The 57,671-nt window shown below is 59.6% G+C and carries 45 protein-coding genes and 2 pseudogenes (1 of these 47 running past the window's edge); 25 read left to right on the plus strand and 22 right to left on the minus strand.

From position 1 onward, the window contains the following. Positions 1 to 37 precede the first annotated feature (37 nt). The 5 genes from Q675_RS23440 to Q675_RS23460 are packed head-to-tail and all read right to left on the minus strand — an operon-like array spanning position 38 to position 5,072. Complete coding sequence (locus Q675_RS23440; RefSeq protein WP_011783839.1) at positions 38 to 1,450, minus strand: ATP-binding protein; 1,413 nt, start codon at positions 1,448 to 1,450, stop codon at positions 38 to 40. Further along, positions 1,447 to 2,130, minus strand: a complete 684-nt coding sequence (locus Q675_RS23445; protein ID WP_022993398.1) for a response regulator transcription factor — start codon at positions 2,128 to 2,130, stop codon at positions 1,447 to 1,449. Before Q675_RS23445 ends, Q675_RS23440 begins: the two co-directional genes overlap by 4 nt. A 24-nt stretch (positions 2,131 to 2,154) precedes the next feature. Then, entirely contained in the window at positions 2,155 to 3,702 is a 1,548-nt protein-coding gene (locus Q675_RS23450) for an ArnT family glycosyltransferase (RefSeq protein ID WP_023010679.1), read from the minus strand. Next, entirely contained in the window at positions 3,686 to 4,693 is a 1,008-nt protein-coding gene (locus Q675_RS23455) for a glycosyltransferase family 2 protein (protein ID WP_031211073.1), read from the minus strand. The genes Q675_RS23450 and Q675_RS23455 overlap by 17 nt, the downstream gene beginning before the upstream one ends. Further along, entirely contained in the window at positions 4,665 to 5,072 is a 408-nt protein-coding gene (locus tag Q675_RS23460) for a GtrA family protein (protein WP_023010681.1), read from the minus strand. The genes Q675_RS23455 and Q675_RS23460 overlap by 29 nt, the downstream gene beginning before the upstream one ends. Positions 5,073 to 5,298: 226 nt before the next feature. Between Q675_RS23460 and Q675_RS23465 the strand changes: the two genes are divergently transcribed. From Q675_RS23465 to Q675_RS23500, 8 genes are all read left to right on the plus strand, one after another. After that, positions 5,299 to 6,009 (plus strand): thermostable hemolysin, encoded by a 711-nt coding sequence (locus Q675_RS23465; protein WP_167539878.1) that lies wholly within the window; start codon positions 5,299 to 5,301, stop codon positions 6,007 to 6,009. Further along, positions 5,993 to 8,185, plus strand: coding sequence for an AMP-binding protein (locus Q675_RS23470; protein ID WP_023010683.1), 2,193 nt, complete (start codon positions 5,993 to 5,995; stop codon positions 8,183 to 8,185). Before Q675_RS23465 ends, Q675_RS23470 begins: the two co-directional genes overlap by 17 nt. Continuing rightward, a complete protein-coding gene (locus Q675_RS23475; protein ID WP_023010684.1) occupies positions 8,172 to 8,954 on the plus strand; it encodes an SDR family oxidoreductase in 783 nt (260 codons plus the stop codon). Before Q675_RS23470 ends, Q675_RS23475 begins: the two co-directional genes overlap by 14 nt. Next, positions 8,951 to 9,571 (plus strand): tetratricopeptide repeat protein, encoded by a 621-nt coding sequence (locus Q675_RS23480; protein ID WP_023007786.1) that lies wholly within the window; start codon positions 8,951 to 8,953, stop codon positions 9,569 to 9,571. Before Q675_RS23475 ends, Q675_RS23480 begins: the two co-directional genes overlap by 4 nt. 77 nt (positions 9,572 to 9,648) lie before the next feature. Next, the gene (locus Q675_RS23485; RefSeq protein WP_022993392.1) at positions 9,649 to 11,163 is read left to right on the plus strand and encodes a diguanylate cyclase; all 1,515 of its coding nucleotides are present in this window, start codon (positions 9,649 to 9,651) and stop codon (positions 11,161 to 11,163) included. A gap of 82 nt (positions 11,164 to 11,245) precedes the next feature. Then, entirely contained in the window at positions 11,246 to 12,112 is an 867-nt protein-coding gene (locus Q675_RS23490; protein WP_031211077.1) for an MBL fold metallo-hydrolase, read from the plus strand. A gap of 7 nt (positions 12,113 to 12,119) precedes the next feature. Continuing rightward, positions 12,120 to 13,844 (plus strand): SulP family inorganic anion transporter, encoded by a 1,725-nt coding sequence (locus Q675_RS23495; protein WP_023007783.1) that lies wholly within the window; start codon positions 12,120 to 12,122, stop codon positions 13,842 to 13,844. Positions 13,845 to 13,932: 88 nt separating this feature from the next. Further along, complete coding sequence (locus tag Q675_RS23500; protein WP_023010686.1) at positions 13,933 to 14,592, plus strand: energy-coupling factor ABC transporter permease; 660 nt, start codon at positions 13,933 to 13,935, stop codon at positions 14,590 to 14,592. Positions 14,593 to 14,600: 8 nt separating this feature from the next. Here Q675_RS23500 and Q675_RS23505 read toward each other — a convergent pair whose 3' ends face one another. The 5 genes from Q675_RS23505 to gdhA all read right to left on the minus strand — a co-directional run bounded on the left by Q675_RS23505 (position 14,601) and on the right by gdhA (position 22,782). Beyond that, on the minus strand, positions 14,601 to 16,730 hold the full coding sequence (locus Q675_RS23505; protein WP_023010687.1) for a putative bifunctional diguanylate cyclase/phosphodiesterase: 2,130 nt from the start codon (positions 16,728 to 16,730) through the stop codon (positions 14,601 to 14,603). A 249-nt stretch (positions 16,731 to 16,979) separates the two neighbouring features. After that, positions 16,980 to 17,513: a response regulator transcription factor gene (locus tag Q675_RS23510; protein WP_023010688.1), complete on the minus strand. Its 534-nt coding sequence runs from the start codon at positions 17,511 to 17,513 to the stop codon at positions 16,980 to 16,982. Between the two features lie 2 nt (positions 17,514 to 17,515). Next, on the minus strand, positions 17,516 to 18,787 hold the full coding sequence (locus tag Q675_RS23515; protein ID WP_023010689.1) for a sensor histidine kinase: 1,272 nt from the start codon (positions 18,785 to 18,787) through the stop codon (positions 17,516 to 17,518). A gap of 49 nt (positions 18,788 to 18,836) precedes the next feature. Beyond that, positions 18,837 to 21,425 (minus strand): PEP/pyruvate-binding domain-containing protein, encoded by a 2,589-nt coding sequence (locus tag Q675_RS23520; protein WP_023010690.1) that lies wholly within the window; start codon positions 21,423 to 21,425, stop codon positions 18,837 to 18,839. 7 nt (positions 21,426 to 21,432) lie between these two features. Continuing rightward, on the minus strand, positions 21,433 to 22,782 hold the full coding sequence (gene gdhA, locus Q675_RS23525) for an NADP-specific glutamate dehydrogenase (RefSeq protein ID WP_011783856.1): 1,350 nt from the start codon (positions 22,780 to 22,782) through the stop codon (positions 21,433 to 21,435). Positions 22,783 to 23,033: 251 nt separating this feature from the next. On the opposite strand from gdhA, the gene Q675_RS23530 reads away from it, so the two are divergent. The 7 genes from Q675_RS23530 to Q675_RS23560 all read left to right on the plus strand — a co-directional run bounded on the left by Q675_RS23530 (position 23,034) and on the right by Q675_RS23560 (position 34,352). After that, on the plus strand, positions 23,034 to 25,079 hold the full coding sequence (locus tag Q675_RS23530) for a TonB-dependent receptor domain-containing protein (protein WP_023010691.1): 2,046 nt from the start codon (positions 23,034 to 23,036) through the stop codon (positions 25,077 to 25,079). Positions 25,080 to 25,335: 256 nt separating this feature from the next. Then, complete coding sequence (locus tag Q675_RS23535; RefSeq protein WP_022993383.1) at positions 25,336 to 26,784, plus strand: YfcC family protein; 1,449 nt, start codon at positions 25,336 to 25,338, stop codon at positions 26,782 to 26,784. Positions 26,785 to 26,808: 24 nt separating this feature from the next. After that, on the plus strand, positions 26,809 to 28,038 hold the full coding sequence (locus Q675_RS23540) for an arginine deiminase (protein WP_023010692.1): 1,230 nt from the start codon (positions 26,809 to 26,811) through the stop codon (positions 28,036 to 28,038). Between the two features lie 18 nt (positions 28,039 to 28,056). Then, positions 28,057 to 29,058, plus strand: a complete 1,002-nt coding sequence (locus tag Q675_RS23545; protein ID WP_023010693.1) for an ornithine carbamoyltransferase — start codon at positions 28,057 to 28,059, stop codon at positions 29,056 to 29,058. A 1-nt stretch (position 29,059) separates the two neighbouring features. Beyond that, a complete protein-coding gene (gene arcC, locus Q675_RS23550; RefSeq protein ID WP_023010694.1) occupies positions 29,060 to 29,968 on the plus strand; it encodes a carbamate kinase in 909 nt (302 codons plus the stop codon). An 83-nt stretch (positions 29,969 to 30,051) separates the two neighbouring features. Further along, complete coding sequence (locus Q675_RS23555; protein WP_023010695.1) at positions 30,052 to 31,125, plus strand: efflux RND transporter periplasmic adaptor subunit; 1,074 nt, start codon at positions 30,052 to 30,054, stop codon at positions 31,123 to 31,125. Beyond that, positions 31,122 to 34,352: an efflux RND transporter permease subunit gene (locus tag Q675_RS23560; protein WP_023010696.1), complete on the plus strand. Its 3,231-nt coding sequence runs from the start codon at positions 31,122 to 31,124 to the stop codon at positions 34,350 to 34,352. Before Q675_RS23555 ends, Q675_RS23560 begins: the two co-directional genes overlap by 4 nt. 14 nt (positions 34,353 to 34,366) lie before the next feature. On the opposite strand, the gene Q675_RS23565 is transcribed toward Q675_RS23560, so the two are convergent. Further along, positions 34,367 to 34,792: an ion channel gene (locus Q675_RS23565; RefSeq protein WP_031211080.1), complete on the minus strand. Its 426-nt coding sequence runs from the start codon at positions 34,790 to 34,792 to the stop codon at positions 34,367 to 34,369. Positions 34,793 to 34,927: 135 nt separating this feature from the next. Between Q675_RS23565 and Q675_RS23570 the strand changes: the two genes are divergently transcribed. Genes Q675_RS23570 through Q675_RS23590 form a run of 5 tightly spaced genes read left to right on the plus strand, consistent with a single transcriptional unit; the run spans position 34,928 to position 43,361 of the window. Then, positions 34,928 to 36,169 carry an efflux RND transporter periplasmic adaptor subunit gene (locus tag Q675_RS23570; RefSeq protein WP_023007776.1) on the plus strand — a complete coding sequence of 414 codons (1,242 nt, stop codon included), beginning with the start codon at positions 34,928 to 34,930 and terminating at the stop codon, positions 36,167 to 36,169. Beyond that, entirely contained in the window at positions 36,166 to 39,318 is a 3,153-nt protein-coding gene (locus Q675_RS23575) for an efflux RND transporter permease subunit (RefSeq protein WP_023010698.1), read from the plus strand. The genes Q675_RS23570 and Q675_RS23575 overlap by 4 nt, the downstream gene beginning before the upstream one ends. A gap of 15 nt (positions 39,319 to 39,333) precedes the next feature. After that, positions 39,334 to 40,017 (plus strand): ABC transporter ATP-binding protein, encoded by a 684-nt coding sequence (locus Q675_RS23580; protein WP_023010699.1) that lies wholly within the window; start codon positions 39,334 to 39,336, stop codon positions 40,015 to 40,017. A gap of 6 nt (positions 40,018 to 40,023) precedes the next feature. After that, a complete protein-coding gene (locus tag Q675_RS23585) occupies positions 40,024 to 42,282 on the plus strand; it encodes an ABC transporter permease (RefSeq protein WP_023010700.1) in 2,259 nt (752 codons plus the stop codon). After that, the gene (locus Q675_RS23590; protein ID WP_023010701.1) at positions 42,279 to 43,361 is read left to right on the plus strand and encodes a lipocalin-like domain-containing protein; all 1,083 of its coding nucleotides are present in this window, start codon (positions 42,279 to 42,281) and stop codon (positions 43,359 to 43,361) included. The genes Q675_RS23585 and Q675_RS23590 overlap by 4 nt, the downstream gene beginning before the upstream one ends. An 11-nt stretch (positions 43,362 to 43,372) precedes the next feature. Here the strand turns inward: Q675_RS23590 and Q675_RS23595 are convergent, their stop codons facing one another. The 8 genes from Q675_RS23595 to Q675_RS23630 all read right to left on the minus strand — a co-directional run bounded on the left by Q675_RS23595 (position 43,373) and on the right by Q675_RS23630 (position 51,151). Next, positions 43,373 to 44,581 (minus strand): ammonium transporter, encoded by a 1,209-nt coding sequence (locus Q675_RS23595; RefSeq protein WP_023010702.1) that lies wholly within the window; start codon positions 44,579 to 44,581, stop codon positions 43,373 to 43,375. Between the two features lie 229 nt (positions 44,582 to 44,810). Then, the gene (locus Q675_RS23600) at positions 44,811 to 45,728 is read right to left on the minus strand and encodes a flagellar motor protein MotB (protein WP_023007771.1); all 918 of its coding nucleotides are present in this window, start codon (positions 45,726 to 45,728) and stop codon (positions 44,811 to 44,813) included. Positions 45,729 to 45,730: 2 nt separating this feature from the next. Continuing rightward, positions 45,731 to 46,507 (minus strand): flagellar motor protein PomA, encoded by a 777-nt coding sequence (gene pomA / locus Q675_RS23605; RefSeq protein WP_014420230.1) that lies wholly within the window; start codon positions 46,505 to 46,507, stop codon positions 45,731 to 45,733. Positions 46,508 to 46,597: 90 nt separating this feature from the next. Further along, positions 46,598 to 46,993, minus strand: a complete 396-nt coding sequence (locus tag Q675_RS23610; RefSeq protein ID WP_023010703.1) for a YkvA family protein — start codon at positions 46,991 to 46,993, stop codon at positions 46,598 to 46,600. Between the two features lie 75 nt (positions 46,994 to 47,068). Further along, entirely contained in the window at positions 47,069 to 47,704 is a 636-nt protein-coding gene (locus Q675_RS23615; RefSeq protein WP_023010704.1) for a tRNA-uridine aminocarboxypropyltransferase, read from the minus strand. Between the two features lie 2 nt (positions 47,705 to 47,706). Beyond that, a complete protein-coding gene (locus tag Q675_RS23620; RefSeq protein WP_023010705.1) occupies positions 47,707 to 49,350 on the minus strand; it encodes a phytoene desaturase family protein in 1,644 nt (547 codons plus the stop codon). After that, positions 49,341 to 49,835, minus strand: a complete 495-nt coding sequence (locus tag Q675_RS23625) for a DUF6231 family protein (protein ID WP_227499502.1) — start codon at positions 49,833 to 49,835, stop codon at positions 49,341 to 49,343. The genes Q675_RS23620 and Q675_RS23625 overlap by 10 nt, the downstream gene beginning before the upstream one ends. Further along, on the minus strand, positions 49,832 to 51,151 hold the full coding sequence (locus tag Q675_RS23630; RefSeq protein ID WP_023010707.1) for a DASH family cryptochrome: 1,320 nt from the start codon (positions 51,149 to 51,151) through the stop codon (positions 49,832 to 49,834). Before Q675_RS23630 ends, Q675_RS23625 begins: the two co-directional genes overlap by 4 nt. 226 nt (positions 51,152 to 51,377) lie before the next feature. Between Q675_RS23630 and Q675_RS38585 the strand changes: the two are divergent. From Q675_RS38585 to Q675_RS23640, 3 genes and pseudogenes are all read left to right on the plus strand, one after another. After that, positions 51,378 to 52,109, plus strand: a pseudogene (locus Q675_RS38585) (PAS domain-containing protein); the annotation flags it as partial. 159 nt (positions 52,110 to 52,268) lie between these two features. Further along, a pseudogene (locus Q675_RS38590) lies at positions 52,269 to 52,649 on the plus strand (methyl-accepting chemotaxis protein); the annotation flags it as partial. Positions 52,650 to 52,734: 85 nt separating this feature from the next. Further along, positions 52,735 to 53,847 (plus strand): S-(hydroxymethyl)glutathione dehydrogenase/class III alcohol dehydrogenase, encoded by a 1,113-nt coding sequence (locus tag Q675_RS23640; protein WP_023010709.1) that lies wholly within the window; start codon positions 52,735 to 52,737, stop codon positions 53,845 to 53,847. Between the two features lie 45 nt (positions 53,848 to 53,892). On the opposite strand, the gene Q675_RS23645 is transcribed toward Q675_RS23640, so the two are convergent. The 3 genes from Q675_RS23645 to Q675_RS23655 form a co-directional block, all read right to left on the minus strand. After that, a complete protein-coding gene (locus tag Q675_RS23645; protein WP_023010710.1) occupies positions 53,893 to 54,939 on the minus strand; it encodes a peptidoglycan -binding protein in 1,047 nt (348 codons plus the stop codon). Further along, complete coding sequence (locus Q675_RS23650) at positions 54,936 to 55,664, minus strand: MotA/TolQ/ExbB proton channel family protein (protein WP_023010711.1); 729 nt, start codon at positions 55,662 to 55,664, stop codon at positions 54,936 to 54,938. Before Q675_RS23650 ends, Q675_RS23645 begins: the two co-directional genes overlap by 4 nt. A 199-nt stretch (positions 55,665 to 55,863) precedes the next feature. After that, the gene (locus tag Q675_RS23655) at positions 55,864 to 56,547 is read right to left on the minus strand and encodes a type 1 glutamine amidotransferase domain-containing protein (protein WP_011783877.1); all 684 of its coding nucleotides are present in this window, start codon (positions 56,545 to 56,547) and stop codon (positions 55,864 to 55,866) included. 181 nt (positions 56,548 to 56,728) lie between these two features. Between Q675_RS23655 and Q675_RS23660 the strand changes: the two genes are divergently transcribed. Both Q675_RS23660 and Q675_RS23665 read left to right on the plus strand, forming a co-directional pair. Next, positions 56,729 to 57,499: a substrate-binding periplasmic protein gene (locus Q675_RS23660; protein WP_022993362.1), complete on the plus strand. Its 771-nt coding sequence runs from the start codon at positions 56,729 to 56,731 to the stop codon at positions 57,497 to 57,499. Positions 57,500 to 57,599: 100 nt separating this feature from the next. After that, positions 57,600 to 57,671: the beginning of a cytochrome b/b6 domain-containing protein gene (locus Q675_RS23665; protein WP_022993361.1), read on the plus strand. It continues 612 nt past the right edge of the window; only the first 72 of its 684 coding nucleotides appear in the window; its start codon is at positions 57,600 to 57,602; the stop codon falls past the right edge of the window.

Below are 57,671 nucleotides of genomic sequence, written 5' to 3' on the forward strand. Positions count from 1 at the left end.
AGACTTATTCAGAGCCTCCTTAAAGCTTAACCGAATCTTAAGAGCGTTTAGTGAGCGCCGGGCATCGTGCTGGCAGCCATACTTGCACACAAAGCCCGGATTGACCGTCTGCTCTGTCTGCCAGGATTAGATGGCCACCATGGAGCTCGGCAATACGCCGAGCAATCGCCAGCCCTAGCCCTGCGCCTCCTCCTTTACGTTGATCCAGTCGCACAAACCGGCTGAGTGCGCGTTCACGCTCCTCCGCGGGAATTCCAGGACCCTGGTCACAAACCGAAATGGCGTAGCCTTCACCTGCGGGAACGAGATTGGTGGTGATTATGGTATGAGGCGGACTGTATTGGATGGCGTTGGCCAGCAAGGAGCGCATGAGGGTGTTAATCAGGGCACGATGGCAGCTAATCAGGGACTGACCTGTTTCGTCCTGGAGCACCGGCTCTATGTTTTTCTTTAGCGCCAGCGGTGCAACATCTGCGATGCTTTGTTCCAGAATGGCGGAAAGATTGTGATGCTCCGGCGGAAACTGAGCGCCGGAGTCCACCCGACTCAGTAACAGCATTTGTTCGACCAGATGAACCATTCGGTCTACGGCCTGGATAAGGTCTCCATATTGTTCGGGGTTGTCACCGTAAACTTTCTCCAGATTCAGGCGCAGCGCGGCCAATGGGGTTCGCAGCTCATGTGCCGCATCAGCGGAGAAGCGGCGTTCACGTTCCAGAGCCTGATTCAGTCGTCTCAACAGGCCGTTGACTGCGTGCACCAATCCAGCTACTTCTTTCGGAGCCTGACGATCGTCGAGGGGATGGATGTTCTCCGGTGCCATGTTCCGAACCGGTTTTTCGAGCTTTCTCAAAGGCTTGAAACTCACCTGAATTGATGCCAGTACGGCTATGGCCAGTAAAGGTAACGCCAACAGAAAGGGCAGTACGTTGCCCAGTGCAATTTCCTGGCTCAGTTCATCCCGAACGTCTTCTCGCTGGGCGGTACGTATCCAGAACCCGGTCGATGGATCTCGAATGGTAAACGTTCGCCATTGATAGCCGGCGGCTTCCTGCCAGGCAAATCCTGGCTCAAGGCCTTGGGCATCGTTAGCCCGGAGAGTGTCCAGAACAGGTTGTTGATCAGGAGACCAGACTTCGAAAGCGATTTTGCGTTCGTATTTATGCCCGGCACCGTCGGGCAGAATTTCGTCCTCTTCTTCATCGCCCTGAAATAATGCGTCCGGCAATTCGAGAGTTTTCGACAGCGTAAAGGCTAACTGCTCGATAGACTGAGTGCTCGAGAGATGTTCCACCAGCCCCTGCACAATCCGGGTACTTTGTGCCAGCTCCGCATCGAACAGTTCGTCCAACTGGTGATTGCTGACATAGAACCCCCAGCCTGCCGCGATCAGAGTGATCATAAAAACAGTGCTGGTAATTAGCAGAATCAGCTTCCGTGTCAGGCTCATATTTCTTGGCCTTCCGAGGCTGCTTTGCTGTCCAGCATGTAGCCAACGCCGCGCACAGTGCGAATGGCCTGCTTACCCAGCCGCCGGCGCAGATGGTGAACGTGAACTTCCAGGGCGTTGCTCTCGGCACCCTGATCCCAGCCGTAAAGTTGTTCCTCCAAACGTCGTCTGGTTGCCACCTGATCAGGGTGCCGCATCAGATAGTGAAGGATCTGCAGTTCGCTACGGGGTAGCACGAACGTCTCTGTGCCTACCTGCAATTGCGCAGAGTCCGGATCGAGCACCAGTCGCCCCACCTTGAGTCCTGAGACTCGTGTGCCTGAGCGGCGGCGAGTAACCGCCCTTATCCGGGCTTTCAGTTCTGACATGGCAAAGGGCTTGGTCAGGTAATCGTCTGCCCCTGCATCCAGTCCCTGTAGTTTTTCGGTCAGTTCGCTCCGCGCAGTCAGGATGATGATGGGCAACTCTACGCCCTGCTCCCTCACCTGGCGGACAATGTCCAGGCCATCGACACGGGGTAACGTCAAGTCAAGAATGGCCAGGTCAAAGCTCTCGTTCAGTAAGGCGTTCAGAGCCTGTTGGCCATCATCGACCCAATCTACGGTATTCTGGCCGTCCCGCAGCATGCTCAGCATGGTGTTGGCCAGTGGGTGATCGTCTTCGGTTAGAAGTATGCGCATTTGGCTACGCCATCCGGTTGGTTTTTAGCTCAAAGGTTGCTGGTGTTTTTCAGTGTAATGGAATGCGGGCAATTTGCGGTCCGAATTACTGTTCCCAGCCGTATTGTTGGTCATCGGTTCCAGCAGGAACAGCTTGTAACGCCGGTTTTCGTCGACCGGATCGGTAATCTGCTGCAACTGGCCAAGTAAGTCATGCTGGTTTTTTCCCACGGCCACCGCCAAAGGTCGCCGCAGAGTTCCATTCGCGAGCTGAAGACGAAGACTTTCCACGTCAATGCTATCGGCTCTGCCTGCGCTGTAAAACCTGGCCGAAAATGGCGGTTCGCCGGTGTACACAAGCCTGGCCGATGAACGCCCGGCCAGTTGGCTGGCGGTCATCACCAGCTCCCGTTCCGTTTTCAGTTGCTCCGGATGCAGGTAGACCCAGCCGCTGGCAATTGAGCCGAGTAAGGGGATGAACAGGGGGGCGGCTATGGCGGAGCGCTTTAAGCGTCGGCCGGTGTCTGCTGCCAGTAACCCGGAGGCGAGCGCAGCCACAAATGGCAGTCCCGGCAGCACATAGGTCCACAGTATGTTACCGGCCAGGGTAAAGAACACGGCCGGTGCCACCGCGGCCAGGATTACCAGCGCGCTGACATGTTGTTCGCCAGTATGCCATTGCTGCAGCTTGGGAGCGTCGCGCCAGTGGTTGCGAAGCACGCCAGCCACCGCGACAAGCCCCCAGGGCATGCTGGCAAGCACAAGATAGAGCCAGATCGTGCCCCGGGGGAAATCATGGGCACTGCCGTAAAGGTCACCCTGCCAGCCGCTGACGACAAAGCGCTTGATGTGCTCACCGACAATGAAGTAATCCAGGAAACCCGGTGTCTTCAGCTCTGCCAGGACATACCAGGGCGCTGACATCAACAGGGTCAGGGCCAGCCCGCGCACCCAGGGCAAACTGTGCCAGAGGGTCTGCCAACGGTTGAAGGTGAGCGCCCAGAGGAACACCGGCAGGCCAGCAAGCACCAGAACCAGTGGTCCCTTGGCCAGCAGGCCAGTAGCCAGGCCGATGAAGAACAGCCAGCCCCAGAGCGGCGGCCCCCCCTGCAGGCGAATGATCAGGCTCACCAGTGTCAGGCTGGTGCCAAGGGCCAGGAATGAATCCGTCATTACCGTGCCGGCAGACAGAAAGCCCAATGCCGTAGTGGCGTAGATTAACGCAGCCCAGAGCCCTTGAGTTTTGGCTCCGTGGCCGAGCGGGTCGGGGTGCAGGTAGCGACGCAGGTTGTAGACCAGCCAGACGATGCCGACATTGGCCAGCCAGGAGGGCAGTCGGCCGGCGAATTCGCTGACGCCGAACAGCTTGAACGACAGTGCCTGAGTCCAGAACGACAGGGGCGGCTTGCCCCAGAAAGGCACACCAATATCGAACCAGGGGGTTATCCAGTCGCCGGTTTCCGCCATGATCCGCGCCATCTCCGCGTAGCGGGGCTCGGTGGTGTCCGCGAACGGCAACAAGGCAGACAGGCCGAGCCTGGCAGCAAGCACCGAGACCAGCAGCCACAGCAAGGTGTTACTGATTCTGGTCATGGCCGGCCACTCGCAGCATGGGTTGTATGTAAGTCATGGTCTCCTGACTATCTTCCGCCACGATAAAGACCGGGCGTTGCTTGGTTTCCATATAGATGCGCCCGATGTATTCCCCCAACAAGCCGACACACAGAAGCTGGACGCCGGACAGGAAGGTGATCATGGCAATCAGGGAGGCATAGCCCGGTGTTGAAATGCCGAAGGCCAGCGCCCGGATTACCTCCCAGAGGCCAACGGTGCCGCCTGCCCCCGCGGCCAGTAAGCCCAGCACAAGGGCCAGTCGCAGTGGTCGGGTCGAGAATGAGGTGATGCCCTCCATGGCCAGGTGTACGAGTTTCAGGTAGTTCCACTTGGTGCTGCCTGCGATTCGGGGGTCGCGATCGAATTCCAGGGTTACGGTGGGCATACCGACCCAGGCAAACATGCCCTTGAGGTAACGGTTGCGTTCCGGAAGCCGGTTCAGGGCCTCGACCGTGCGCCGGCTCATCAGCCGGAAGTCGCCGGTATCGACCGGAATCGGAGAATCGCTGATCCGATTGATCAGACGATAGAAAAGGCTGGCCGTGATGCGTTTAAGCCAGCTTTCGCCGGCCCGGGATCGGCGTTTCATCAGCACGACATCGGCCCCTTTGCGCCATTCGGCAAGCATGTCGGGAATCAGTTCGGGGGGATCCTGAAGGTCTGCATCCATAAGCACCACGGCCTCGCCGCGGGCGTGCTCCAGGCCGGCCGAGACTGCCGCCTCCTTGCCGAAGTTTCGGGACAACTGCAAGACACGGATTTCTGGCTGCCGTTGCCTGGCGGCCATCAGAATTGCGACCGAATCATCCCGACTGCCGTCGTCGACAAACAGCAGCTCAAAGCTGCCGTCGAGATTTTGCCCGGTTGTCCAGAGTCGAGCCAGCAGGGCCGGGAGCACTTCAGCCTCGTTGTGGACCGGAATAACTATGCTCAGCATAGGTTCAGGGGAGCTTGAGCGTTGTTTTTTCATGGAAAACAAACCTCTTGGCAAAGAAGTAATTGGCAACCGTGACGAGTGCCGTGGCCAGGAACTGTGCTGACAGGACTTTGAGGCCAGCCAGGCTGAGAACGGAGAAGCTGAAAAGGTTCAGGGTCCAGCCCAGACTGGCTGCCGCCAGGTATCGCGGCATCGCGACTCGGTGCGGCAGGTTTGAGGCAAACGCGTACTGATGCTGGGCCACGTAGTTGAAAACCAGTCCGGCCGTGGCTCCGGTTGCTGTTGCTAGCCTGGGGTCAAGCCCGGCCTGAACCAGCAGGCCCATTATCAGCCAATGCAACAGCGTGGCCAGTCCGCCGGCTGCAAGGAAACGGGCAAGTCGGCGTTGAAAAAAATGGCGAGCTTTGGGCATAGGTGTTTGCGTCTGTGTCGATTGTTTTCGGGATAGCCCCGAGGTTGGCCGCAATCTACCCCTCCTTTCTTAAGTGAGCCTTAACCGTGCAGGCACAGAAACCTTAAGGCGCTCTTAAGGTTGCTGTGGTGCCGTCTTAAGACTGGTTTAAGCCAGCCTTTCTAATCTGTCAGCCATGACCCTGCGTCCGTCTGGGCCAGGAAAAGCAAGCAGAGAGAAGGCAGCCATGACTGATCCGTTAACAATGTCGACCTGTTGTCCTCCGGATTCCGGGGAGTTGGTTCCGGCCGTCCGTTGTGCTGGCCGGTGGTTTTGCGAAATCCAGTCCAACACGCCATTGGCCCACACGGTGTCGGATTTCATTCGGCGCCGCTTCCTCCACGCGTACGGGGCCGAGCCTTCCCTGCGTATTCCACGGCTTCTGGCCCTGACAACCGCTCAGGGAACGCTGCTGGCCGCCGTTGGCGTGCGCAATGCGGAACAGGAACGGCTTTTTCTGGAGGATTACCTGTCGGTGCCGGTGCAAACACTGATGCCGGAACCGGGAACAAGGCGCAGCGGTATTGCCGAAATTGCCCACCTGGCCGGGGTGGAAGCCGGGGTCAGCCGCTATCTGTTCGCCTCGCTCTCAGTGTGGTTGGATGCTGCCGGCTATGACTGGGTGGTGTGTACCGGTACCGACCAGTTGCGCAACAGTTTCCATCGGCTCGGCATCGCCACGCAGGTGCTGGCGGATGCCGACCCTTCAAAATTGCCGGATGGCGGCGCTGGTTGGGGTCGCTATTACGACCATCATCCGGTGGTGATGACCATCAAGGTCGCTGATGGTATGGCGGCCTTGCGCGCCGCCGGCTTGCTGAAGCTGGTGCAGCCGGTTGTTGCGGCCGAGGATAAACTGCAGGCGGACCTGGGAGGTGCCTATGGCCGCCTTGCCTGATCTCCTGTCTCAGCGGGTCCGGCAACATCCGGAGCGCATTGCACTGCAGGGGCCAGACGCCAGTTTCAGTTATCAGCAGCTATGGCGGGCGGCGCAGTTGGTGGCCGAGCAGTTGCGGAGCCTGGGCGTGAAACGCATCGGCCTGTGTGGCGACAACACCCCGGCCTGGGTGGTTGCGGACCTGGCTTGTCTGATGGCGGACGTGGTGTGTGTACCGGTGCCGGTGTTTTTTTCTAGAAGCCAGACCGAGCACCTGATTCAGCGGGCCGAGCTGGATGCCCTGGTATTCAGTGGCGAAGCAGAACAGGCGGAGATGATCGGTCATGGCGTCTGGTTGAGACATTTGCCGGTGTCCCCTGCTGCCTCCTGGATGCCGGAACACACCGCCAAGATTACCTTCACCTCCGGCAGTACTGGTACCCCCAAGGGCGTGTGCCTGTCGGCGCAGCAGCTGGCGGCGACCGCCGGTGCGCTGCAGCAGCGGCTGGAAGGTGTGGAGCTGGAGCGACACCTGTGCATTCTGCCGCTGGCAACCCTGCTGGAGAACATTGCCGGGGTTTACCTGCCCCTGCTGATGGGCGCCGCGGTGACGGTTGCCCCGTTGCAGACCCTGGGCATGACTGGCAGCAGTGGCCTCGATCTCGGCCAGCTGGTGGCCGGCCTGAACCGGCATCAACCCCATTCCGTGATTCTGGTGCCTGAGCTGGCGATGGCGCTGGTCAATGCCGGCGAGCAGGGATTGCTGACAACGGATTCGTTTCGCTTCCTGGCGGTCGGCGGCGGCCGGGTATCGCCGGACCTGTTGGCCCGGGGACGGTCGATTGGGTTGCCTCTGTACGAGGGCTACGGTTTGTCTGAATGTGGCTCGGTGGTGGCGCTGAACGTGCCCGGAGCCGAGCGAGAAGGCTCGGTGGGCCGGCCCCTGGGGCATGTGCAGGTAAAGGTGGATAACGAACACCGGATTCTGGTTCGGGGCAATACCCATCTGGGGTATCTCGGTGATGAGCCGCAAGCCGATGACTGGCTGGATACCGGAGATCTGGGCGACCAGGACGCCGAGGGCTTTCTGGCCGTCAACGGCCGGGCCAAGAATCTGTTGATCACCAGCTTTGGCCGGAACATCAGCCCGGAATGGCTGGAAAGTGAACTGGTCCAGGCATTGGGGGCCACTCAGGCCGTGGTATTTGGCGATGGTGAGCCACAACCCGGTGCGTTGGTGGTGATCACCGATAATCGAAGCCCTGATGATGTGCGTGCGGCCCTGACGTTGCTGAATGCCGGTTTACCGGATTATGCCCGCCTGCAGGCTGTGTACCTGCGCCGGCAACGGCTGACCCAGGCCGAGGGTCACATCACGGCCAACGGTCGCCCGGTGCGGCACCAGATTCAGGCGGACCTGCCCAGGCTCATGGCCGAATCCTTTCCCTTATTCATGAATCTCTCAGTGCCTGCGGGCACTTCTATCCGACAGCCAACGCCAGGAGACTCCAACATGGCATTTTTTGACCGACTGCAATCCGAAACTGAACAGGCCCGGGCCCATGTCACCGGAGCCCCGGTGATTCAGGCTATCCGCGAGGGTCGCTTTGATCTTGAGGGTTACACCTGGTTCCTGACCCAGGCCTATCACCACGTGAAGCACACCGTGCCACTGATGATGGCCTGTGGTGGCCGGCTGCCCGAACGGCTGGAATTCGTGCGCAAGGCACTGGTGGAATACATCGAGGAAGAATACGGCCACCACGAGTGGATTCTCAACGACCTTGAAGCCTGCGGTGAAGACAAGGAAGCCATTCGTCATGGCCAGCCCGATACCTCCATCGAGTTGATGGTGGCCTACCTGTATGACCGCATCCAGCGGGGTAACCCGGCGGCTTTTTTTGGCATGGTTCAGGTGCTGGAGGGCACCTCCATTGAACTGGCCACGCCCCTGGGTGAAGCCATCCAGAAACAGCTGGGCCTGCCCAATCAGGCGTTCAGTTATCTTTACTCTCACGGCGCCCTGGATCAGGACCACTTCGAGTTCTTCCGCAACCTGATGAACGACATCACCGATCCGGAGGACCAGCAGGCCATCATCGAGGCTGCGCGCATGGTGTATCGCCTGTACGGCGATATGCTTCACAGTATTCCGCTGCGGGCCCATGGCAAGGAGCAACGTCATGAGGCTGCATGACCGTACCTTCCTGCTGCTGGGTGGTACCGGTGGCATTGGCCAGGCCCTGATCGGGCCGTTGGTGGAATGCGGTGCCCGGGTGATCGTTGCGACCCGGCATCCGGAGCGGCTGGAAAAGCGCGCCGGCGTTTCTCCGGTACACCTGGAGCTGGCCAGCCCGGAGCTGGATCGACAGCTTCAACAGTTGAGTGAGGTGTATCCCGATATTGATGGCGTGATTCATTGCGCCGGCCAGAACCGGTTTGCGGCGCTGGATGCCATGGCGATCAGTGACCTGGATGCCCAGCTTATGGTCAATCTGCGTTCCGCCATGCTGGTGGCCCGGCATTTTGTGCCTCGTTTCCGTAAAGCGGGCGTGGGCGCCCTGGTGTTGGTGGGGTCCACCTTCGGCAGCATCGGGTTTCCCGGCTACACCGCCTATTGCGCCAGCAAGTTCGGCCTGCGCGGCTTCAGCGAAGCCCTGCGTCGGGAGCTGGCGGACACCCCGGTGCAGGTGGTGTACGTAGCGCCCAGAGCCACGGCCACGGCTATGAACCCGGCGCCGGTGAACGAGCTGAACCGTGCCCTGGGCAATGCCATGGACGCACCGGAAGCTGTCGCAGCCCAGATTCTTCAGGCGATGGAAAAAGATGAACGCCGACGTTTTCTCGGCTGGCCGGAAAAACTGTTTGTGGTGATCAACGGCATCCTGCCGAAGCTTGTGGATAAAGCCATGTTAAAACAACTGCCGGTGATCCGGCGCTTTCTGGATTCAGGAGTGGTGTCATGAAGTGGATCGTAATGGTGTTGGCGGGGGTCATGGCCATGCCCCTGTGGGCTCAGGACATGCGGGCTGAACTGGCACAAATCCAGCAACGCTGGGCGCAGATCCAGTATCAGTTGCCCGAAGATGATAAGGAAAAGGCATTTGAGGCACTGGCCAAAGAGGCCGAGACCTTTGTCGCTGATTATCCGGGCCGTGCCGAACCGCTGATCTGGCAGGGTATTGTGCTCAGTACCTACGCCGGCGCCAAAGGCGGCCTGGGTGCGCTGGGGCTGGTGAAAGAGGCCCGGGCCTCCCTGGAAGCGGCCCTGAAGATCGCTCCGGAGGCGCTGGATGGCTCAGCCTATACCTCACTGGGTAGCCTGTATTATCAGGTGCCGGGCTGGCCGTTGGGGTTCGGGGATGATGAGATGGCCCGGAAGTACCTGCAGAAATCGCTGGCAATCAACCCGGAAGGTATTGATGCCAATTACTTCTTTGGAGATTTTCTGGCGGAGCAGGACGAGCCTCAACGGGCACGGGTCTATCTTGAAAAAGTGTTGGCAGCCCCGTCGAGACCTGGTCGGGAAGTGGCGGATGCCGGCCGTCGGGCGGAAGCAAAGGCCCGCCTGGACAGCCTTTGAAGCGCATTCGCCGCGACTGTCGGGCTGGACTACACTAAAAAAACCAGTGTAGACAATAGCAGGGAGACCGGCCATTTATGGCAAGCCAGCCCGACGATGAGCAGCCAGAGGGCCTGTCGGCCCGGTTTTTTCAGAAGCTGGCATCCGGCGTGCCGGGCGTGCTGTTTACCTATTGGCTCAGTGCCGATCACCAGTCCCACCGCTATCCCTACGTTAGTGACCAGGTAAAAGAACTGTTCGGCGTCGAGCCGCAAAAGCTCCGGGAAAATGCCGATTCGGTTTTCCGGGTCATTCATCCTGACGATGCGGCCGGCGTTGGTGAGAGCATCCTGCACTCGGTGCGAACGCTGCAACCCTGGTGTTACCGCGCCCGGCTGAGGATGAAGAATGGCGAGTACCAATGGTACGAGGCCCATTCCGTGCCGGAGCGGCAACCGGACGGCAGCACCCTCTGGTACGGCCAGTTCCACAACATTCAGCACTACAAGGAGCTGGAGCAGCATCTTCGGGATAGTGAAGCGGAATTCTCGTTCCAGGCGGGTTTCCAGAAGCTGATTGCCCGGCTTTCCAGTGAGTTCATTCATCTCGGATTTGGCTCCATCGATGACTGCATTGATGAGTTGCTCAGATCCATCGGCGCCTTTTTCAGCGTTGATCGCGCTTACGTCTATGCCTTTTCGCCGGACCTTGCCACCATGACCAATACCCACGAATGGTGTGCTCCGGGTGTGCCATCGTTGATGGCGGATCAGCAGGCGGTGCCGATTGACGATTTCCGCTGGTGGCAGCAACAGATTCGCCTGATGGAGAGCCAGAGCCAGGTGGTGTTCATTGAGGACACTGCGGATTTGCCGCCTGATGCCGAAAATGAGCGGGCATTGCTGGAGCAGCAGGGAGTCAGTTCCATGTTCTGCGTCCCTGTCCGGATCCGCGGTCAGGTGATGGGCTTCTTTGGTGTGGATTCGTTATCCCGGCGGAGTTGGCGGCGGGATATGGCGGATCTGTTGATTATTGTCTCTGGTCTGTTGTCCGGTGCGTTGGAGCGCAACCGGCTGGAAGAGGACCTGCTTAACCAGTCGATTCGTGATCCCCTGACTGGACTGCATAACCGTCGTTACCTGATGCCCCGGCTGGACGAGATCCTTGCTGCCAGCAATCGCCATGGCGACCGTTTCTGCCTGGCCATGTTCGATATTGATCACTTCAAACGGATAAACGACAACCTGGGCCACCTGGCAGGTGATCAGGTATTGATGCGATTTACCGACGTCCTGCTTGCCCATACCAGAACCACCGATGTGGTGTCCCGCTTCGGGGGTGAGGAATTTCTGGTGGTTTTTACCGGGGTGACCGAGAGGGATGTGCAAACCCTGGTGATGCGAATCATGGAAGCAGTAAGGGAGGAGGAATGGTTGGTCGACGGCAAGGCATTAACCGTTACGGTCAGTGCCGGGGCGGTGTGCGTGTCGGAGCTGACAGACGAGCCGGCCACCCCGGAGGCACTGATTGCCAGGGCAGATGATAGGCTGTACCAGGCCAAGGATGGGGGCCGGGATTGCCTGGTTGATGCATCGGGATTATCGCGCATATAAGAAAACAGCATTTCACCTTATATATCGTTTCAGTATATCCTTAGATCAGATTAAAGAACTGGCGACTTCAGAGGTGAATACCATGACCCAGCCCATCGTTCAGCATTTTTTTGACGAACCCACTAACACCTTCAGTTATGTCGTGCGCGATCCCGACAGCCAGGTCTGTGCGATTCTGGATTCGGTTCTGGATTTCGATTATGCCGCTGGCCGCACCGATGTGCGCTCGGCCGACGAGATCATTCAGTACATTCAGGCGAACGATCTGATCGTGGAATGGATTCTGGAAACTCACGTACATGCGGATCACCTGTCAGCAGCTCCCTACCTGCATGAAAAGCTTGGAGGCAAAACCGGTATCGGGGCAAAAATCATTCAGGTACAGGAAATTTTCGGCAAGGCCTTTAACGCCGGTACCGAGTTTGCCCGCGATGGCAGTCAGTTTGACCGGCTCTTTGAGGAAGGCGACACCTTTGCGATCGGCAGCCTCGAAGGCCGTGTGCTACATACGCCCGGCCATACACCGGCCTGCCTCACCTATGTGATTGGCGACGCCGCCTTTGTGGGCGATACCCTGTTTATGCCGGATTACGGCACGGCCCGCTGTGATTTCCCGGGCGGTGATGCCCGGGTTCTGTATCAGTCCATCCAGAAAGTTCTGGCGTTGCCGCCGGAGACTCGCATTTTCCTGTGTCATGATTACAAGGCACCCGACCGTGATGAATACCAGCACATGACCACCGTGGCCGAGCAGCGCCGGGCTAATGTGCACGTGCACGATGGTGTGTCGGAAGAGGAGTTTGTGAAGATGCGCACCGAGCGGGATGCAACGCTGGATATGCCGAGGCTGATCCTGCCGTCGGTGCAGGTGAATATGCGGGCGGGCCATATGCCGTCTGCAGAAGACAACGGCCAGGTGTACCTGAAGGTACCGGTCAACCTGTTCTGAGCCGCGCATGAATCTGAAACGCTATCTGCCCATTCTGCAATGGGCGCCATCTTACGGTCGCGACCAGGCCACCAGTGATCTGGTGGCTGCCGTCATTGTCACCGTTATGCTGATTCCGCAGTCCCTGGCGTACGCTCTGCTGGCAGGCCTCCCGGCGCAGGTCGGGTTGTACGCCAGCATCCTGCCACTGGTGATCTATGCGGTGTTCGGAACCAGTCGCACCCTCTCTGTTGGCCCGGTGGCGGTGGCCTCGCTGATGACGGCGGCTGCTCTGGCGCCACTGGCCGAGGCGGGCACTGCTGAGTATCTGGCTGGAGCTATCTTGCTGGCGGTGATGTCTGGCCTGATGCTGACCCTGATGGGGGTTCTGCGGCTGGGATTCCTGGCTAACTTCCTGAGCCATCCGGTGATATCCGGGTTTATTACCGCCTCGGGCATTGTCATTGCCGCCAGCCAGCTCAAGCACCTGTTCGGTATCCAGGCCAATGGCCACAACTTGCTGGATATTGGTCACTCGTTACTGGTTTCCCTGGGCAATACCAACGTGCCCACGCTGTTGATCGGGGGCGGGGCCTTGATGTTCCTGTTGTGGTCGCGCCGGTACCTGAAACCGGTACTGCATCGACTCGGCCTGGCGCCCCGGGCGGCTGATATCCTGACCAAGACCGCGCCCATTCTGGCGGTGCTCGTCACCGCTCTGGTTGCCTGGGCATTGCGGCTGGATGAGCAGGGGGTGCGACTGGTCGGTGAGGTACCGTCAGGATTGCCTTCCTTCACCATGCCCAGTCTGGATCTTGGCCTGTGGTCCCAACTGGCGGTCAGCGCCTTGCTGATCAGTGTGGTAGGTTTCGTGGAATCGGTTTCGGTGGGTCAGACCCTGGCGGCCAAACGGCGCCAGCGCATTGACCCGGACCAGGAGCTGATTGGTCTGGGTACCGCCAACCTGGGGTCCGGCCTGTCGGGCGGTATGCCGGTTACCGGTGGCTTTTCCCGTTCGGTGGTGAACTTTGATGCCGGCGCAGAAACACCGGCGGCTGGCGCTTACACGGCGGTGGGCATCGCCCTGGCCACTCTGTTCCTCACTCCGGCCATAGCCTGGTTGCCCCAGGCGACGCTGGCGGCGACCATTATTGTGGCGGTGATCACCCTGATTGATCTGCCGGCACTGGGCCGCACTTTCCGATATTCCCGTACCGATTTCGGGGCCATGCTGGCGACCATCCTGCTTACCCTTGGTCACAGTGTCGAAGCCGGTATCATTGCCGGGGTGGCGTTATCGATTGGCCTGTTCCTGTACCGAACCAGTCGCCCCCACAGCGCCGTGGTGGGCCGGGTGCCGGGCACCGAGCATTTCCGCAACGTGCTGCGCCATGAGGTGGAACTCTGTCCCAAAGTTACCTTCCTGCGGGTGGATGAAAGCCTGTATTTCGCCAATGCCCGTTTCCTTGAAGAAACCGTGATGGATCTGGTTACCCGGGAGCCGGAGCTGACCGATCTGGTGCTGGTGTGTCCGGCGGTGAACCTTATTGACGCCTCAGCCCTGGAAAGCCTGGAAGCGATTAACGAACGGCTGCGCGACGCCGGGGTGCGTCTGCATTTCTCGGAAATCAAGGGCCCGGTCATGGACCGGCTCAAAGGCACGGAGTTGCTGGAACACCTGGGCGGACGCATCTTCCTGAGCACTTATGAAGCCTGGCAGGCGCTCACGAACCGGGCGGCGTTGGCGGCTTGACCTGAACGGTGTGATCCCATTGACGGTGTATGGGGTATGTGTAGACACTGCCCCGTATTTCCAATCGCACCCGCACCGGTAAATCGCCATGGGAATGACCGACAACCTGCTCTCCACCAGTCAATGGCTGATCACCGCCGTGTTGTTTGCGGTGATTCTGTTGAACGCGGTGCGTTCTGTCGACTGGTCCGCCTTGCGCAAGGATAACGCTCTTCAGCATTCGTTTTTCGGTGCTGCGGTGATTCTGGGTTTTGTCTGGCAGTTGCGGGCAGGTATGTCACCAGGATTGGCGATTCACATCTTTGGCATCACGGTGATTACTCTGATGCTGGGTTGGGCTCTGGCCGTGCTGGCGAGCCTGCTGGCTCTGGTGATCACCGTCATCACCGGGCGCGAGCCATTACTGATGTTTGCCGCCAACGGTCTGATTACGGTGATGGTCCCGGCACTGGTCAGCCATGGCATCATGTTGTGGGAACGGCGGCGCAACTTCCGTAACTTCTTCGCTTATATCTTCTTCTGTGGTTTTTTCGGAGCCGGTCTGTCGGTTGCCGCGGCGGGCATTGTGATGTGCCTGATGCTATGGAGCAGCGGTACCTACAGTTTTGATGAACTGGTGCATGAGTATCTGAGGTATCTGCCGCTGTTCATGATTCCGGAGGGCTTCATCAACGGCACCTTTGTCACTGGCCTGATGGTTTTCCATCCGGACCGGCTCAGTTCGCTGGACCAGAGCCGGTACCGCTAAGGCCTTTTTCAGATACCGTCACCCTGCTCGGAAACGGTCTGTAGTTCACGAATGTCCCTGTTGGAGTGGCTTCTCTGACGCCAGTTGTCCAGCCAGTCCAGTACTTCCTCTGACGGCATAGGCCGGGCGATACCATAGCCCTGAACCAGGTTGCAGCCCATGTCCCGCAGTGCGGTGGCGTGCTCCAGCGTTTCCACCCCTTCGGCCAGTACGGGGTGGTCAAAACGCTGTGCGAGGAAAATGACGCTTTCGACGATGGCACGGTCATTGGCGTCGGTAAGCATGTTGCGGACGAAACTCTTGTCAATCTTGATGACGTCCACGGGCAGTGTGCGCAGGTAGGTCAACGAGGAAAAGCCGGTGCCAAAGTCGTCCAGCGCCACCTGCAGCCCCAGAGACTGGCAGCGCGCCAGCACATTGCTGGCGCGTTTGGTGTCTTCCAGCGCTGTGGATTCCAGCACTTCCAGGGTGATTTGCCCGGGGCTCACTTCTGGATGGCTTTGCAGATAGCCTTCCAGGTAGTCCGCAAACTTCCGGTCCATCAGGTGGGGCGCGCTGATGTTTATGCTGACAGCCAGGGCTTCGCCGGCTTCCCGCCATCGGTTCATCTGGTGAATCGCCTCTTTCAGCACCCATTGGCCCAGGGGGATCTCCAGGTGACTGTTGGCCACCGCCGGCAGAAAGGCACCGGGGGTAATCAGCCCTTTTTCGGGGTGGTTCCAGCGGATCAGGGCCTCGAAGGCAATCACCTGGCAGTCGGCCATGCGCAGTTGTGGCTGGAAGTAGAGTTCGAATTCCTCGTTCTCCAGGGCGCGGGAAATCTCCATCAGCAGGTTCCGACGTTCCTTGCGGAAGGCATATTGGCCGGGATCGAAAATATGAAACTGGTTGCGGCCTTTCTCTTTGGCAGCGTACATGGCCTGGTCGGCATGGCGGATCAGGCCTTCGGCGTCGGTATCATCTTCCGGGTACAGGGTGACGCCGAGGCTGGCTGTCAGATTTACCTCTTTACCCGCCATGTCGAAAGGCTCACTGACCGAGGTCAGGATACGCTGATACAGGGGCTCGGAATGTTCGCTCTGAATCAGCAGAACAAATTCATCGCCGCCGATCCGGGCGACGGTATCTCCGCTGCGGAGACTTCTGGTGAGCCGTTCCGCCACCATGCGGAGGGCCTCGTCGCCGAAATCGTGGCCGAGTTCATCGTTGATGCCCTTGAATCCGTCCAGGTCAAGATAGCAGATGGCGAGTGAGCGTTTCTGCCGGTCCGCGTGCGCCTTGGCGGATCGCAACCGCTCTTCCAGCAGCTGTCGGTTGGGCAGACCGGTGAGGTCGTCGTAATTCGCGGCCCGGTCGAGCTCTTTGGCGTGATTCTTCAGGGCGGTGATATCGGAGAACGCCGCCACATAATAATGTTTGCCGGGTTCTTCCAGGTGCACCCGGCTGATGGATAGCAGTTCCACATATTCCTCACCGTTTTTGCGGCGATTCCACACCTCTCCGCGCCAGTGGTCGGTCTTTTCGATGGACTGCCACATGGAACGGTAGTATTCCCGGGAATGGCGGCCAGAGCTCAGAATGGAAGGGTTGAGGCCGAGTACTTCCTGACGGCTGTAGCCGGTAATCCGGGAAAACGCAGGGTTTACATCGATAATGTGGTTGAGGTGATCGGTGATGACAATCGCCTCGTGACTGCGATCAAAGACGCTGGCAGCGATGCGCAGGCCGCGTTCACTGTTTTTCCGGTCAGAAATGTTGGTCTGGATCACCACGAAGCCGGGTTCAACGTCGTCCGCGCCATCCACCGGTGTGCAGTAGGTGTGTACCCAGTAGGGTTCGCCGCTGGCGGTATAGTGCAGGATGTCTTCTTCAAACGCCTCGCCCCGGAACAGGTGGCGGTATATCCGGCTGACGGTATCAGGATCCGTGTCCGGCCCGGCCAGAACCTGGCTGGGAAGCTTTCCGCGAACTGCACTCAGCGAATAGCCAGTATGCTTCTCGAACGCCTGGTTGACCCATTCGATGCAGCCGCCGGCATCCAGTATCAGTGCCATGTTACGGCTGGCGGTGGCGACCAGGGCCAGTCGTTTCGGATCGATATCCGAAGCAGGCTGGGGAGAGTCCGGGGTGTTGGGCATAGATCAGGTGTTCCGGTTAACGGTGGCTTTCGGCTTCCTCCTCTCCATGTGAGAACTGTTCGCGGGAATGGCAATGATGGCTACCCGCAACCTCCGCATTTTCCGTGTACTTGTTATCCGTATATTGCAATGAGAGGTGCGAGGGATGCTACCTCATCCGGGGCTGGAAGGCATTCGACCTTGGTTTCAGGAAGTTGACGATCGTCAATTCGAAGTGAGATTTTTACCGTTTCAGGGCAGCTAGGAGATTCACTGTCGCCAGCGGGAATGCTTCTGGAGTTTTCGTTGCAGAGTTCGGCGGTGCATGTTCAGAGCCCTGGCCGTTGCGGATATATTGCCCTCGTGTTCATTCAGCACCCGCTGGATATGTTCCCACTCCATTTCCTCCACCGAGGGCGGTTCCTGGCGCAGTTCGGGGCCGCCCTCAATGGGCTCAAAACCGTGAATCAGCTGGCTTACGGTGACCGGTTTGCACAGGTAGTTCATGGCGCCACGGCGCATGGCTTCTACCGCTGTCGCGATACTGCCGTAACCGGTCAGCACCAGGACCTCCAGATTGTCATCAACCTGCAGCAGTTCTGGCAGTAATTGCAGGCCGCTCTCACCCGCCAGATTCAGGTCCAGCACGCAGCGGTTAAAGTGCTTCTCGCCAAGGGCCCGGAGCGCATCCGCCCGGTTACTGGCCGTCGCGCTCTCCACGCCCTGTCGTGCAAGAGAGCGACTTAGTACCTGCAGAAAGCTCTCATCGTCATCAATCAGCAACCAGCATTCGCGGTCTGTCATGTTCAGATAACTCCCGTGGAAGGTGCGCCAGACATCGGAAGGTCGATCACCATGGTGGTGCCCTGGTCGCTCACCCGGGCACGAAGGTAGCCGCCCAGTCGCTGTATGGTGGCGTTGGACAGAAACAGCCCCACCCCCAGGCCGTTGCGGGAATCCACCACGTCTTCGCCCGGCGCACCGGCAAAGGCACTTTCCAGACCATCGCCGTGGTCTTCGACGATGATCTCGACCCGTGCATTGTCGGCCCTCTGGCAACTGACGGCGACCCATTGCGGGCTTGCGGTCAGGGCGTTGGCGAGAAGGTTCAGCACCGCCTGATCGAGGGTGGCATCTACCGCGACCGTTGCCTCAGGACACTCGTCTGCCCAGCGTATCGGCCCGGCGGGCCAGAGCAATGTTGCAGACTCCCGAAGCCGTTTCAGCCAGGTGGATACCGCCAGGTTTTCCAGTTTTGCGTTGCGGGCTTCGATGGCGGCCTGGGTCAGCTGTTGCAGATGCCCGCTGCATAGTGCCAGCTGTTGCTGCATCATGCCCAGGTCCTCTTCCAGATGTTCGTCGCCCCGCCCCGCGGTGGCAGAACGAATTTCATCCAGCAACAGCGTCATGGTGTTCAGAGGTGTTCCAAGCCGATGGGCGACGGCAGCGGCCGACAGGCCCAGGGAAATTATCTGCTCGTCCCGAAGCCGGTTTTCCCGGAACTGCCCAAGCTGGGACTGCTGTGCTCTCAGCTGGCGGGCCAGGGTGCCCACCACCAGCAGCAGAATGGCGGCGGTCAGGGCAAAGGTTACCCACATGCCCACCAGGTGCAGCTGGGCCAGGTCGCTGCCGTGGTGCTGGTGTTCAATAGCGGGCGTATGCCAGAGCACCAGGGCGGTGTACACCAGAATACCGGATACCGTCAGGACGATACCCTGGCGCCCGGGCACCAGGATGATGGCGACCGCAATCGGCAGCAGCAGGAGTGAGACCAGAGGGTTGGTGTAACCCCCGGTGAGGTAAAGCCAGAACCCGATAAGCACAAGATCGGCCGCGAGCGTAAGGCTGACAAAAAACGCAGAGGCGGGCGGGCGCCGGCTGAACCACAACCACCCGAGCGTGGCCAGAACACCGTACAGCAGGCACAGCAGCAGGGCCTCGGCCCGATGGGCAAGGGTGATGGTGGTTTCGGCAACCGCAACGGCCACCAGCAAGGTGACAATGATGGCCAGCCGCATGCCCAGAAGGTAACGGGCGGCCTGGCGAAAACCGGTCTGTGAGTGTGTCAGCCATTCCATGGGGGCATTCTACCAGCGTGTAGCCGATGTCGGCGCGAAAAACCTCTGGCTATTGCTTCGGGTCAACCGGCCGGTAGCACACCAGTTCCTGGCGAACCACATCGCCGGCCAGCTGAATAGGCGACTGATTCATGACATACACCCTGATGGCGCGTTCAATGTCACTGGCGTTATCGGGCTGGGAGATTTCTCCGGGCAGATGGTCAGGCTGGTAATGGCACTGCCCGGATTCCGGAAACAGCGCCACATAGGCAATACCGGTTTCCACCAGATCCTGAAAGAAATGAGAGCCATAGGACAGATCCGGCACCATGTCGCCGGCGTTTTCGGATACCTCCACCAAAGCACTGACCCCGGCGATATCGGCAAACCTGACCGGTACGCCCAGTTCCGGGCTGCTGGTGCCCCAGCGGCCGGGGCCGATCAGCAGGGTGCTTTTGCTGGATTCCCGCACGATCTCGCCGACACGGCGGGCGACTTCGTAACGCTGGTTGGTATTCAGACTGGCGTAAACAGCTGCATCTACACGGATGACCCGCTCGATCGCCAGATTGATGTTGCCGCCCATGAAATGGCCCTGGGTGCGGAAAATCTCCCGCTCTGCTGGCAGGTGTTCCGGCAGTGTGACTGGGCCGGTTTCGCCAATGGTGGCCAGTGGCCGGCACTGCACCAGGTTGAAGGCCGGTTCGCCGTGCTCATCCAGGTGCAGGGTGAACTCGACATCCACGGGATGCTGATAGCCGGCCTCCAGGGTCGATAACAAGGACGACAGCCGCTGAATAAACGAGCTGGCCTGAACCAGCGGCCGGAAGGTGAGCCGCCACACTGGCCCTGGCAGGCCAATCTGTTCCGCCCGAGCACTGGCGGCCCGGTCGATCTCGCCCATGTGCGCCATGGGCAGGTCGCTAACGGTTTCCAGTAACTGGCTCAGGGGCCGGGTTTCCAGATGGCCTTCCTGCAGGTCGAGCAGATCCACCAGATGCTGGGAGAACCGGTAGTGTTCGTCCGGATTGCGGAATGGTTGCCGGCCAGGATGGTCCAGCGCCATCACGCAGGCGTGGTCGCCTTCAATTCGATCCACGGCCCGGGTGCCCAACCCCATAACCAGGCGCACCATGCCCGCTTTCGGGTCCATGTTGCTGTCCCAGGCAAAGGTGTTTCTGGATACCCCAACGCCGGCCGCATCCGGCAGGTAGTAGCGGCCATGGAAACGGCCATTCACCCGCTGGATCAGCAGAGCCATAGGCTCCTCGCGCTGGTCCAGCCCCCGTTGTTTACGGTACACCAGAGCGTCTTCGCTCATGGACGAGGCGTAGACCTGTCGGATGGCATCTTCCAGTTCCGCCAGTCGCTGTTCCGGTGCCCCCTGGTTGATCAGGAAGACGCTGTCGTATTTGCCGGCAAAGGCGTTGCCGAAACCATCCTCCTGCAGGCTGGATGAGCGCACCAGGATGGGGTATTGGCCGTAGTGGTCGAGCAGGCGCTCCAGTTCCGAGCGGACTTCCGCCGGGAACTGCCCGGTCAGAATGGCCTGGCGCAGGGAGGGTGCTTCACTCAGATAACCCTCTGGCGAGCGTTGTCGCATGATTGCCGGCCACAGGCCATTGTGGACCAGAAACGCATAGTAGGCATCGGTGCCCAGGTAGCTGGAATCGTGGGGTTCCAGATTCGGCTGCCAGAGTTCAGGCGCATCTTTCAGCAGAATGTTCCGGGCAATCAGCATGCCTGTGGCCTTGCCGCCAATATAACCGCTGCCAACCAGACGGCTGCGAATGGTGAGCAGATCCTCCAGAGTCAGGTAGCGCCGGGCCAGTTCCAGAATCTTGGGGTCGCGGCTGATCATCACCTGCAGAACCTGCTCCTGCAGATCAGGCATGCAGGTCTGGTCCTGTTCAAAAACGGCCCGGCTGACTTCCTGGAACAGTCTGTCCCAGTAATCCAGCAGTGGCTGGCGATGCAGGTGCCCGGATTCCAGCGAGGCCTGCAAGCGGGTGGCATCGCTGCTGTCGGTAATCGGCCAGAACTGGCCAGCCTGTTCCCGATGGGGCAGGAACATGGTCGGTGATTGCCGGCGCCAGGCCTTGATGGGATGAATCTGCACATCGTCGCCGTGGCGGTGTACATCAATCAGCACCTGGGTGGTCTGGCGAATCCGGTCCAGGGTCATCCGGGAGTGTCGGTCCGGGTGCAGGGTGAACCAGGCGACGGTATCCAGTTCGAACAGGAAGGGACACACTACCCGGAAAAAATTGCCCACCATGGCGTCGGTGGCCCAGGCATTGAGTAGCTCACTCAGGCTGTCGCAAACGTAGAAGGCGCCGCGGCCATGTTGTTCGATCAGGTGCCAGACCCGGCTGGTAAAACTCTCGAAACCGCCGAGGGCATCAATAGTGATGGTGCGCACCGCAGGGTGCTGGTCAATGATCGGCGGATGCTCGCCGAAGCGGAGATAGATGATCTGCCGGCCGGCGTCGGCGGCAGCATCCAGAAAGGGAAGAACGAATCGGCGGTAATCGTCCAGATCGGAGACCCGCCAGACAACATTGTCGCCGATTCGCAGGCCATCCAGCACCTCATCCAGACCGGGCAGTCCGGTGGACACCCGGTCTGTGGTCTGCTGAGGCTGCTGGTGCGTCATGGCGTGATCAGATCACGCCCATGGCGGTCATAGCCTTGGCTACGCGAAGGAACCCGGTGATGTTCGCGCCCAGCACATAGTTACCCTGAGCGCCAAACTCTGCGGCGGTCTCGTAACAGTTCTTGTGGATATCGATCATGATTTCCTCAAGGCGCTTCTGGGTGTAATCGAAAGTCCAGGAATCGCGGCTGGCGTTCTGCTGCATTTCCAGGGCGGAAGTTGCAACACCACCGGCGTTAGCGGCCTTGCCCGGGCCGTAAGCAATCTTGGCGTCCTGGAAGATGATGATGCCTTCCGGCGTGGTCGGCATGTTGGCGCCTTCGGCAACTGCGATACAGCCGTTTTCCACCAGGGTCTTGGCATCGCTGCCGTTGAGTTCGTTCTGGGTGGCGCAAGGCAGGGCCACATCACACGGAACGCTCCAGATGTTGCCGTCTTCCACGTACCTGGCGTCTTTGTGGTATTCAGTGTAGGCGCTGATGCGGCGGCGCTCCACTTCCTTGATGCGCTTGACCGTCTGCAGGTCAATGCCCTTCTCATGCACGATCATGCCCTGGGAGTCGGAGCAGGCAATTACCTTGGCGCCCAGTTCGTGGCATTTTTCGATGGCATAGATGGCTACGTTGCCGGAGCCTGACACCACCACGGTCTTGCCTTCCAGGGAGTCACCACGAGCCTTGAGCATTTCGTGGGTGAAGAACACGGTGCCGTAACCGGTGGCCTCGGTACGGGCGCGACTGCCGCCCCAGTCCAGGCCCTTGCCGGTGAATACGCCGGATTCGTAGCGGTTGGTGATGCGCTTGTATTGGCCGAACAGGTAGCCGATCTCGCGGCCACCGACGCCGATGTCACCGGCGGGAACGTCGGTGTACTCGCCCAGATGGCGGTACAGTTCGGTCATCAGGCTCTGGCAGAAACGCATGATTTCGTCGTCCGACTTGCCTTTCGGGTCGAAGTCGCTGCCGCCTTTACCACCGCCGATGGGCAGTCCGGTCAGGGCATTCTTGAAGATCTGTTCGAAGCCCAGGAACTTGATGATGCCGAGGTAAACAGATGGGTGAAAACGCATGCCACCTTTATAGGGGCCAAGGGCACTGTTGAACTCGACACGGAAGGCGCGGTTGATGTGGATCTCACCGCTGTCGTCCTGCCAGGGCACACGGAAGATGATCTGGCGCTCGGGTTCGCAGATGCGCTGGATGATCTTCTTGTCCGCGAACTCCGGGTACTTCACCAGCACGGGCCCCAGGGTTTCCAGTACTTCGTGAACCGCCTGGTGGAATTCTTTCTCACCCGGGTTGCGATGAAGAACGTCCCGAAAGATCGGTTCCAGCTTTTCGTCGAGTTTTGCAGTCATGGTGTCATGCCCTCGGAATACGCGTATTGAAGGTCGCAGGGAAATGCGGTGCCCAAAAAAAGGGCAGTGATTGCACCACAGCGGTGCGGTAGTTGGCAAGTGAATCCGCTGCTAAGCCCGGTGGCCCACCCGGCGGAGATACCCCCAAGGGGGTGCGGCATTGTGTCTCAAGCCAGTGAAAAAGAAGCGGCATACAATTCCGGCTAATTCACGAAACACCTGATCCGAACGCTCCAAGGACCCGCCACACCATGATGAGAAAAACCCACCTGGCTCGCTGTATCAGCCTTGTGATGGCCGGCTATGCTGTCGCACCTCTTGCCCATGCCCAGTCTGAAACCACTGCCCCGATCTTGATCCGGGTGACCGAAGGTCAGTCGGCCGAAGCCGCCCGGCTGTCTGCCGCGGCCATTCAGACCGAACCGGTGCAGCGACTGTCCTCGGATGCCGGGGTTTCGCTGTCGCGCATGGGTGGCCGTGGTCTGGACCCGGTGATCCGTGGCCAGAATGAAGAGCGGGTGGAGGTTCTCCTTGATGGCATGCGGGTGGAAGGTGCCTGCCCGAGCCGGATGGATCCGCCCACCAGCCGCTTGAGCACAGCGCTGGCGCCGGTGCTGGAAGTGCGCACCAGCAACCGCACCCTGCGCTGGGGCCCGATTGCCGGCGGCCAGGTGGTCGCCACCACCGCCGCCCCGGAATTTGCGGATGACAACCGCACAACCGGCCACCTGACCGTCGGCGGTGCCGACAATGGCGAAGGCAAGCTGGTGAATGGCAGCGTGGCGGTCGGTGACAAGGAAACGTTTATCCGCCTCGCTGGCGGCTACGACGAAGCCGACGACTATGAAGACGGCGACGGTAACGAAGTCCGTAGCGCCTACAAAAACTCTGAAGGCCGGGTGGATGCTGCCTGGACCGCTGATAATGGCTTCTACATCAAGGGCCTGGTCAGCCGCCAGGAAGAGCGGGATGTAAAGTTTCCCGGCCGGGGTATGGATGCACCGAAAACGGATACCGACCTGTACCGGCTGGAGCTGGGAGCGCCGGTCGCCAGCGGCGGCTGGAACCTGATGGCCTGGCAGGCAGATGTGGATCACGTGATGGATAATTTCAGCCTGCGTGAGCCGCCGGTAAATATGGGTATGCCCATGAAAATGCAGACCAACTCGGAAACCCGTACCCGGGGCGCCCGACTGGTGCTGGATCAGACCATCAACTACACCAAAGATATTGCCTTTGGTGTGGATGTGGAAAGCAATGAGTGGGACGCCACCATGTACAACGGCATGAATCTCGACCACGAGGCCTCTTTGATGTGGCCGGGCGTTGAGCGAGACCGGGTAGGTGTGTTTGTGGAAGCCTTCCACCAGATCCGCGCCAACGCCCGCCTCGGTGCCGGCATCCGTTATGACCGTGTGGAAATGGATGCCACCCGTGCCGATCAGACGTTTACTCCGATGGCCGGCGGTATGATGACGTTCTCCCCTTCCGGGCTTTACGCCTCGGCCTATGGTGCAAGCGATACCGAAGCCAACGATGACAACGTAAGCGGTTTCCTGACCGGAGAATGGCGTGTTTCTCCGGTCCAGGCCCTTGAGGTTACGGCCAGCCACAGCGTGCGCTCCCCCAGCGTGAATGAGCGCTATGTTGCTCGAAAGACCATGAAAGGCAGTTGGATCGGGAATCCGGATCTGGATACCGAAAAACACCACAAGCTGGAAGTCAGCCTGCCCGGCAACCAGGGAGAGTGGAGCTGGCGCCCGGCTGTCTGGGTGGACCAGGTGGATGACTATGTTTACCGCTTTGACATCCGCAATCCCAATAACACGACGGATACCCGCTACGAAAATATCAGCGCCCGCCTCCTCGGCGTAGAGGGCATGCTGGGATGGACCAACGGTACCTGGAGCAGCACCAGCAAGCTGGCCTCGGTGCGCGGGGAAAACCGCGATGCCGATAAGGCGCTGCCGCGGATTCCGCCCATCCAGTTTATCCAGACGCTGGGCTGGCACTACCAGGGACACACCCTGGAAGCCGAATGGCAACTGGCCCGTCGCCAGGATCGGGTAGACCTGGAATCCGGACTGGACCCCAGTACTTCACCTGGATACGGCGTATTCAACCTGTCCGGCACCCATCCGCTCATGGCCAATCTGAGCCTGACCTGGGCAGTGGATAACCTGTTCGACAATACCTGGGCGAACCATGTCAGCAAGGACAACCTGGCCGACAGCGGGGTGTTCCGGGTCAATGAGCCGGGGCGCACCTTGCGCGCAGCGCTTACGGCCCGGTGGTAAAACGATTATGGCGGTTGCCCGCTTCTCATAGCCGGCGGGCGACATTGATGCCCCGGGTGGTGCTAACGCTCCACTCGGGGCTTTTTTATGGCCGATCAAGAATTGCGCTACCTCAACTTCGGGCCCCATTTCATGAACTATGCTGTAGCCATGCAGATTTGTACGAGTGGCTCATAACCGCCGGGAAACTCCAAGCCTGTTGGGATCCCCGAAAAGGACTTGTCTGCACCATGCGATTACGGAAAGGAGACGCATCGTGACCGAAGACGAACAGTTGCCAGAAAATCCTGAAACCGACCTCGCTTCCCGCTTCCCCACCGCTTATACAATCCTTTTCGGCCTGATTATTCTGGTGGCCGCGCTGACCTGGATCATTCCTGCGGGGCAGTACGAGCGAGCCATGAATGAAGAGGTTGGGCGGGAAGTGGCGGTGCCCGGCACCTATCAGATTGTTGACCCGAACCCTCAGGGCTTCGTTGATGTAATGCTGGCCCCCACTGGCGGTTTTTATGACCCGGACAGCTATGCTGCCAATGCCATTGACGTCGCTCTGTTTGTGTTATTTCTGGGGGGCTTTCTCGGTGTGATGAACGCCACGGGCGCGATAGACACTGGTATTCGAAGTGCGATGCGGCATCTGAAAGGTCACGAGATCTGGATGATACCAATATTAATGGTGCTCTTCGCGATCGGTGGCACGACCTACGGAATGGCCGAGGAAACCCTGGCCTTTTACGCCATTCTGATTCCCGTGATACTTGCGGCCGGGTACGACGCCGTAACGGGGGTTGCCATTATCCTTATCGGCGCCGGTATTGGCGTTCTGGGTTCCACGATTAACCCGTTTGCCACCGTGATTGCAGCCAATGCTGCCGGTATCCCTTTCACAGATGGAATCGTATTGCGGTTTATTCTGTTGATTGGCGGTCTGGTGATCTGTATCGGCTACGTGATGCGGTATGCTCGCCGGGTAAAAGCCGATCCGTCGAGATCCGTGGTTGCCAGGCAGTGGCCAGCGCACAAGAAGCTGTTCCTGGAGGATCACGAGCAAGAGATTCACAGCGCCAAGCTGACTACCACTCAAATTATTGCCCTGATTATATTTGCCCTGACCTTTGCCGTGATGATCTGGGGTGTGTCATCCCAGGGATGGTGGATGGCCCGGATGGGCTCTTTGTTCTTTGGTGCGGCCATCGTCATCGGCATTGTTGCGCGGCTGGGCGAGAAGAAACTTACTGGCAGCTTCGTTGATGGTGCGCGGGATCTGCTTGGGGTTGCCCTGGTGGTTGGGCTCGCCAGGGGCATTGTTGTGATCATGGAGCAGGGCATGATTGCCGATACCATCCTTCACAGCGCCGAAACCTCGCTGGGAGGTTTGCCCGAGCTGGCCTTTATCAACCTGATGTTCTGGATCGAAGTTGGCATGAGTTTCTTCGTACCATCTTCTTCCGGTCTCGCCGTTCTCTCCATGCCGATCCTCGCCCCGCTGGCGGATTTTGCCAGCGTCGGACGAGACCTCGTCGTGACGGCTTACCAGTCTGCCAATGGCCTCGTAAATCTGATCAACCCCACCTTTGCGGTTGTCGTCGGCGGGCTTGCCATCGGGCGGGTGTCCTACGATCGTTGGCTCGCCTTCATCTGGCCCTTGCTGCTTATCCTGACCGTGTTCATCACGATAGTCATAAGCCTCGGCGCAATGCTGTGAACACTCGACAAAAGGAGCTTTGTCATGTCTGAACACACTCTTGGAGTGCACTCTGAAACCGGAACCCTGCGCCAGGTCATCGTTTGTCGGCCTGGGTTGGCGCACCGTCGCCTGACGCCCTCCAATTGCGATGCGCTGTTGTTCGATGATGTCTTCTGGGTCAAGCAGGCCCAGAAAGACCATGACGTGTTTTCAGGCCTCATGCGTGCCCGGGGCGTTGAGGTGCTGGACGTCAACGAGTTGCTGGCGGAGACGCTGGATATCGCGAAGGCTCGCAAATGGATACTGGATCATCGCATTACCTGGAACGAAATCGGTGTCGGGATGGTCTCGGATCTACGTGCCTGGATGGACGAACTGCCGGGGACCAGGCTGGCAGAGTTTCTTATTGGAGGCCTTGAAGTAGCCGATCTGCCTTTTGATCCGGTTGGCCTGTTTGGCAACCATCTCGGTCATTACGGCTTCGTGTTGCCGCCACTGCCAAACTTCCTGTTCACCCGCGATAACAGCGCCTGGATCTATGGTGGCGTCACCCTGAACCCCATGTACTGGCCGGCGCGGAAGCCAGAAACCCTGCTTATGGCGGGTATCTACAAATTCCATCCCAAATTTGCCGGCAAGGTTAATGTGCACTGGGGCGATCCTCTCAAAGACCACGGTCTTGCCTCCCTGGAGGGTGGGGATGTCATGCCGGTGGGTAATGGTGTCGTGTTGGTGGGTATGGGGGAGCGCTCGTCCCCTCAGGCTATTGGTCAGTTGGCCAGGTCGCTTTTTGAAAGTGGCACAGCCGAGCGCGTCGTTGCCTGCCAGATACCCAAGTCCCGATCAGCGATGCATCTGGATACCGTCTTTACCTTCTGTGGCGGCAATGTGGTCACGACGTTCAAGGAAGTGGCCGATGAAATGGTCTGCTATGACCTGCGCCCCGGAGAGGGCAAAAAGCATCTCGCATTTCGTCAGGACCCGCGTCCGTTGTTCGAAGTAGTAGCCGACGTACTGGGTTATAAGCAACTGGAGATCGTTCCCACCGGCGGTTATGACCCGGCGGAGCGAGAGCGTGAGCAGTGGAACGACGGCAATAACGTCCTGGCGTTAAGCCCAGGGGTCGTCGTTGGCTATGATCGCAATGACGATACCAACGCTGCTCTGGAAGCTGCAGGCATCGAAGTGTTGGCAATACCGGGAGCGGAACTTGGGCGTGGCCGGGGCGGCGGTCGCTGCATGAGTTGTCCAACCATTCGCGATGCTGTCTGACAGTAAAGGAGAGGCTCAATGGCTTTCAATCTCAAGAACCGGCATTTTCTGACACTGCGGGATTTTAGCCCCAGGGAAATCGCCTTTTTGCTGAAGCTGTCGGCGGATCTCAAGACCGCCAAGTATGCTGGCACTGAAGTGCCCAAACTCGACGGCAAGGACATCGCGCTGATCTTCGAGAAAAACTCCACTCGAACCCGGGTCGGGTTTGAAGTGGCCGCCTTCGACCAGGGGGCGCGGGTTACCTACCTGGGGCCGACCGGAACCCACATCGGGCACAAGGAATCGGTGAAGGATACGGCGCGGGTGCTTGGCAGGGTCTACGACGCCATCGAGTACCGGGGGTTCGGACAATCCGTTGTCGAAGAGCTGGCGCAGTACGCCGGCGTGCCGGTCTACAACGGGCTCACCAATGAATTTCACCCCACCCAGATACTGGCGGATTTCCTGACCATGCAGGAGCATGTGGAAAAGCCGTTGCGGGATGTGGCCTACGTGTTCATCGGCGATGCCGCCAACAACATGGGCGACAGCCTGTTGATTGGTGGCGCCAAGATGGGCATGGACGTGCGCTTGTGCGCACCGAAGGCCTGCTGGCCCAATCAGGCCGTGCAGGAGGAAGCGCGAGCGCTGGCGGCTGAAACCGGAGCACGCATCACCATTACCGAAGATATCGACGCCGCGGTTGCCGGAGTCGATTTCGTGTATACCGATGTCTGGGTCTCGATGGGCGAGCCAAAGGAAAAATGGGCCGAACGGATCAAACTGCTGATGCCTTACCAGGTGAATGCGGCCCTGATGGCCAAAACCGGCAATCCGCGGGTTCGGTTCATGCACTGCTTGCCGGCCTTTCACAACACCGAAACCGTGGTGGGCAAGGAGATTCAGGAAACCTATGGCATAGACGCCATGGAGGTGACGGAAGAGGTGTTCGAAAGCCCGGCTTCGATTGTTTTCGATCAGGCCGAGAACCGCATGCATACCATCAAGGCCGTCCTCGTGGCGACCCTGGGAGGCTGACATGCTGGTTGTGGCAGCGTTGGGGGGAAATGCCCTCTTGAAGCGCGGGGAGCCGCTGACTGCAGAGGTTCAGCGCAACAATGTGCAGATTGCGGCCCGATCGCTGGCCGCAGTTGTCCGGGCCGGTCACGACCTGGTGGTCACCCATGGCAACGGGCCCCAGGTGGGGCTGCTGGCTTTACAGGGCGCTTCCTACAAACCGGATGAGGCTTACCCGCTGGATGTCCTGGGTGCGGAAACCGAGGGCATGATCGGCTATATGATCGAGCAGGAACTGGAAAACGCCCTCGGACACGACCGACCGGTCGCGACTTTGCTGACTCAGGTGGTGGTGGATCCCAAGGACCCAGCTTTCGAAAATCCGACCAAATTCGTGGGACCGGTCTATGAACGCGAGGAGGCTGAGCGCCGGGCAGAGGGTGCGGGCTGGAGTATTGCGCCGGACGGTAACAAGTGGCGCCGTGTGGTGGCGTCGCCGAAACCTCTGGAAATACCGGACATGCGCGTGCTGAAACTGTTGCTCGATCAGGGGGTGGTTGTGGTGTGTGCCGGGGGTGGCGGAATACCGGTGCTGCGCAGGGACGACGGCAGCATGGTCGGTATTGAGGCGGTCATCGACAAGGATGCCGCCAGTGCCTTGTTGGCCAGGCAACTGGGTGCGGACGCGTTGCTCCTGCTAACGGATGTTGAGGCGGTCTACCGGGATTTCGGGACCGACCGGTCGACGGCGCTTTCGGAATTGACAGTGTCAGAGGCACGGGCCCTGGAGATGCCTGCCGGCTCCATGGGTCCGAAACTGCAGGCCGCCTGCGATTTTGCCGAGGCTGGCGGAATCAGCGGCATTGGACGGCTGCAGGACGCCTTGGCCATTCTGGAAGGATCGGCGGGCACTCGAGTGTCGGCCGGGTAGACCCGCTCTCGTGTTTTCCAGCTGCGAATTTTGATAATCTCCGGTTATTAGGTAATAACCAAAATGATTTCCCGGAGGGCTTCATGGGGCGAATGGCTGCTGCAGGATTGATGATCACTCTGGGCTTGCTGGCCCCAACGGCGGAGGCACAGCAGGCGTCGCCTGCCCAGCCGGTGACAACAGCGGTCACCGAGCGAGGCGAACTGCAAGAGACTGTGCACCTCGATGGCGTTATTGAGGCCGTACAGCAAAGTACTGTTTCTGCGCAGACCAGTGGCACCGTGCAGCGCCTGCCTTTCGACGTTGATGATTCCGTGGCTGCCGGAGACCTGATTGTCCAGCTGGAGGACAGCGAACAGCGGTCCCGTCTGCGCCAGGCCGAGGCCGGGCTTGAGGAGGCCGAGGCGGCATTGGCGGATGCGGGGCAGCGCTTTGAGCGTATTGAAGCGGTACACGAGCGTGGCCTTGTGTCCAGGCAGGAATTCGACCAGGCCCGCAACAACCTTGCCGCTGCCAGGGCCCGGGTCGAACGCGCCCGGGCTTCGGTTTCCGAGGCCCAGGAGCAACTCTCCTATACCCGTGTGCTGGCACCCTACGGTGGCATTCTTACCGAACGGCATGTCGAAGTCGGAGAAGCGGTCAACCCCGGCCAGCCGCTGCTCAGCGGCTTGTCCCTGGAGCAGCTCCGGGTTGTGGTGGATCTTCCCCAGAAGTATGCCGAACTGGCCCGTATGGAGCGTCAGGCCCAGGTCACCCTGGCTGATGGCCGGGTGCTGGAAACCGGTGAGATGACCTTCTACCCCTATGCCGATCCGCAAACTCACACCTTCCGTCTGCGGATGCGACTGAGTGAGCCCAATGGCTCGCTGTTTCCCGGCATGCTGGTGAAGGTCAGTGTGCCGGTTGCCAGCCGCGAGACCCTGTGGGTTCCGTTAAGCAGCCTGATTCAACGCAGCGAGCTCCGGGCGGTATTTGTGCTCGATGATCAGGATCAGCCCAGGCTGAGGCAGGTTCGCACCGGGGTGCGGGACAATGGCCGGCTGGAGGTTCTTGCGGGCCTGAGCGAGGGCGAGCGGGTAGTCACAAACCCGTCTGTGCTGGTGGGCAGCGAGCGCCTGAGTCCGCTTGAAAGAACGGGCGAGGAGTCGAGCCCGTGAGCCGTGATTTGCCGCCTGTTGGCCCCTCCGGCGCCATTGCCCGAGTCTTCCAGGACAACCACCTGACACCGTTGCTGGCCATTCTGGCGATCATTCTTGGCGTGCTGGCTGTGGTGGTCACACCCAAAGAGGAAGAACCCCAGATTGACGTCACTATGGCCGATATCATGGTGGCGTTTCCGGGCGCCAGCACCCGGGAGGTGGAAAGCGCGATCGCCACGCCGGCCGAACAGGTGATGGGCGAGATCAAGGGCGTCGAGCATGTCTATTCCGTGTCCCGCCAGGGCCAGGCGGTGATCACGGTGCAGTTCGAGGTGGGCATCCCGCGGCAGGAAGCCCTGGTCAGGCTCTACAATCAGGTGTATTCCAACCAGGACTGGTTGCCGCCCAACCTGGGCGCTGCCCAGCCGGTGGTCAAGCCCAAGGGCATTGATGATGTCCCGGTGATGACACTCACTCTCTATGATCCGGTCAACGGGCATACGGGGGAGGAACTGACTCGCCTGGCGCACATGCTGGAAGTCGCCCTGAAACGGGTCCCCGGCACCCGGGATGTCTATACCACCGGCGGGATCCCGGATCGGGTCGATATCCGGTTCGATCCGGCGTTGCTGGCGGGGTTCAACCTCACCATCGATGACATCCGGAACGCCCTGATGGCGGCCAACACCAGCAGCCAGGAGGCACGGATTGCCCGGGACAACCTGTCGATACCGGTCCAGGCCGGAACGCTGCTGGAAACCGTGGAGGATGTCCGGCGCCTTGTCGTGGGCATGCACAATGGCTCCGCGGTGTACCTGGAGGACGTGGCGCAGGTCCGCCGGGGAGGCACCGTGGCGGACCAGAGTGTAATGACCGGATTCGGGCCGCCCCGGGAAGCCGGCGTGGCTGGCCAGCCCGGCGAGGTTTATCCGGCAGTTACCCTGGCCATCGCCAAGAAGCCGGGCGAGAACGCCATCAATATCACCACGGCCATTGAAGAGCGTCTGGACCAGCTGCGCAACCGGGCCCTGCCGGAATCGGTGGAAGTGCTGGTCACCCGGGACTATGGCGTAACCGCCTCCCAGAAAGCCCGCAAACTGATTACCGATCTGATCTCCGCCACTTTGTGCGTTGTGCTGCTGGTGCTGGCGGCCATGGGCTGGCGCCAGGCCCTGATTGTCGGCATCGCGGTTCTGATTACCCTGCTGCTGACCCTGGTGTTCTCCTGGGCATGGGGATTTACCCTGAACCGGGTGTCCCTGTTCGCGCTGATATTCTCCATCGGCATCCTGGTGGACGACGGCATCGTCATCACCGAGAACATCAATCGCCGGATCCAGAACTCCCGTCGTGCGGTCAAGGACATCATCCCGGTGGCCGTGGATGAAGTGGGCACGCCTACCATCATGGCCAGTCTCACCATCATGGCGGCGCTGATTCCGATGGCGTTTGTCAGTGGCCTGATGGGCCCCTACATGAGCCCGATTCCGATCAATGCCTCCGCGGGTATGGTGCTGTCCCAGGTTGTCGCCTTCGTGGTGGCCCCCTGGCTGGCTTTCAGGCTTCTCAAACACAAGAAGGGGCAGCAGGCTGCCGAAGCCGAGGAGGCGTCCAGCTCTGCGGATGGCGTCAGCCCGTTATCCCTGCGAATTTTCCGGACCGTGCTCGGGCCATTCCTGGGGGATCATCCCTGGCGGCGCCGTTTGCTGGCACTGGGGGTGGTGGGTCTTACCCTCGTGGCTTCGTCATTGCCGGTGTTCCAGGCGGTGATCCTGAAGATGCTGCCGTTCGACAACAAGTCGGAACTTCAGGTTGTGGTCGACATGCCCGAGCGCACGCCCATGGAGCAGACCCAGCGGGTGTTGCTGGATATGGGCAGCTACCTGGAAACGGTGGACGAAGTGGCCAACTGGCAAACCTACGCCGGCACCGCCTCACCCATCAATTTCAATGGCCTGGTGCGGCAGTATTACCTGCGTGGCGATCCCTACCACGGGGATATACAGATCAATCTCATGGATGAAGAGAGTCGGGACCGGTCGTCCCATACGATTGCACAATCCCTCCGGGACCCACTGACCGAAATCGGTGACCGGTACGGAGCCAGTGTGAAGATTGTCGAAGTGCCACCCGGGCCGCCGGTACTCTCACCCGTGGTGGCCGAGATCTATGCGGTGGATGAAACCCGCCGGGCAGAGCTGGCCCGGCAAGTGGCCGAAGGCATGACCAGCGTCGATGGCTTGGTGGATATCGACACCACCCTGGAGGCACCCACACGGCAGTGGGAAGTGGTGGTGGATCGGGACCGTGCGGCACGCCTTGGTGTTTCCCAGGCCCAGGTGGTCGGTGCCCTGCAGACCGCCCTGGGGGGAACCGGGGTCAGCTTCCTGCATGATGATCATGCCAAATACCCTGTTCCGATACGGGTGATTCTGGGTGAAGGCGACAAGGCCCAGCCATCGGTGCTGTTATCGCTGAAGGTGCGGAGCCGCAGCGGCGCACTGGTCCCCCTGGCAAGCATTGCCGACGTTCGCGAAGCCGACTGGATGGGCGCGATCTACCACAAGGATCTGCTGCCGGTGACCTATGTGACGGCGGACATGGCGGGGGAGATCGATTCGCCGCTGTATGGCATGTTTGCCATGGTCGAGCGTCTGAACCAGCAAGCGGGGGCCCCGGAGCAGTATTTCATCGACCAGCCCCCATTGCCGGAGAAGGGCACCCTGAAATGGGACGGCGAATGGCAGATCACCTACGAAACCTTCCGGGACATGGGCGCGGCTTACAGCGTGGGTGTGTTTATGATCTTCGTTCTGCTGGTGGCGCAGTTCCGTTCCTATATTCTGCCGCTGGTGATCATGGCGCCCATACCGCTGACCCTGATCGGCATCATGCCCGGCCATGCGCTGCTGGGGCGCGAGTTCACCGCCACCAGCATGATTGGCATGATTGCCCTGGCCGGGATCATCGTGCGCAACTCGATCCTGCTGGTGGTGTTTATCCGGCAGCTGATTGAGGAGGGTGTCGAGCTTGATGAGGCGGTGGTTCTGGCGGGCGCGGTGCGCATCAAACCCATCGCGTTGACGGCGATCTCGGCGATGGTGGGTGCTTACTTTATTCTGAACGATCCGATTTTTAACGGCCTGGCGATATCGCTGGTCTTTGGCCTGGCCATGTCCACTTTGCTGACGGTTCTGGTGGTTCCGCTTCTGTACTACACACTTGCGCGTTGCCGGTGGATTTGACGCCGGGTCATTTGCTACCGGGTTGGCCAGTAGCGCTGCATTTCGAGGAACAGGAAGGAGGCGCTCCAGGTAATCAGGACCAGCCCTGTCAGGGCCTCGATGCCGGTCAGATGACGGAGCATGCCAACGGCTTCAATATCGCCGTAGCCGAGGGTGGTAAAGGTTGTGAAAGAAAAATAGGTACAGTCCAGCATGGAGCCGTTGAAATTGCCAAGCAACTGGCCCCAGCCATCCGCGTGGTGCATGAAATAAAAGGCCGTGGCAAATATCCAGACCTGAAGAGCATGGGCGGTAAGGCAGCCGAGCACTGCGACGATCAAGCGGAAGTGGTGGCTTTGCCGCATTCGTCCCAAGAGGCTACTCAAACGGATCAGGACTTCGTTATGTATCACTACAACGGCACACACCAGAAGGATGTTCAGCAGGGTGACGTTGATCAGAGTATCGTGAGTGGCGTCCAACGGAGTCGGTCCTGAAGCCGGGAAACCTGCCGGAGTAATCCGGAACCTGTTGAAAATTGTATAGTAAATTCGTTGCCTTCGCGCACTTTCATTTAATCAGAGTATTGACTGTCCATGTCCAGAAAACTGCTTCCCCTGTTGATGATCGCCCTGGGTATTGCCGGCTTCCTGCTTTTGAAGGCAACCCGGCCGGAACCGGCGGAAGTATCCGCCACCGAGCGTAGCTGGCTGGTGCAGGTGCAGAAGGTCAAGCCCACTCGAGCGACCCCGGTGTTGCCTCTGTATGGTGAGGTGGTGGCGCCGGATCTGCAGACCATCACCGCCACTCTGGCCGGGCGTATTGACCGGTTACCGGTACGGGAAGGGCAGCAGGTGAGCGAAGGTGACTTGCTGATCGCGCTGGATTCCGCCGATATCGAGCCGGTACTTGCCCAGGCCCGGGCCCAGGTCGCCGACCTGGAGGCGCAGGTGCGGTCCGAACAGGTGCGATACCGCAACGATCAGCGATCCCTGGAGAGTGAAAAGGCCATTCTGGACAACGCCCGTCGCCAGTTTGAGCGTATTCAGTCGCTGGTTGAGCGTAACCTGGCCTCCCGCGAAAGCCTTGAGGCTGCCACCGATGCGCTGGCGAGGGCGGAGTTGACCCTTCGTATCCGGGAGCGGGCCATAGCCGAGCATCCGGCCCGGCTGCAAAGCCTGGAAGCCCGGTTGTCGCAGGCCCGGGCCAGTCTGACCACGGCAGAACTGGACGGTGAGCGGGCGGTATCAACAGCGCCTTTTGACGGTATGGTCACCAACCTGCAAGTGGCGGCTGGCGATCAGGTATCCCGCAATCAGGCGTTGTTGAGCATCTATCCGATACAGGGGCTGGAAGTCCGGGCGCGGGTGCCGCAGATGTATCTCGGCGAGTTGGTGGATGCCCTGGCCAAGGGGGCAACACTAACGGCTACCACCGAGGATTCCGGCCAGCGCTTTGAGCTGGTCCGGTTTGCTGGCCTGTCTGATCCGGCCGGTACCGAGGCGGTGCTGGAGCTGAACGGGGAATCGGGAGCCTTGCGGCCCGGGGCCTTGCAGCCACTGCTGCTGCAGCGGCCAGCAAGGGACAACCTGATTCCCATACCCTTCAGTGCACTGTACGGGGCCGACAGTGTTTACATCATGACTGATGATAACCGTATGCAGCGGGTGACGGTGCAACGGGTTGGCGAGGCACTCAGTGAGAATGGCGAGCGCCGGTTGTTGATCGCCAGTGAACACCTGAAACCGGGCATGCGCCTGATCACCACCCACCTGCCCAATGCGATCACCGGCCTGAAAGTAAAGCTGGCGGATAGCAAGGGAGCACCGGCCTCATGAGTCGCAAAAAGGGTGTGATCGGCTTTTTTGTCCATCACCGGTTGGCCGGCAATCTGGTGATGCTGGTGATGTTGCTCGGTGGCGTAATGGCCCTGACTCGTATGAATATCCAGTTCTTCCCTACTTTCGCCCTGGATGTGGTCAGCGTGCGGGTGGTGTGGAGTGGTGCGTCGGCCGAGGATGTGGAGCGCGGTATTACCGATCCGCTGGAGCAGCGTCTGCGCAGCGTCGACGGCCTCAAGAAGATGACCTCCACGTCGGCGCAGGGGGTGTCGTCCATTACTCTGGAATTCCATGAAGGCACCGACCCGATACAGGCAGTGGATGACGTGCGCCAGCAGGTCGACGAGTTCAATAACTTGCCGGCGGATGCCGAAGAACCGCAGGTGGCCAGGGTTGAACGGTACGAACCGGTGGCCCGGCTGCTGGTTTACGGTGATGTCGACCGGGCCGAGTTGCGCCAGCTGGTGTACCGGTTTGAAGATGAATTGCTGGACCGGGGCATCGACCGGGTCACGCTCCGGGGCCTGCCGGAGCAGCAGATCAGTATTGATGTGCCGGTGGAGCGGCTGGAATCCCTGGGCCTGTCGCTGGAACAGATTGCCGATCGGGTGGCGTCGCTGTCCCGTGACCTGCCGGCGGGGATGATGGCTCAGCAGGATGCCACCCGAGAGCTGCGGGCGGTGGAACAGCGACGCAGCCCCCAGGCCTTCGAGACCATTCCGGTACTCAGCGGTGATCGCATCCGCATGCAACTGGGTGACATAGCCATCATCCGCCAGGAAGCCCGGGACAACCAGACGGTCATGGAAAACAACGGCATGCCCGCCGTAGAGCTGCAGCTTCAGCGGGCGGAAAACGGCAACTCCCTGACCGCCGCGCGGGTGTTTGAGTCCTGGTTGACGGATACCCGCCCGACCTTGCCGGCCACCGTAAATATCAAGGTTTACGACGAAACCTGGCAGCTGATTGAAGACCGGATTTCCCTGCTGGTGAATAACGGCCTGGGTGGTCTGGTGCTGGTGGTGGGGCTGCTCTACCTGTTTCTTCCCGGGCGGGTCGCCGCCTGGGTGGCGGTGGGTATTCCCACCGCCTTTCTCGCCGCCCTGGGGGTGCTATGGCTGATCGGCGGCTCCATCAACATGATTTCCCTGTTTGCCCTGATCATGGCCCTGGGGGTGATCGTTGACGATGCCATCGTGGTGGGGGAGGACGCGGACGCCCATGCCCGTATGGGAGAGCAGTCCATCTATGCCGCCGAAGGCGCTGCCAAGCGTATGGTCTGGCCAGTACTGGCTTCGTCCCTGACCACGGTGGCGGCGTTCATGCCACTGCTGGTGGTGGGAGGTGTAATAGGCAATATCCTGGGCGATATTCCGGTGGTGATGATCTGCGTGTTGATTGCCTCTCTGCTGGAGTGTTTTGTGGTCTTGCCAGCCCATCTTCGCCATGCCTTTGTCCGCAAGGTTTCCGAGAATCAGCCAGAGCGACGCCCTCACGCCGTGGCCCGTTTGCGCCGGGGATTTGAGCAACGGTTCGATACCTTCCGCGACGGCCCTTTCCGCCGGTTTTCCCGCTATAGCCTGAAGCACCGGGGCATGACCGTAGCCTCGGCACTGGCGTTGGCCATTGTCACCGTCGGCCTGCTGGCCGGTGGACGGCTTGGGTTCAACTTCTTCCCGACGCCGGAACCATCGGTGTTCTACGCCAATGCCAGCTTTGTGGCGGGCACGGACAAGGACACGGTGGCGCGCTTCATCCGGGAAATGCAGCGCTCACTCACCGAAACGGAGGAGGCCCTGGGGGGCGATCTCGTACTCCATGCCGTGACCACCTACGGCGCTACTCAAGGGGCTGAGGGCAGTTCCCGGAACGATGACGAGCTTGGCTCCATGCTGGTAGAACTGGTGCCTTCGGACAGCCGTTCCGTGCGCAATGCCGAGTTCATTCGGGAATGGCGCAGCCGAATGACGCTGCCAGCCGGACTCGATGCCCTGAACATCAACGAGCGCCAGGCCGGCCCGCCCGGGCGAGATGTCAATGTGCGACTGACCGGTGATGACGCAGAGGCCCTGAAGCGGGCAGCGGATGAAGTGGCCCAGGCTCTGGATACCCTGCCGGGCGTGCTGGATGTGGAAGACGATATGCCCTGGGGCCGGGAACAGTTGCTCTATCAGGTCAGCCCTTATGGTGAGGCCCTGGGGCTGACCACTGTGGATCTGGGCCGACAGTTGCGGGCGGCATTTGATGGCCGGATTGCCCAGATCTACCAGGATGGTCGCGATGAGGTGGAAGTCCGGGTGCAGTTGCCGAGGGCGCAACGGGAGCAATATTCCACCCTGGAGCGCATGACCATCCGCATCCCCGATGGCCGCTTTGTACCGCTGACCCAGGTGATGAACCTGGATCATCGCCAGGGGTTTCAGGCCCTGCGCCATGCCGATGGCAAGCTCGCGGTGGAGGTCAGCTCGGCACTGAATACCCGGGTTGCCACCACCGACCAGATTCTTGAAAGCCTGCAGTCCGGGCCTTTGCCGGAGATTGCCAGTCGTCATGGCGTGCGCTACAGCTTTGAGGGCCGCTCGGCCGACCAGCGGGAAACCATGGCGGATATGCAGACCGGGCTGGTGATTGGCCTGGCCTTGATGTATGTGGTGCTGGCCTGGGTGTTCGCGTCCTGGAGTCTGCCGCTGATTGTCATGGCGATTATTCCTTTCGCCCTGGTCGGTGCTCTGCTGGGCCACTGGATCATGGGGCTGCAGCTCACCATACTGTCGCTGTTCGGTTTGTTCGGCCTGTCCGGTATCGTGGTGAATAACGCCATTATTCTGGTGGCTTTCTACAATCAGCAGCGGCAAAAGGGGCTGGGCATCACGGATGCCCTGAATGAGGCCGCCGTGCAGCGGGTTCGCGCGGTTCTGCTGACGTCCTTGACGACCATCGGGGGGCTGACACCGCTGCTGTTCGAAACGTCGTTGCAGGCCCAGTTCCTGATTCCCATGGCAACGTCGATTGCCTTTGGCTTGGGACTGTCCACCTTCCTGGTGCTGCTGGTGATTCCAGCGCTGTTGTCCTGGGTCGAGCAATGCCGGGAATGGCGTGCCCAACGCAGGAACGGTGCGGCAGAACCTCTGGGGGCTGCCGACTGAATATCGGGAGAAAACATGGCCGATAACCTGATCAGTGTCACCGGTCTGAGTAAACAGTTCGAGAGCGGCGACCAGCATGTGACCGTGTTGCGGGAACTGAGTGTGCATCTGGGGCGAGGCGAGTCGCTGGCGCTCACCGGCCCGTCCGGTTCCGGGAAAAGCACGCTGCTGAATGTTCTTTGTGGTCTGGAGTCTCCCGGTTCCGGTCGGCTGGCGATGTTGGGACAGCCTTTGGCCGGGGATGGCGCGCCAACGGGCAAGGCCCTGGAGCGAACCTGGTGCGAATTGAGGCAGAGCCGACTCGGCGTGGTCTTTCAGGATGCCAACCTGATGCCGACCCTGTCCCTGCTGGATAATATCCGGTTGCGAGCGCGCCTGGCTGGCCGGGACGACACCAGCGCTGGCGACTGGCTCCAGAGGTTGGGCATTGGTGAGCTGGGCCAGCGTTATCCGGATCAGGTTTCCGGTGGCCAACGCCAGCGGGCTGCGCTGGCCATGGTATTTGTTACCCGGCCGGCACTGATTCTGGCGGATGAGCCGACCGGTAGCCTGGACCGGAGGACGGCTGAGACTGTCGCCGATGAGTTGTTCGAACTCCAGGCCCGCCATGGCTGTGGGCTGGTGCTGGCTACCCACGATGCGGACCTGGCAACCCGTTGCCTGCATCAACTGGACCTCGGGCACAAGGGCGGGCCCTGAAGACCAATGTCTCCCCGCATCGCATTGTTCAGTCATTATCGTCGTCACCCCCTGCAGCTGGCCGCGCTGGCTGCCATGATCCTGCTTGCCACCATGCTCTGGACCGGGATACACCACCTCACCAGCCAGGCCCGAGCCAGCCTTGAGCAGAGCGAGCGTGCCGTCGCCGAGCGTCAGCAAGTGGTGCGTGAGGACGGCCAGCCGGTCTCGGTTCAGGACTTTGTCGCCCTTCGACGCCAGGGCCTGTGCGTGATGCCCTGGCTGGAAGTGCCGGTACCTGGGCGCGGTCGGCTGGTGGGCATTGATCCGCTGGCGGCCCATTGCTTTGCCGAGCCGGGACACACGCCAACACCCTGGCAGGGCGAACTCGATGGCAAGCCTTTCGTCGATATCAGCGAAGCCGCTGTTCAGGCCTCAGCCGAGGCATCGGCCCTGGTTCTGCTGGTGTCGCAAGCCGACGGTCAGTCGCCACCACCGGGCTACCGCTATCAGGCATTCGCCGTTGCGCCTGACACGGCAGAGCTGGGTGACAGTTTTCTGCTCAACCTGGATGCGCTCGGAGTGCTGGTCCTGCTGATTAGCTCGTTGTTGTTGCGCAGTGTGTTCCTGCTCGGCCTGGCTCAACGTCGGGAAAGCCTGGCTTTGCTGTATCGCTACGGCGTGAACAGGAGCCAACTCAGCCGCCTGTTGCTGGGGGAAAACCTGCTGCTGGCGTTGGTGTGCATACTGCCCGGGGTTTGGTTGGGGCGGGCGCTGTCACTGGTTCTGGCAGATGGCTTTGGGCAGGCCCTGGAAGGCCTGTTCGACCGTCCGCTCTATGCCGGTGGAGGGGAGGGCTGGAAGCTGCCAAGCCTGACCATGGTGGCGGTGGTCGTGGCCGCTTGCCTGGCGGGCGTTCGGGACTCGTCGGGGCCGCTCCTGACTCGGGTGCAACCGGCGTTTTTTGTGGTGCTACTGGCCCTGGGGCTGGCAGTATCTCTGTGGGCACCAACTCTGATCTGGCTGTTCCTGGCGGTGGCGCTGGTTTTTCTCGCTGCTGGTTGGCTGGCCCCGCTGGCGATTGCCGGGGTTGTCCGCTGGCTGGCCCGTAACACCGGGGATCCGCTGATTCGCTGGCGCCTACAGGAAGTCGCAGTCCTGGTGCGTCGGCTGGCGCTACCGCTGGTGGCCCTGCAGTTTGCCTTGGCACTGGTGCTGGCGGTTCATGCCCTGGTAACTACGTTCGAGGACACCTTTGATCAGTGGCTGGGGCAACGGCTGGAAGCGGATTACTACATTGAAGTACCGCCAGGGGCGGATATCACCGCTGCCGTAAGCTGGCTGGCGGCGCAGCCGGAGCTGGTGAGCCCGGAATTGTGGCATCAGGTGATTCGTGGGCGGGCCAGCGTGCAGGCAGCATCAGGCAGGGAGCCGGTGCCTGTCGATGTGTTTGCGCTCGGGCCGGTCAGTCACCTGGTGCAAAACTGGCGCCTGCTGGCGCAAACAGAAACGCCCTGGCAGGCGTTGACGCGGGGCGAGGGGCTAATGGTCAATGAGCAGTTGGCCAGAAGGCAAAAGCTTGCAGTAGGCGCCCGTCTCATTGTCAGGCTTGGCGCCCGTCGGTTTCAGGCTCCGGTGCTGGCCGTTTATCCGGATTACGGACGGCCCTCCGGTGAGGTGCTGGTGCTGGCGAGTCTCTTGCCTGAGGACTTTGAAGCCCGCTTTCGAAGCCTGTCGATAAGCGCGGGCATCGAAGAGATCAAAGTGGTTGAGGCGCAACTGGCCCGGCTTTGGCATACCCCTCAGCTGACCGTGAGGGATAACCAGGCCATCCGGACCCTGGCCACTGATATTTTTGACCAGACCTTCCTGCTGACCCGGGCCATGACTACCCTCACGCTGATTCTGGCCGCCGCCGCGTTGTTGCTGATGGTGTGGGTCTTTCTCTCTACCCGCGCCTGGTATTTTCGCCTGCTGATCGTCTGGGGTATGCCCCAACGCCAGGCCGCGGCCCAGCTCACCCGGGTTTCCCTGGCGCTGATTTTTGCGGTATTGGTTTGTGCACTGCCGCTTGGCGTGTGGCTCACCTGGATTCTGGTCCAGCGCATCAACCCGCTGGCTTTCGGCTGGTCACTGCCGATGGCGGTGTACCCGGGGTTCTGGATCGAGCTGGCCGTGTTGGCTCTGATCATCGGCCTCAGCATTGCCTTGCTGATGCGCCTGCAACTGCGTCGCCCGGCCTCGGCGCCGGAGTCCGCCCACGGGCTGCAGGGAGGGGAACGATGAATCGTTTCGTTATCGTACTTCTGGCGCTGCTACTCACCGCCTGTGATCGGGCAGAAGAGCCGAGCGGATTCGCAGGCCTTGCCGGTGTGGCGGAATCTGAGCATGAGATTCAGTTCCTGCAGCCCGGGCCCGGAGACCGGCTGTCCTTCCCCGCCGATTTCGGCCCTCATCCCCAGCACCGCATTGAATGGTGGTATCTCACCGCGAATCTGGAAACCGAAAACGGCAGGCCGCTGGGTCTGCAATGGACGCAGTTCCGGCAGGCCTTGACCCCGAGGTCCGTTGAATCCGAACCGCCGAAGCCGGCACTTTGGCCTCTGGAGGCTGCCTGGATGGCTCACGCAGCGGTGAGCTACAGCGGTCAGCACCGCTTTGCCGAAAAGCTGGCCAGGGGTGACGTCGGGCATGCCGGGGCCACCGCCCAACCCTTTTCAGTCTGGCTGGATCACTGGCGCCTGAGGCCAGCGAGCGGACACGTTGGCTGGCGGCTGTCGGTCGCTACAGAACACTGGTCCTACGATCTGTTGTTGCAGCCGCAAGGTGATCCTGTGGCTCATGGTGACGACGGTTTCAGCGCCAAATCCGCCAGTGGCGAAGGCTCCATGTACTTCAGCCTGGTAGATCTGAAAATTGAGGGAACGGTTACCCTTGAGGGTGACACGTTGAGGGTGGCGGGCACTGGGTGGTTCGACCGGGAGTGGAGCAGCCAGTTTCTCAAAGCCGGACAGCAGGGCTGGGACTGGTTTGCCCTGCATCTGGATTCGGGGGACAAGCTGATGCTGTTCCAGTTGCGGGAAACACAACAGGCATTCCGCTCGGGTACCTGGATTCCAGCCACGGGCGAGCCGGTGGCGCTGGGGCCGGAACAGATCGGGCTGACCTCTGTGGGCCAGCCAGCCGGTTATCCGCGCCGTTGGCAGATAACCCTTCCGGCTTTCGACGTGAACCTTGAGGTCTCCGCGCCGGCAGGGGATTACCGGAATTCCGGGCTCTATCCGTATTGGGAGAGCCCGGTTTCCGTCACCGGAAGCCATTCCGGCGTGGGTTACATGGAGCTTACCGGTTACCAGGCACAATAAGGCCCGGAAACTCACTCAACGGCATTGGCACCGATACGGTGAATGCTGAGGTCGGCACCGTTGAACTCTTCTTCCTCTGTCAGTCTCAGGCCGCTAATGGTTTTGATGGCACCGTAAACGATGAGCCCGCCGGCAAAGGCCACGATCACACCGGCCACCGAGCCAATAATCTGCGACATCAGGCTGACGCCACCCAGGCCCCCGAGCGCTTCCTGGCCGAAGATACCGCAGGCAATGGCGCCCCAGACACCGCATACGCCATGCAAGGGCCAAACACCCAGAACATCATCCAGCCGCTCGATTTTCGCCTGTGCCCACTCGAACAGGTAGACAAAGATGGCGCCGGCCACGCCCCCGGTAATCAGGGCGCCAACGGGGTGCATCAGGTCTGAGCCGGCGCACACCGCCACCAGTCCGGCCAGCGGACCGTTGTGAATGAAGCCAGGGTCTTTGCGGCCGAGCAGCATGGAAGCCAGAATACCCCCCACCATGGCCATCAGGCTGTTGACCGCGACCAGGCCACTGATGCCGTCCAGAGTCTGGGCCGACATGACGTTAAAGCCGAACCAGCCCACGGTCAGAATCCAGGCGCCGAGGGCGAGAAACGGAATGTTGGAAGGGGCAAAGGCCACGACCCGACCGTTGCGATAGCGACCGGTGCGGGCGCCGAGCAGCAGCACCGCAGCGAGAGCAATCCAGCCACCGACAGCATGCACCACAACGGAGCCGGCGAAATCATGGAAGGACGCACCAAACTGGTTCTCCAGCCAGGCCTGGAAACCAAAGTTCCCGTTCCAGATCAGGCCCTCAAAGAAAGGATAGACGAAGGCCACGATCAGGCCCGAGGCAATCAGCATGGGGTAGAAGCGGGCACGCTCTGCGATACCGCCGGAAACGATCGCCGGAATGGCCGCGGCGAAGGTCATCAGGAAGAAAAATTTGACCAGTTCATAGCCGTTGGCGGAGGTGAGTTCGGCGGCGCCATTGAGAAAGTGCCCGCCATAGGCGATGTAGTAGCCGATGAAAAAATAGGCGACTGCGGATATGCCGAAGTCGGTCATGATTTTAACCAGGGCATTGACCTGATTTTTATGGCGAACAGTGCCCACTTCCAGGAACGCAAAGCCGGCGTGCATGGCCAGCACCATAATGGCGCCAATCAGAATGAAGAGCGTGTTGGCGCTCTCGGTCAGGGTGTGTACGGCACTCGTGATATCCACGGGTTTTTCTCCTGAGTGTTTTGATTACGCGGCTTCTGATGAGCCGTTGTGCATTGTTGGGGTGCGACTTAAGCAAGTGCTGTTCCAAAACAATGCATATCAAGTACTGCAGGGGGGTTGGAGAACCTGAGGGCGCCGAGGGAGGTATTTATCTGCGTCAAAGTGCACCAGAGGCGTGCGCATCAAGGGCTTGTGCACCAATCTGGATAGGGCGCGAGGCAAGGTTTTACTACCAGGTAATCTCGCTGGGCGTATCCCGACCGGGCTCAATGCCAATAATGGCTTCTTGCGACTCGCTTTCGGAACGAATCAGCTCGCGAAGGCGCAGTTCCTGCTCTTCCATGGGCTCTGACAGATCGATAACGATTTCAACCCGCCGGTTCTTGGCTCGGTTTTCCGGCGAGGTGTTGGGTACCCGTGGTTCGGTGTCGGCCAGACCGGTCACCCGGATGCGGTCCGGAGTCACCTGCTCCCGAGCCAGCAGAACATTAGCCACCGCGGCGGCACGGGCTGCGGACAGGTCCCAGTTACTGTAGAAACGTTCGGTGCGGATGGGCACGTTATCGGTATGGCCTTCAATGGCGAGGTCGCCGGGCATGTCGGCCAGAACCTCCGCCATATCCAGAAGCAGGCCTTCGAATTCCCAGGTCAGTTGGGCTGAACCTGAGGCAAACGAGCCCTTCTCCTCAATGCGAATGATGATGCGGCGCTGATCTTCCGAGACGTTGATCCGGCCATCCAGAATCGCCGGTTCCAGCACTTCAAGAATCCGGGCCATGTTGGCGTCCATCTGTTCCTGGATGGATTCCTCAATGGCTTTCTCTTCGGGGCTTTTCAGAGTCTGGATTTCGGGCTGTACGTCGGTGGTGGTCTGTTTGACTTCATTGACCACCGTGGGCTCTGGCGGCGCCGGCGAAAACTTGTCGAAGATCGGGCTGGTGCCCTGAGGGATCTCAAGCGCAGGCACTTCCCGCTGCACTCCGAAGGCCTTGGAGAGTTCACCGGCGATCTGTTTGAACTTCTGGGCGTCGATTTCCGAAAACGACAGGAGCAATACGAAAAAGCACATCAGCAGCGACATCAGGTCGGCAAATGTGACAACCCACGCAGGAATCCCGGGCTTTTCCTCTTCTGGCAAATCATCCATGTTTAACCGCCTGCCGTTTCCGCATCGCCGTTTCTGGCCCGCTCTTTGGGCGAAAGATAGCTGGACAGCATCTGCTCGATAATGCGCGGGTTGGTGCCTTCCTGGATGGCGACGAGGGCGTCAATATAGAGCGATTGCATGCGGGCCTCCTCCGTCATGCGCAGGGACAGCTTGTCGGCAATGGGGGTAGCGATCATGGTGGCGATCATGGCGCCGTAGAGCGTGGTCAGCAGGGCTACGGCCATGGCCGGCCCGATGGACTTGGGATCTTCCATATTGGACAGCATCTGCACCAGGCCAATCAGCGTGCCAATCATACCCATGGCCGGAGCCACATCTGCCATGGCGGTGAACACTTTTGCGCCCGACCGGTTGTGTTCCAGTGTCATCAGGCGTTCCTTGTTGAGGAGCTGCTTGATGGTGTTGCCGTCCTGTCCGTCCACCAGCATCTGAATACCCTGGCCCAGGAATGGACTACTGACCTCCCTCCCTTCGATACCAAGAACGCCCTCTTTTCGAGCGATGCTGGCAATCTCCACCAGTTCTTCGATGCTGGCCTGAGTTTCGGGCAGTTTGAATTTGAACGCTCGGGCTGCCACCTTGAAGGCATCAAAAAACTGGGCAAGACTGAACTTGGCCAGTACTACCAGCAAGGTACCGCCAATCACAATCAGCAGGGATGGCGGATTGATGAACATGCCTGGCGATGCGCCCAGGATAATGGCCGAAGAAATCAGAAGAATGGCGCCGACGAGGCCGATAAGGGTGGCGAAATCCACAGTAACTCCAGAACTGTGCAGGTGACGATTAAGGGGGCGGGAGAATACTCCCTGGTTGATTATTAATCAATGCCCGGTTGGTCCCTCATCCTATGATGAGTGAAGCTCCTTCCATGCAGCGTAGCGGTGCAGATCGGATTCGACCAGTTTAAGGCACAAGGCAACCACACCGGCATCATCAACCAGGCCGAAGCCGAAGATCAGATCCGGAATCAGGTCCAGCGGATTCAGCACGTACAGCAACGCTCCGGCTACCGCAGCGATGGACTTCCAGGGTATGGCCCGGTAGTGGCCGTACCAGTAATCGCGAATCAGCGAGAACATCAGCTTGATATCGGTAGAGAAACGATTCAGCCTGCCGCTGTTTTTGACTTTCTCTTCAACGGCTTTTTGTCGTTCAAGCAGGGCCTCAAGGTCGCCTCTGTGAACCTTGGCACTTTGCTCTTTCAACTCGTTTGCAGCCGTTTTATCTGAGATCCATGCCATACATTGTCACCACTTTGCTCAGCGATTGCCTCAACATAACGAAATCGTGCTGGTTCGTCACCTTCCCAGGCCATTTCAATAATTCGTGAGACTTCCTGGGAGTTCAGGATCGGGCGCTTCATGGTTTTTGGTTTTGTGGTGGTCCGGAACGAAGGCCAGCCGTTTTCGAATCAGTACGTCCTGAGCTCTGAGTAATGGCTCGGTATCTGTGGCCGGCTCGGTCAATGTAAAAAGGTAGGCGACGGCTTCTGCGGTTGAGAGTTGCCCGGCCTTTGGGGCCTTTCGGATACGGTAACGCGAAGCCGGTGGATCAGAGAAATGAAAGCAGGGCAACTGCCGGAACTGCGGGTTCAGGTGCAGGATTTTAGCGGCTTTACGCCAGGTGCCGTCCAGAACCAGCCACTGGTCGATCTGGGCTGCCGCGTTGCTCTCCACGGGCTGACTGTCAGCACATGGAAACAGCAGTCCGGTGCGGGTTCCGGTTAACAGGCGCTCCAAGCCTTGACCGGAAAACGACTCAGGGCTCTCGCCGACCAGTACCTCCAGCCGGGTCAGACACTGCTGAAGTACTCGCACAGTACCCTTGCTGTGACCGACTTCTGACGGGTGCTGCAAAATGATGACGCGATGGCGGTTGTCGACCTGCTCGCAAACCTCGCATACGCAGGTGTTCGGGTGCAGGCCGCAGCGGGTACACAGTGCTCTGGCCACGCTTAACCCACGAAAATGCGCTTGGCCAACCCCGCGCCTTTCAGGCCGCGAACGGCCAGGGTTGTAACCAGCCCGCCGATCATTGCCCCGACCACGCCACAGGTAAGAATATCCTGCCCGGTCAGGTACAGTCCGGGGATGTCGGTTTTCGGCCTCAGCCAGCGTTGCTCGAAACGTTCTGGCGTGTGGTCCAGCCCGTACAGCTCACCCTGCTCATAGCGGCAGAACCAGGCGGTCGACAGTGGTGTGGAGGTTTCCACATAGTCTACTTTACCTCGAAGCTGGGGCAGTTTTTCGTACATGACTTCCAGAAGCTGCTCGGTGATCCGAGCCTTCAGAGCCTCATAATCCTCGCCCCGTTTGCCCCAGGTGGAGCCCTGCCACGGCTCGAACATTTCCCAGGTGGTGGGCGCCACAATCTCGATGGTGGAGGTTCCGGGCCAGCGGTTCTGGTAGTCCGGGTCTTTGGCTGCCGGGAACGAGATGTAGAATACCGGGAAAGAGGTGTTCCGGGGATCTTTCAGGAATTGCTCCACGTTGCCATCGTGGTCGGCGCTCGGATAAATCCAGAAGTTGGTGCGCGGCAAGCCGAGCTGGTCGGGCGTGCCTTTCAGGCCTATATACAGGCCGATATGGGGCATTGAGGGTTTGATGTGTTCCCGGCTGCCAGGATAGCCAATGCTGTCTGCGACAGACTCGGGTAAAAGCCGTTCGAAAGTATTGATCACACCGGCGTTGCTGATCACCAGCGGTGACCGGATATCATGGCCATCGGCCATGCGCACACCCACGGCTTTGCCCTTTTCGACCAGGACCTCTCTCACGTCGGCGTAGGTGAGCACGTCACCACCGCCGGACTGAATCACCGGGATGATGGTTTTGGCAATTTCCGAGGCACCGCCCACCGGGTAGAAACCACCGTACAGGTAATGTTTGGCAATGAGCGCGTGCACCATGAAGCTCGACTGTTTCGGGGTCACCCCGCAATCGCCCCACTGACCGGTAATGGCGCCAATCAGCTCTTCGTTGGCGGTGAGTTCCCGCAATACGTCATAGGTGGTGCGGTTGAAACAGTCCGGCAGTACCGTTTTCAACCCTCTGGAAACCAGTGGCGCAGCCAGCGCGGGCGAGAGTTTGGACAGGGTATACCATTGCATGCCATCGGCCACTTTTCCGAGCAGAGCCAGGTAACGGTCGATGGCCTCTTCTTCGTCCGGGAAGGACGCCAGTAGCGAGTGCCTCAGGCCTTCCTTGCCGGCCCTGAGGTTGACCACTTTGTCGCCCAGAAAGAACCGGTCGTAGTTCTCATCCATCGGAGCCCATTCGAGCTTGCCGTCGGTGATGTAATCGAACAGCCGGCGGCCGAGGGTGTGGCGCGCGCCCATGTCGCCTATGTAGTGCACGCCCACATCCCACTCGTAGCCATTACGGGCGTAGCTGTGGGTGTAGCCACCGGCGGTGTAATGCTGTTCCAACACCAGTACTTTGTAGCCGGCTTTGGACAGGCAGGCGGCAGTGGTCAGACCGCCGATACCGGAGCCGATCACTACCGCATCATAGGGCCCATCGAGCCGGCTCGCGCGGTAACGGGTACCGATTCGGATTGTACTGGGCTTCAAGGATTTCGAATTTGTATCTACCACCACGCTTTTCCCCACATTTCCGGATTGGCCCAGTTATCGGGATTGTTCCAGGCCCGTTTATGATTGTAAGTATCCAGATTGTAGGTATAGAGCGTGAGTGCGCGGTTCTCGCTTTCGATATCGGCGTGACGCTGAAAGCCCAGGGCAATGAAGTCGGTAAAACCCCAGTCTGTGGTTTGGGGCACCAGTACCGCAATCTGGTGGGTGCCATAGTTGCGTAACTGGCCCAGTAAAAGCGCCCCTTCTTCGTAGGGGAGGTGTTCAAGGGTGTCTGTGATGATGGCCAGGTCAGGCACGGAATCCAGTGGCAGTCGGGCGTTCGGGTCCGCGGTGTCCAGCGCCAGCAAGCGAACGGCTTCCCGTTGCCCGTGCCACACCTCGCTGACCCGGCTGGCGGTGTCGCCGCAATACAGAAGGGTGTCTGGCTGGCTGGTATCCAGAATCCGGGCCAGTACTCTTTCTGGTTGGCTAACAGGTATTGTCATCATATTGGCCAGTCTGCTGCGTCTACGGTATGCAGGCCCACTGGTTGTTGAGCCTCTCCCTGCCAACGATGTACGAAGGCTCCCTCAGGATCGTACTGTTGCGCCTGCTTGTCCAGATTGAACTGTCGAAGCCCGCGGGGATCGGCGCCGACGCCGGCCAGATACTGCCAGTTTCCGTAGTTACTGGCCACGTCGTAATCCACCAGTTGCTGTTCGAACCAGGCAGCACCGTAACGCCAGTCCAGTTCCAGTTCATTGATCAGGCAGCTGGCCACCAGTTGGCGTGCGCGATTACTGATGTAGCCGGTTTCCCGTAACTGATTCATGGCCGCGTTGACTATCGGATACTGGGTATTGCCCTCGCACCAGGCCTTGAATCGATGGCCATAGAAGGTCACCGGGCGGCGTTTACGTTGAACGCCATCGCGGCTAAACAACCGCCCCCCGTGTTTAAGGGCATACCAGTAGAAATACTCGCGCCAGAGCAGCTCAAACCAGAGCCAGTAGGTCGAATCGTTACGGGTCTGCTGACGTTCGTATTGTTCGATGGCGGCAACCACCTCCCGCACTGACAGGCAGCCGTTCGCCAGCCACGGGGAGAACTTGGAGGATGAGCCCCAGTCGTCCAGCGCATTGCGGGTTTCCTTGTAGTTGGCAATGCGATGTTGTCCGAATACGAAGGCTTGCAGCTGTGCCAGGCCGGCTTCCTCACCGCCGGTGAATGGTGACCGATGTATCGGTTCCGGTATCGGCGGGCACCGGCCCCGGTTATCTTCGGGGAATCCCGGGGGTGGTGGCAGTGCGCTGACGGTTCGAATCCTGAGGGTGTGGTCCGGTTGCTCAGCTTTCTCCACCTGCTTGCGGAATTGCGAGAAGGTATCGGGCAGCTCTGCCAGTTCCATGGGAAGCTGGCCTTCCGCAAACATGCCCAGGGTTTCGAACTGCTGAAACGTCACTTCCGGCAGGCGGGTTTTGAGGGCCTGCCACTGCGCGGCTTCTTCGGTGCCGGGTAGGCGTGAGCGGATCAAACGCTGCACGCCGTGCTCCCGGGCCAGCTCTGGCAGAACGATTTCCGGTTCGCCCCAGGCGATATGAAGTCGTTGCCCCAGGGGCCGCAGGCTCCGTTCCAGTGCCATCAGACTTTGCCACAGGAAGCGCCAACGATGATCACCCAGTGCACGGCACTGAAACCGGTCACCGGTAAACCAGCGCGGGTCTACGACAAAGACACACAACAGCATGTCTGAACGGGCCGCGGCCAGCAAGGCCGGGTTGTCGTGCAAACGAAGGTCGCGGGTAAACCAGTAAAGTGTATGCAACGTAAATGCCCCTCTGAATACGACTGACTGTACGGATTTTTACGTCTGCGTGCGGATTTGGTTTCCCTGAATAATGCACGCATTCATATGCGTGTCGGTGCGAGAACGATTCTCCGGAACGTGCCGCCCAAAACGAGCTTCTAACCCACAGAACAGGATGTCCGTGGCTTTTTGACCTGTGCAAGAGTAAACGACGATGTTCCTGACCCGAAAGAAAAAGCAAGACATGGCCGATTGCCAGGCCCGTGCCAGCCAATGCCAGGCTGTGTACAGCGCTATCCGCCACTCGGTGGCGACGATTGAATTTACCACGGACGGGTTGATCGTCGATGTAAACGACCGTTTCCTTGAGGTGGTGGGCTACCGCCGGGATGAGGTGGTGGGAAAACACCACAGCCTGTTCTGTGATCGTGAAGTGGCAAACTCGGCGGAGTACCGGAAGTTCTGGGATTCGCTCCGGGCCGGCCAGGCGCAGACGGATACCTTCCTGCGCCGGCGAAAGGATGGCCGTCAACTCTGGCTGGAGGCAACCTATTTTCCGGTGCACGGGGATGATGGCCGGGTTCAGCGGGTAATGAAAATTGCCTCGGATGTCACTGAGAAACAGGAGCACTTGCGGGACCAGCAGGCGGTCTTTGAGTCCGTCGACCGCTCAATGGCGATCATCGAGTTCGAGCCGGACGGTACCATCATCACCGCCAATGCCAATTTCCTTGCCGCGACCGGTTACCGTCTGAGCCAGGTTGAGGGCAAGCACCACCGGATGTTCTGTGATCCCGGTTTTTACCGGGACAATCCCGATTTCTGGAAGGGGCTTGCCGGTGGCCAGTTCCGCAGTGGTCGTTTTCACCGCCTGCGCTCAGATGGCAGTGATCTGTGGCTGGAAGCCAGCTACAACCCGATACTGGATGAGCGTGGACGTGTCATCAAAGTGATCAAGTTTGCCAGTGACATCACCGAGCGGGTGGAAAAGGCACTACAGACCCAGGATGCGGCAGCGGTTGCGTCATCCACCGCCACCCAGACCGCCAATATCATCGGTAAGGCCGACGAAGCCCTGCGGCAGTCGAAAACCACCGCCGAACGCATTGAAGCGGGCGTCGACAAAGCCCGAAGCCTTATTTCCGATCTGAACGAACGTTCGCAGAGCATTGAGAAAATGGTCGATACCATAGCCGGCGTCGCGGACCAGACCAACCTGCTGGCCTTGAATGCCGCCATTGAGGCCGCCCGCGCCGGAGAGCATGGCCGCGGCTTTGCCGTGGTGGCCGACGAAGTACGCAAGCTGGCGGCCAGAACAGGCACAGCCACCGATGAAATTGCCGATGTGATTCACACCATTCTGGAACTGTCTGGTGGCGTGGAAACGCAGATTGCCGAGGTTCTGGATGTGGCGGTGGAAGGTCGCCGGCAATCCGAGGATGCCGAGGCGGTGATCGCCGAAATCCGCGATGGCGCCAGGGCGGTGCTGGCCGCCATTGATGACATCGGACGGTAAGGCCCTGAAGACCGGGCCGTGCTAGAGTTGTGAACTGTATCAATGTCGGCGCTGGCCGACCGAACCGGACAACAGGAGACTGAACGTGATCAAATCCCGCGCAGCTGTGGCATTTGAAGCCAACAAACCGCTGGAAATTGTGGAAGTGGATGTGGCTCCGCCCAAAGAAGGCGAAGTGCTGGTGAAAATCGTAGCCACCGGCGTGTGCCATACCGATGCCTACACTCTGTCCGGCGCCGATCCCGAAGGCCTGTTCCCGACCATTCTCGGCCACGAGGGCGGCGGCATTGTTGAAGCCGTAGGCCCGGGAGTGACCGGCCTGGAAGTGGGTGACCACGTGATCCCGCTGTATACCGCCGAATGCGGCAAGTGCAAATTCTGCACCTCCGGCAAGACCAACCTGTGCGGCGCCGTGCGCGAAACCCAGGGCAAGGGTGTGATGCCCGATGGCACCTCGCGCTTTTCCTACAAGGGCCAGCCGCTGTATCACTACATGGGCTGTTCCACCTTCTCTGAATACACCGTGCTGCCGGAAATCTCCCTGGCCAAGATTCCCAAGGAGGCGCCCCTGGACAAGGTGTGCCTTCTGGGTTGCGGCGTCACCACCGGCATTGGGGCGGTACTGAATACGGCCAAGGTTGAGGAGGGTGCTACGGTAGCCATCTTTGGCCTGGGCGGCATCGGCCTGGCAGCGATCATCGGCGCGACCATGGCCAAGGCCGGCCGCATCATTGCGATTGATATCAACCCCGGCAAGTTCGACATTGCCAAACAGTTGGGTGCTACCGATGTGGTTAACCCCAACGACTATGACAAGCCGCTCCAGGAAGTCATCATCGACATGACCGACGGCGGTGCCGACTATACCTTCGAGTGTGTGGGCAACGTGAAGCTGATGCGCGCCGCGCTGGAAGCCTGCCATAAGGGCTGGGGTGAAAGCACCATTATCGGCGTAGCCGGTGCCGGCGAGGAAATCAGTACCCGCCCGTTCCAGCTGGTGACAGGCAGGGTATGGCGCGGTTCCGCCTTTGGCGGCGTGAAGGGCCGTACCGAGCTGCCATCCTACGTGGAAAAAGCCGAGAAAGGTGAAATCCCGCTGGATGTGTTTATCACCCACGAAATGAAGCTGGAAGACATCAACAAGGCGTTTGACCTGATGCACGAGGGCAAGAGCATCCGGTCGGTGATTCATTTTTGACCGTAATTCTCTTAAGGGGTGGCAGGCCGGCTGCTACCCCTCCTATCAGCGATCTGTGAGCTTTAATTCAATGCGCCGGTTTCTCTGCAACGCTTTCGGTGAGGTGCCATCTGCTACCGGGAAGAACTCGCCAAATCCGGCAGCCGCCATGCGACGTTCCGGCACTCCCTGGGTGGCAAGATAGCGAACCACGGCCACGGCACGGGCGGTTGAAAGCTCCCAGTTGGAGGGGAACCGTTGGGTATTGATGGGCAGCATGTCGGTGTGGCCATCAATCCTCAGGATCCAGTCCACGTCGTCCGGAATCCTGGATGAGATATCCAGGAGCAAATCCGCAAGTTTGTCCAGCTCCTGCCGGCCTTCTTCGCCCAGCTCCGCTGAGGCCGAAGCAAAAAGGAGTTCCGAGGGCAGCAGAAAGCGGTCGCCGACAATCCGGACGTTCTCATTACCTGCGAGAATATCCCGCAGCCGAGCAAAAAACTCAGACTGATACTGCTGCAATTGGTTGACCCTTTCCGCCAGCAGGGTGTTCAGCCGCCGGCTGACTTGTTCCAGTTCCTGTTCCTTTTCATCGGTCATCTGCTGCTGTAGCTCAAGGGCGGAGGCAATCTGACGGAGCTGCTCCCGCAGTGAAACAATCTGGTTGGACAGCTGCAGGATCATTGCCTGCTGACTGGCTGATATCTGGTCCTTTTCCCCCACGGCTTCTTCCATGCGGGCAAGTTGCTCGGCCTGGGCTTCGACGCTTGCTGTTTGGCGCATCAATTGTTCGCGGTTGGATTCAAGCTGTTCAATCAATTGATCATTCCGTTTCAGGCTGGTGCTGTAATCATCCTGAAGACGAACTATCTGGTTTTCCAGGGCCTCGGTTTTACTTTGTTCCAGCCCCAGCAACTCCGATAGTTCGTTAAGCTGGGCGCTAAGGCGCGCCAACTGGTTATCACGGTCAGATAATGTTTGGGACAGGTAAAGCTGACTGACCACGTACACCAGCAACATGAAAATCACCAGCATCAACAGGGCGGACAGTGCATCTACATACCCGGGCCAGACGTTGGTGGTGCTCCGGCTGCGGCGCCTGGATCCGATCATGACAGGTCTTTCTCGGCATCGACACGGTCAACCAGGTTGGTGACCCCGGTCAGCCATTCCTCCAGGCCGTCGTAGAAGCGGTTCTGGGCATGCCCCGCCTGGATATCAAGGAATCCCAGAATCAGTGAACCCCCGAGCCCCAGCAAAGATGAACTGAATGCGGTTCCCATACCCTCGAGTGGCGCAAGGAGCCCTTGCTGTAGTTCCGCAAAGACCTTACCAAAATCCTCCTGTCCCATGTCCAGGCCGGTGATTACCTGGCCTACGGAATTGATGGTACCGAGCAAGCCCCAGAAAGTGCCCAGAAGGCCGAGGAATACAAGCAGGCTAATGAAATACCGGGTAATTTCCCTTTGCTCGTCCATTCGGGTGTGAATGCCGTCCAGCACGGTGCGCAGGGACAGTGTAGAAAGCGTGAAGCGGTCCCGTTTGGCGTCTTCGCCCAACTGTCTGGCCAGTGGTTTGAGCAGGCGGGGTTCCCGTACCACGGAAAGGCCGGCATGGCCAGTGCGGAATTGGGCAATCCATTTTAGCTCGGGGAACAGGACAAATACCTGCCGGTAGGTGAGTGCAATGCCGACGATGAGAACCCCGACAATCAGGAGATTAAACACCCAGTTGGCCATGAACGCCGACATCAAGGGCTTGTGGATCAGGGCGCCGACGATGACGACAACGCCCAGGAACAGTGTCATCCAGAAGAGGGTATGCTTGGGATTGCTCATAGCGATGGCCAGCTTTTGAGAGAGTTCTCAAAGCGTTAGCACAGATATGAGAAGCTGTTGGCGACGGTAACTGAACTTTAATCGAAGCCCTTGGTGGCTGGTCAGTTGGTCGGTTTGGGCAGGGGAGCCTTCAAAGAGTGGGAGTGAGGTCAGATGATAATTCATCTGACCTCAGATTCATGGTCCGGTCTCTGCCTGATCAGCCTTGCTGAAGGGCCTGCAGCACAGCCTTGGCAGCGCCTTCGGAAGACGCCGGGTTCTGGCCGGTAATCAGCTTGCCGTCCACCACAATGTGCGGTGCCCAGTCATCGCCCCGGCTGTAACGGGCGTTGTTCTGCTTGAGCATGTCTTCCAGCAGGAAGGGCACAATATTGGTGAGCTGCACAGCGTCTTCTTCGGTATTGCTGAAACCGGTGACTTCACGGCCGCCCACGATGTTCTGGTCCGGTTTTATGAACACATTCTTGAACACGGCAGGAGCATGGCATACGGCGCCGATCACCTTGTCTTGCTCGTAAGCGGTTTTGATCAGGGCTATCGACTTGTCGTCCTCGGCCAGATCCCACAGCGGGCCATGGCCACCGGGGTAGAAGATGGCGTCGTACTGATTCATGTCCACGTCGGCCAGTTTTCTGGTGCTGGCCAGCATTTCCCGGGCATGGGTGTCTTCACTGAACCGCCGGGTGGACTCGGTCAGTGCATCTTCAGCCTCGCTGTTCGGGTCAACCGGTGGCTGGCCGCCTTTAGGGGATGCGAGGGTGATGTCGGCGCCTGCGTCTTTGAATACGTAGAACGGCGCAGTGAATTCTTCCAGCCAGAAACCGGTTTTGTGGCCGGTGTCGCCCATCTGGTCGTGGGAGGTTAGTACCATCAGAATCTTCATGCCAGTCGACCCTCCTGTCGGGAGTCCGGGTGTATTTCGTTCGTCTCACTACATCAAATTGTGATGATCGCTCGGTTTTCAACCGTCAGTACGTTAGCACTGGCATATTGGATGCTCATTAACGGCTATACTGCGAGGGTAGTTATCGCACATGTAACGTCATGGACCAGGACGGATTTATATGAGGTGGATTGCCTTGAAAGGCGTGCTTGCCGGCATTCTGATGCTGCTTTGGGCGCCTGGTGTTCTTTCACAACAGGGCACTGAAACAGTAGAGCCACTGACGGTGACCGTTGGCGTTGACCACTCGCCGCCCTACCGTATTCTCGAGCCGTCGCAAAAATCCGGTCTTTATCTTGAGCTATTCGAGGAAATTGCCGACCGGCTAGGCTGGCGTGTGCAGTACCGGGAGGCGCCATTCCGGCGCATCCTGCTGCTGATGCGCAGGGGTGAGGTGGATGTCATGCTGGGGCCGCTGCGTACCGAAGAACGGGAAGAATTCATGACCTTCGTGGCTCCGGCTTTTCCGCCGGAGCGGCGTCTGTTTTTCTACGTGAGCGAGAGTAACCGTATTGAGCGATACAGCGATCTGCCGGGAAAAGTCATCGGTATTCTGGAGGGCGCCCGTTACTTTACCCGGTTTGACAACGATCAGGCTCTGCATAAAGAGTCTGCGGCCCACTACGAAAACCTGATGATGATGCTTCAAAGAGGGCGGGTTGATGTCGTGGTGGCCCCCGAGCTGGTTGGTTTGTATACGCTGAGAGCCCAGGGGATAGACGCGAACATTTCACCGTTATTCGTGCCGGGTGACCGCTCCTGGATTGCGGTTTCGAACCAGTCTCCTGCCCGCCGGTATGCAGAAGATATAAGGGCAGCCCTGAAATTGATTGAACGCGAGGGGATTCGAGAAGACCTGGTGCTTAAGTACCAGGAACAAAAAGCCTATTGATCGATTTCCATGTTCTATACCGATACGCGCCTGCTAAAAGGAACTTAGGGTGCTTACCTTTGTCTGTGATCGTTTGACAAGTTTTGGCAAAGGGACTGGTATGAAGACCATTCGATTGTGGGATCTCCCCACCCGGCTGTTCCACTGGTTACTGGTAATTGCTGTGGTTGGC

This window comes from Marinobacter sp. EN3, from assembly GCF_000475315.1.
GTDB lineage: Bacteria > Pseudomonadota > Gammaproteobacteria > Pseudomonadales > Oleiphilaceae > Marinobacter > Marinobacter nauticus.

Excerpts from the sequence above, each read along its gene's own strand:
- Q675_RS23480 (WP_023007786.1), top strand. The coding sequence starts at position 8,951 with ATGAAGTGGATCGTAATGGTGTTGGCGGGGGTCATGGCCATGCCCCTG.
- Q675_RS23505 (WP_023010687.1), bottom strand. The coding sequence starts at position 16,730 with ATGCCCAACACCCCGGACTCTCCCCAGCCTGCTTCGGATATCGATCCG.
- Q675_RS23545 (WP_023010693.1), top strand. The coding sequence starts at position 28,057 with ATGGCTTTCAATCTCAAGAACCGGCATTTTCTGACACTGCGGGATTTT.
- Q675_RS23485 (WP_022993392.1), top strand. The coding sequence starts at position 9,649 with ATGGCAAGCCAGCCCGACGATGAGCAGCCAGAGGGCCTGTCGGCCCGG.
- Q675_RS23500 (WP_023010686.1), top strand. The coding sequence starts at position 13,933 with ATGGGAATGACCGACAACCTGCTCTCCACCAGTCAATGGCTGATCACC.
- Q675_RS23445 (WP_022993398.1), bottom strand. The coding sequence starts at position 2,130 with ATGCGCATACTTCTAACCGAAGACGATCACCCACTGGCCAACACCATG.
- Q675_RS23520 (WP_023010690.1), bottom strand. The coding sequence starts at position 21,425 with ATGACGCACCAGCAGCCTCAGCAGACCACAGACCGGGTGTCCACCGGA.
- Q675_RS23645 (WP_023010710.1), bottom strand. The coding sequence starts at position 54,939 with ATGATCGGATCCAGGCGCCGCAGCCGGAGCACCACCAACGTCTGGCCC.
- Q675_RS23555 (WP_023010695.1), top strand. The coding sequence starts at position 30,052 with ATGGGGCGAATGGCTGCTGCAGGATTGATGATCACTCTGGGCTTGCTG.
- Q675_RS23660 (WP_022993362.1), top strand. The coding sequence starts at position 56,729 with ATGAGGTGGATTGCCTTGAAAGGCGTGCTTGCCGGCATTCTGATGCTG.
- Q675_RS23460 (WP_023010681.1), bottom strand. The coding sequence starts at position 5,072 with ATGCCCAAAGCTCGCCATTTTTTTCAACGCCGACTTGCCCGTTTCCTT.
- Q675_RS23530 (WP_023010691.1), top strand. The coding sequence starts at position 23,034 with ATGATGAGAAAAACCCACCTGGCTCGCTGTATCAGCCTTGTGATGGCC.
- Q675_RS23575 (WP_023010698.1), top strand. The coding sequence starts at position 36,166 with ATGAGTCGCAAAAAGGGTGTGATCGGCTTTTTTGTCCATCACCGGTTG.
- Q675_RS23440 (WP_011783839.1), bottom strand. The coding sequence starts at position 1,450 with ATGAGCCTGACACGGAAGCTGATTCTGCTAATTACCAGCACTGTTTTT.
- Q675_RS23510 (WP_023010688.1), bottom strand. The coding sequence starts at position 17,513 with ATGACAGACCGCGAATGCTGGTTGCTGATTGATGACGATGAGAGCTTT.
- Q675_RS23450 (WP_023010679.1), bottom strand. The coding sequence starts at position 3,702 with ATGACCAGAATCAGTAACACCTTGCTGTGGCTGCTGGTCTCGGTGCTT.
- Q675_RS23580 (WP_023010699.1), top strand. The coding sequence starts at position 39,334 with ATGGCCGATAACCTGATCAGTGTCACCGGTCTGAGTAAACAGTTCGAG.
- arcC (WP_023010694.1), top strand. The coding sequence starts at position 29,060 with ATGCTGGTTGTGGCAGCGTTGGGGGGAAATGCCCTCTTGAAGCGCGGG.
- Q675_RS23540 (WP_023010692.1), top strand. The coding sequence starts at position 26,809 with ATGTCTGAACACACTCTTGGAGTGCACTCTGAAACCGGAACCCTGCGC.
- Q675_RS23515 (WP_023010689.1), bottom strand. The coding sequence starts at position 18,787 with ATGGAATGGCTGACACACTCACAGACCGGTTTTCGCCAGGCCGCCCGT.
- Q675_RS23475 (WP_023010684.1), top strand. The coding sequence starts at position 8,172 with ATGAGGCTGCATGACCGTACCTTCCTGCTGCTGGGTGGTACCGGTGGC.
- Q675_RS23600 (WP_023007771.1), bottom strand. The coding sequence starts at position 45,728 with ATGGATGATTTGCCAGAAGAGGAAAAGCCCGGGATTCCTGCGTGGGTT.
- Q675_RS23470 (WP_023010683.1), top strand. The coding sequence starts at position 5,993 with ATGGCCGCCTTGCCTGATCTCCTGTCTCAGCGGGTCCGGCAACATCCG.
- Q675_RS23495 (WP_023007783.1), top strand. The coding sequence starts at position 12,120 with ATGAATCTGAAACGCTATCTGCCCATTCTGCAATGGGCGCCATCTTAC.
- Q675_RS23465 (WP_167539878.1), top strand. The coding sequence starts at position 5,299 with ATGACTGATCCGTTAACAATGTCGACCTGTTGTCCTCCGGATTCCGGG.
- Q675_RS23655 (WP_011783877.1), bottom strand. The coding sequence starts at position 56,547 with ATGAAGATTCTGATGGTACTAACCTCCCACGACCAGATGGGCGACACC.
- gdhA (WP_011783856.1), bottom strand. The coding sequence starts at position 22,782 with ATGACTGCAAAACTCGACGAAAAGCTGGAACCGATCTTTCGGGACGTT.
- Q675_RS23585 (WP_023010700.1), top strand. The coding sequence starts at position 40,024 with ATGTCTCCCCGCATCGCATTGTTCAGTCATTATCGTCGTCACCCCCTG.
- Q675_RS23625 (WP_227499502.1), bottom strand. The coding sequence starts at position 49,835 with ATGATGACAATACCTGTTAGCCAACCAGAAAGAGTACTGGCCCGGATT.
- Q675_RS23590 (WP_023010701.1), top strand. The coding sequence starts at position 42,279 with ATGAATCGTTTCGTTATCGTACTTCTGGCGCTGCTACTCACCGCCTGT.
- Q675_RS23570 (WP_023007776.1), top strand. The coding sequence starts at position 34,928 with ATGTCCAGAAAACTGCTTCCCCTGTTGATGATCGCCCTGGGTATTGCC.
- Q675_RS23455 (WP_031211073.1), bottom strand. The coding sequence starts at position 4,693 with ATGAAAAAACAACGCTCAAGCTCCCCTGAACCTATGCTGAGCATAGTT.
- Q675_RS23610 (WP_023010703.1), bottom strand. The coding sequence starts at position 46,993 with ATGGCATGGATCTCAGATAAAACGGCTGCAAACGAGTTGAAAGAGCAA.
- Q675_RS23650 (WP_023010711.1), bottom strand. The coding sequence starts at position 55,664 with ATGAGCAATCCCAAGCATACCCTCTTCTGGATGACACTGTTCCTGGGC.
- Q675_RS23490 (WP_031211077.1), top strand. The coding sequence starts at position 11,246 with ATGACCCAGCCCATCGTTCAGCATTTTTTTGACGAACCCACTAACACC.